Genomic DNA, 57102 nt, shown 5'->3' on the forward strand with positions numbered 1-57102 from the left:
CCGGGCTTCGAAGCTGACGCCTTTGGCATCGCTGGCGGTTTGCACGAAGGCGAGGGTGGCGCCCTCGTTGCGGGCCAGCGCCGAGGCGGGCAGGCGTTGCTGCGCGCCGTTGGCTGCGGCGATTTCGACTTCGATAACCTGTCCGGGGCGCAGTGTTTCGGCGCCCTTGCTGACTTCGGCACGAAGCAGCACGGTCTGGCTGGCGGCATCGACGGCGCGGCCGATGGCGATCAGCTTGCCCCTTACTTCGCTGCCGGAAATCATGACCGGGCTGCCCTCGCGCAAGGTGGCGGCAACATCAACCGGGGCCTGAATTTCCAGCCACAGTGGCGACAATTTGGCAATGCGATAAATCAGCGCCGAGGTTTCAACGCGCTGACCAAGCTGCACACCTTGTTCGAGAACCACGCCATCGATGGTCGCGCTCAGTGCCAGCGGGCCGCCCAGTTTGCCGGGGGCGACTCCGGCCATGGCCAGTCCCTGGCGCCGTTCACTGGCCTGGGCCGAAGCTTGCGCGGCAGCAGCGCGGGTGCCTTGCAGGCGGGATTCGGCAATCAGGCCTTCGGCAAACAGCTGTTCGTCGCGTTTCAGGCTTTGTTGCAGCAGCGCGGCCTGGCTGCCGGCCTGCAGCGCATCGCGTTGCAGTTCCAGCGCCTGCGGGCTGGCCAGGCGGGCGACAACCTGGCCGCGCTTGACGGTTGAACCGGGGGCGACTGCCAGCATTTCGACCATGCCGCCGACCGGGGCGGCAACGACCCGCATCTGCTCGTTGGGTACCAGCACCCGGGCGGGCAAAAGGCCGGAGCCGAGATGGTCTCCTTCGCCGACTGTGCCTATGGTGACGCCCAGCGCCTTGAGTTGGGCGGTCTGGAGCGAAAGGGTTTCGGCCGCTTCGGCCAGCGGGAAGGCGACGGCGAACGCCAATAGCGACAGGATCAGACGTGGGGGCATGGCAGGGTCCGGAGTTGGCTCCGGAGCAGTCTAGCGCCCGAAGGTTAACGCTGCCTTAAGCAGCCCTGCGCCATGGATTGGGCTGCATGCAGTTCAATCACGGTGCAGCCGAAACTCACTCGCCAAGCAAGCTTCGGACGGCCCTACGATTCGCCGCAAGGGCCGGGGTTAAGCGCCGGTGCGCCGCTGGCGAGTGGATTCTGACGGCCTTCTCGCTGCCCCGGGCGCTGCTTGTGTCGCCAGCGAATGAACCCGGTCACCATGGCCAATAACGGGAGCAGACCGCACAGCAAGACGATGATTCGGCCCGTGAGGCCGAAGGCTTCGCCGTTGTGCAAGGGGTGCAGCCAGTCCATGAACGTGTCGCCGGCACTGTTCTGGCGCGGGTTGCGGATGGCCAGAATGGCGCCGTTGCCGGCATCGATCCACACGTTGGTGCGCGGAAAGCGTCGGTTGGGCTCGCCGGCGGCGCGCATCTGGATGCGCCAGACGGCCTGCGTCGGTGTCGGGGTGTGAATCCAGCGAACATCAGCGTCAGGAAAGCGTTCGCGTGCGATCCGTAGCGCTTCGTCGGCAGAGATGCGGATGTCAGCCGGCGTGGTCAGCGCTTGAACCTGATAGAGCCGATGCAGTGGGGAGATGGCATCTATGCTTGGCGTAAACCAGCCGGGTACGACGAGCACCAGACCGCTCAAGGTCAGCGTGGCGGTCAGTAGCAGGCCATATGCGCCGGGTTTGGCGTGGAGGTCGTAGATACGCCGTTTCCAGACGGCATTCGATTTGATGCTGAGTGCGCCTTTCCAGCCTCCCTGGCTGGGCCACCAAAGATAGAGGCCGCTGAGCAGCAGGGCAAGGACGAGCAACGAGGCGATGCCAAGCAGGGTTTTGCCCGTTTCCCCGAGCAGCAGGCTGTAGTGGAGGTCGTAGATCCACGTGAAGAAATCATCTCCCCAGAAGCGTTTGCTGGTCACCGCCAGGGTCGTCGGGTCCAGCGTGACGATCAGCGGGGCGAAAGCGCGATGGGCGGTTTCAGGGGGGTTGTAGTAGCGGGCGGTGATCGGGGCGTTGTCGCTGCGCGGCAGTTCGATCCGCCAGGCACCGGGGCGCTCAGGTTCGGCCTGCCGCAACGCTTCGACGATTCGAGCGGGTGAAACGAGGCTGACCGGTGGCCGGGCTGACATTGACGGATGGGCAGCCAGGTCGAGTTCCGGATAAAAAACCAGCAGGCTGCCGGTGACGCCGAGCAGCGAGAAGAGCAGGCCGAGCGTCAGGCCCAGCCACTTGTGCAGGGTATGCGTCCAGGCCCGCAGTGTTCGCTTGTTCAAGTGGATGGAAAGGGGCATCGGCTGTCGGAGAGGGGCTGCTTTGCCCGGGAAGGTGCGTGAAAGAGAAAACGGGCAGAAAAAAAGAATGCGGAACCGCAAGGCGATTCCGCATTCCCCGGTATGCAAGCTTACATTTTCAGGTTGAGCGATGCATAGACCGAGCGGCCGGCACCGGGCGAGAACATCGGCTGATACGAACCTGACGCGTAGAAAAAGTTGTCGTACCAGACGTACTCATACTTGCGATCGAACATGTTTCTGACCTGCAGGTCAATACCGACATGCTTGGTCAGCGCGTAGTGCACGCCACCGTCGAACAGCACGTAGCCGCCGTACTTGCCCTTGCTGTTCTGGTCGTCGATGTAATAGTTGCCCTGGGCGCGGCCTTGCAGGTCTAAGCGCAGGTTGTCGGTGGCCTGGTAGTCCACGCCGACGTTGGTGATGGTGCGTGGCGTGGCGAAGACTTCCTTGCCGACCAGTGAGGTGCTGCCAGCTGCATAGCCGCCAACGACCTTGGCTTCCTGGTAGGCGTGCGAGAACCAGAGTTTGACCTTGTCGGCGATGTGGGTGGTGATCTGGAAATCGACCCCCTTGCGCCGTGTTTCACCGAGATTCTGCGTCGCATTGGCACTGGGCAGGTTGGCCACCTCGTCCGTTGCATCCTGTTGCCAGATGGCGATGCGCGCTTCAGTGCGTTCCAGCAGCCGGAACTTGGTGCCCAGTTCGATACCGGTATTGATCGACGGCTTGACCATGTTCGTGCCAGCCGTCAGATAGGCCGGGGAACGGGAGCCGGTAACGATCTGGAAGCTGCGCCCCCAGTTGCCGTAAAGGCTGAAGGCCGGCGACGGGCTATAGACGACGCTGAGCTTGGGCTGGTTGATCCAGCCGTAGTCTTGCAACGGATAGCTCAGGCCGGTGGCGTTGAGCGTGGTGTGGCCCTTGAAACTGTCGGTCCGGAAGGCCGGCACGATCTTCCACGATGCGCTCGGTTTGATGATGGCCTGAACATAGGCGCCGAAATTGTCGAGCGTGTAGCTCTCGTCGTTCGCGGTCGAGGCTGGCGTCGAGAAGTCGGTGGGCACGGCGTAAGCGTAGCGATAGCGCCGGTAGCGGTTGTCCTGGTGCTCGTAATTGAAGCCCCCTTCGACAGCCAGCAGCTTGCTCGCCTGCCAGGTCAGCGTGTTGGTCCAGCCGGTATGCTCCTCGTTCCACAGGCGGCGCTGGCGGGGCAGGGTGCTGCCCGAGTAGCCGGTGTAGGTGACGTGTCGGTCATCCTCAATGCTGTTGTAGTAGAGCTTGCTGTTGTAGGCGAGGTTGGGCGCGATCTGGTAATCCAGGTGGCCGCTGAACTGCTGCATGTCGCGGTTGTCGTGGTCGTTGCCGTTGCGGGCCGGCGACTGGAAGCGGTTGGCGCCCAGTTCGGCTGCGGTCAGGTAGCCCGCCGATTCCGCCTCCTGGTTGTGGATGCGGGCGATCAGGCCGGCTTTCAGATCGCCGGAATCCGAGGTGTAGAACCACTTGCCGCCCAGGCTGTATTTTTCCGACTTGGAATGATCGCGATAGCCGTCGGAATCCTGTTTGGCGACGAAGTAGTTTTGCGCAAAGCCGCCCGATTCTCGGCCGAGAGCGGCCTGGACTTCCTGGGTGTTGAAGCTGCCGTAAGTCAGGCGACCATCGGCGTAATTGCCGCCTTGCCGGGTGGCGACGTTGATGTTGCCGCCGATGTTGTGCAGGCCATAGCGCGGATCGTTGGTACCGCGCACGACTTCGACGTAATCGATGTCGAGCGGGAAGATCATGTCCAGATGGCGCATGTTGCCGCTATTGACGTTGCTCGGCACGCCGTCGATCAACAGCTTGATGCCGTTGATGTAGCCCTCGCCGTTGAAGGCACGGAACGATGGCTTGCCGGATTCGGCACCGAGGCGGAATTCGGTCAGCTGGACGCCAGGCATCTGGCCGATCAGCTCCCAGCTGTTCATCACATTCTTGTCCTGCACCCGCTCGGCGCCCATGACGTCGACCGAGGTCAGGATGCTGCGCGTCGGCAGCGAGCCGGTGTTGCCGGAACTGACGGTCACTTCGCCGAGAACCACCGTTGATTCCTGGGCCTGGACGCCGGAAATTGCCAGCGCGACAAGCCAGGCAATCCGGCTTGGCTTGAAGTGGTTTCTTGTCGTTTGAAAAGCTGTTCGCTCCGTGAAATTCATTGCGCATACCCCCGAAGTTGTCCTTGAAACGGGCGAATGCTACAGAAACGAGCGACTCGGCTTGTGCGACATATTGTCGCGCGACGATATGTCACAAGTTGCTGCCAAAATCACCTGATGCGGATCAATGGCTTCACTCTTCTTCATCGGGTGCGGTAGGGAAGGTGGTGCGGTCAGGGGGCCGGCCTGGGGCCGCCACGGCCAAGCCGGTATGGCTGTGCGAAAAAGCTGCAAGACACCCACTGTCGCAGCTAACATGGTCGCCGTGTTTGATTCGGCCCCGTCATATATGCCGTTGCTCGCCAGAAACCAGATGAAAGATTCCGAATGCGTGTCCTGATCGTTGATGACAATGCCTCCATGCGAACCTTGCTGAGCGTCTTGTTGACCAGCCAGGGTTACGAGGTTGTTGGTGCTTTGCCGGACGGCAATGGCGTGACGGAGGCGGTTGCTACAACGGCGCCGGAGATTGTCTGTCTCGATTATCGCTTGCCGGGCCGGGATGGTCTCAGCATCCTGCAGGAGATCAATTCGACGTACCCGGAGGTCGACGTACTGTTCATGACCGCTTCGGAAGGCAGCGACATCGAGGCGCGTGCCGCCGATGCGGGCGCTGCCGGGTTTCTGCGCAAACCGTTCAGTCAGAAGCAGGTTATTGACGAACTGCGCCTGGTTTGCGCAACCCGCCGTCAAGTCACGCGCGGGAGCAATTCGGCAGGCGCGCCAAAATCGCCGGCTACCGGGCGGGGCGCTGTCAAGCCTGCCAGTATTGGCGGCACCCAGCGGCCGACCGTGGTCATTGCCGATGACAACAGTTCGATCCGCTTGCTGCTCAAGGGGGTGCTGAGCGATTTGGGGCTAAATATCGTCGGCCAGGCCGCCAATGGCGAGGAAGCCATTCGCGCCGTCATGACGCACAAGCCCGCCTTGCTCTTTCTCGACGTCAACATGCCCATTCTCTCCGGCCTTGAGGCGCTGCCGAGGATAGTCGAAGCCAGCCCTGAGACTGCCGTGGTCATGGTCACCGGCGATACCTCGCGCACTATCGTCCAGCAGGCCGCCGGGCTCGGTGCGCGCGGCTATATCGTCAAGCCGGTTCGTCCGTCCTACGTCGAGAAATTCCTGAAAGAACTGTTCAAAAGCTGATTTGCTGCGTGGATCTTGGCCGCGTCTTTGCCCCGGCCAGCGACCGGGGTGTCGCGGGCAATCCGTATCACGGCATCAGCATGGCGGCCTGTTTCTGGTTGAGCTTCGCAGCCAGCTCCCGGTCGCTCTTCAGGATGTGTTGGTACAGCCATTCGTTGAGGTAATCGATCAGCGCTTCCATGGTCCGCGGGCCATCGTCCTGGGCTTGGGCGCGTATCGCGGACAGCTTTTCAATGAAGTCGGCGTGTTGCTGCCGGTGCTGTTTGGCATGGGTTTCGTTGTGCGGCAGGCTGGCCATCAGCGATTCTTCAGTGCCAAAGTGGAAGATGACGTAGGTGCCGAGTCGCTGCAGCACATCGTCGAGGACGGATTGTGCGCAGCCGCCTGAGTGCGCGGCGTCCAGTTCGTTGAGCATGCCGATCAACTCTTCGTGTTGAAGATCGATCGCCCGGATGCCGGTTTCCAGATCGCTGCTCCAACGAATGCGCATGTCACGCTCCAAAATGATCGAGATTAAATCTCAATTTTATCAGATCTGATAGAGTGTCGAGATTACCATGCTTGTTGAATTTATTTATTTTCCGAATGACATCAGACGACAGGCCGCAATCCGCCGCGCCACGGATCACCCAGGATAGCCTGGCACCGATCCGGCGTAATGCCACGTGGTTGCTGGTCGTGTTTCTGTTGGCCCTGTCGTTCTTTGCCATCCACAGCCTGGTCGAGCGCTACGATCAATTACGCAATGCCAGCCTGGATCGCAAATGGATGGGGGCAAGTGGTTCGATCAGCCGCTTGATCCACGAACTGCAACGCGAGCGCGGCTTGTCCAGCGGCGTCATTGCCTCGCGCGGTGAGCGTTTTGGCGACATGCTGGCCGCCCAGCAAAATCACACCGACGCGTCGCTGGGCGAATTGCAGGCCATCGTTCGCGAACATGTGACGGATCAGGCGATACGCGACGGCCTTAATGCCGTGGCAGCCCAGTTGCAGGCACTGCGGCTGCGGGTCAAAAATCGCGAAATCTCCCGTGATTACACGGTGGATCGCTATACCGAGCTGGTCGATGCCCTCTTCGACATGCAATTGAGTACCTTCGGCAATGCAGTCAAATCCTCGCTGTTCCGCAAGCAAATGGCTTTCGTGGCATTTTCCCAGGCCAAGGAAACGGCGGGCAAGGAGCGCGCCTTGCTGTCGGCCATCCTGTCCGACCGCAACTTCAGCGCCGGCCGGATGCTGATCCTGAATAACCTCCGGGCGACCGAGCAGGCCCGCCTGGTCAATTTCATCCGTCTCGCCGAGCCCGAAGCCGAGCGCCAGTATCGCGAGATTTTGCGGCAGCCCGACATCAAGGAAGCCGAACGCATCCGGCAGAAGGTCAAGGCCGCTGCGCTGTGGGAAGAGTCGCACGGCAGGGGGGCGGCATCCGATTTCCTGTCCGTGGCGCTGCCCTCTCCGGAGGCCTGGTTCCAGGTCGCCAGCATCAAGATCGACGCCATGAAGGCGCTGGAGGACAGCCTGAACGAGGCGGTCGGAGCCAGCGCCGAGCAGGAGGAAAATCGCGCCTGGCAGGAACTGTTGCTCAGTGCCCTGCTGGTGCTCCTCGCCTTCGTGCTGGCCGGCATCCTGGTTCGCCAGATCCAGGCTGGCCGTCGCGTTGCCGAGCGGCAACTGAACCTGGCCGAGGCGGTCTTCGCCAACAGCGTCGAATCCATCCTGGTCACCGATGCCGAGCAGCGCATCATTGAGGTCAATCCTGCCTTGCTGCGTATCTCCGGCTACAGCCGCGAGGAAATCCTCGGCCAGCATCCGCGCATCCTCAAGTCCGGGCGGCAAGATGCCGCTTTTTACCAGCAGATGTGGCAGGAACTGGCGCTCTCCGGCTCCTGGGAAGGGGAGGTCTGGAACCGGCGCAAGAGTGGTGAAATCTACCCGGCCCTGCTGTCGATTGCTGTGGTGAAGGGCCCGGACGGTCAGGTGACGAACTACACCGGCATGATTTTCGACCTCAGCCAGCAAAAGACGGTCGAAGCCCTGCTCGATCAACTGCGCACCTTCGATGGATTGACCGCGCTGCCCAATCGCGAATCCTGGCTCTCGGCGCTTGAGCAGCAACTGGTCAACGCCAAGCGCAACAACAGCCGCTTCTCGATCCTGCAACTGGACCTCGACCGCTTCAAGCTGATCAACGACTCGCTGGGCTACTCGGTCGGCGATCAGGTGCTGATCGAGGCGGCCGAGCGCATCAAGATCACCCTGCGCAAATACGATGTCGTCGCCCGCCTCGGTGGTAACCGTTTCTCGGTGCTGCTCAACGAAATTGCTGATCCCCAGGCCATCGGCAGCATTTGTGAAAAACTGCTCACCGCTTTCGGACGGCCGTTCGGACTGGGCGGCATCAACGCCCATGTCAGCATCAGCATCGGCGCGGCCATCTATCCGAACGACGGCCTGGACAGCAAGACTCTGATGATCGCGGCAGAATCCGCCCTGTACAGCGCCAAGGCCGATGGCCGCAACCTGTACAAGTACTATTCCCGCGAAATGAACGAGATGGGCAGCCAGTTGTTCAAGCTCGAACGCATGTTGCGCGTGGCGCTGGAGCGCAACGAGTTCTCGGTCGTCTACCAGCCGCAGGTCAATGCCGGCGATGGCCGCTTGGTCGGCGTGGAGGCGCTGCTGCGCTGGCACAACCCGGAACTGGGTCAGGTGTCGCCCGTCCAGTTCATTCCGGTGGCCGAAGAAACCGGGCTCATCGTGCCGATTGGCGAATGGGTCATGCGCGTGGCCTGTGCTCAGGCCAGAAAATGGCAGACCGAACTCGGGCTCGATATCCCGGTCGCCGTCAACCTGTCCGCCCGCCAGTTCCGCCGCAACGACCTGCTGGCCTCGGTGCAGCTCGTGCTCGACGAAACCGGCCTGCCCAGCCGGCTGCTCGAACTGGAAATCACCGAAGGCCTGCTGATGGTCGATCCGATCGGCGCCATCGACATCATGCGCGGCCTCAACTTCCTCGGCGTCAAGACTGCGCTCGACGACTTCGGCACCGGCTATTCATCGCTGGCCTACCTCAAGGCCTTCCCGCTCAACCGCCTCAAGATCGACCGCGCCTTTGTCCGTGACTTGCCGCACAACGAAAGCGATTGCGCCATTTCCAACACGGTCATCACCCTCGGCCTCAACCTCAACATGGAAGTGCTGGCCGAAGGCGTCGAAACAGAAGCCCAGCGCGACTTCCTGGCCCAATCCGGCTGCCAGATTTTCCAGGGCTATTTGTTCGGCAAGCCGATGCCCGGCGACGATCTGACGCAACGCCTGCAGAGCGGTGAATTGGTTGCAGTGCAGCGTTCGGAAAACTGATTTCCATCACCTGCGCGGCTGGAAACAAAAATGCCGGTCACGATGACCGGCATTTTCTTGGGCAGTGCTGCAGCGCAGCCTGAAGCTGATCCTCGATTACTCCTTGATCGCTTCGATCGCCACGTCGATGCGCACTTCGTCACCAACGTACGGGGCGTACTTGCCGGCGTTGAATTCGGAGCGCTTGACCACGGTGTAGGCGTTGGCGCCGATGGCGTCCTTCTTCATCATCGGGTGCGGCATGGCCTGGAAGGAGGTAACGGTCAGGGTGACCGGCTTGGTGACGCCCTTCAGGGTCAGGTTGCCTTCGACCTTGGCCGGCTTGTCGCCTTCGAAGATCACCTTGGTGGACTTGAAGGTAGCGGTCGGGAACTTGGCGGTGTCGAGGAAATCCTCGCCCTGGATGTGCTCGTTGAAGGTGTCGTTACCGGTGTCGACCGACTTGGTGTCGATCACGATGTCGACCGAGCCGGTCTTGGCGACCTTATCGAAAACGACCTTGCCGCTGTTCTTGTTGAAGCGGGAAAGCTGGGTCGAGTAGCCGAAGTGGCTGTACGAGAAACGCGAGAAGGTGTGGCTGCTGTCGGCAACGAAGGTTTCCGGGGCGGCCAGGGCCGGGGCGGCGGCAGCGATGGCGAGGACGAGGGTGGCGAGTTGCTTTTTCATGGTGATTCTCCTGTTGTGGGTTGGGGTTTATTTCGATGAAGCGGTGATGCGGAATTTGATCTGCACGTCGTTGGCGACGATGTCGAACTTGGCCCAGGCGCCTTCGCCGATGGTGAAATCGGCCCGGCGGATGGTGAAGGCACCGTCGAAGACGCCGGTGTTGCCCTGAGCCGTGAAGGTGGCGGGAACGATGACCTCCTGCGTCTTGCCCTTGATGGTCAACTGGCCGGCCACTTCGTACTTGTTGCCGCCGAGCGCCTTGACGCTACCAGAGACGAAGCGGGCGGTCGGGAAGGCCTTGGTGTTGAACCACGGCTTGCCAGCCACTTCCTGGTCACCTTCCGGGGCGCCGGTATCGACGCTGGCCAGTTCGACATCGAAAGTCGCCTTGGCGGTAGCCGGCTTGGCCGGGTCGAAATTGAGCTGGCTGGAAAACTTCTTGAACTTGCCGTCGACCGCAACGCCCATTTGCTTGTAGACGAAGGTCACGGCGCTTTTCTCAGGCTGGACCTGGGTGTATTCGACGGCGTGGGCGGCGGGGATCAGGCTGGCGAAGGCCAGGGCGAGAGCGATTTTTTTCATGGTGGTTCTCCGTTGGGGGTATCTCTGGGTTGTCATTCCCGCGAAAGCGGGAATCCATGGGGTCAAGTTTCTGGATTCCCGCTTTCGCACCCCAGGGGTACTTCCTGCGGGGCGCGGGAATGACCGTTATTTCTTGGGCAGCATCCGGGTCAGGATGTCGTCCTTGTCGATGAAGTGGTGTTTCAGCGCAGCGCCGATGTGGCCGGCCAGCACAGCAACGAAAAGCAGGTTCAGGCTCTGGTGCACCAGGGCCAGCAGGTCGCCCAGCTCCTTGTTCTTGTCGAGCAAATCGGGGATGGGCAGAAGGCCGAAATAGACGGTCTGGAAACCCTTGGCCGAGCTCATCAGCCAGCCGGACAGCGGAATGGCGATCATCAGCCCGTAGAGCATCAGGTGGCCGGCGTGGGCGGCAAACTGCATGGTCTTCGGCATGCTGTCCGGCAGGGCTGGCGGGCGATGCGTCAGACGCCAGAGCAGACGGAAGGCGAGCAGCAGAAAGGCGGTGACACCGGCCCACTTGTGCCAGGAATAGAGCTTCAGCTTGTCCGGCGACAGCGGCAGGTCGTGCATGTAGAAGCCCAGCGCCAGCAGCCCGAAGAGCAGGATGGCCATCAGCCAATGCAGTGCCTTGGCGGTTTTGGTATAGGTCATGGTCGGGTTCCTTTATTGGGGCTGAAAGGCGTAGGCATCCATGGCGATCACGTAATCGTCGATGCCGGCATGAAAGCGGTCGGCCCTGGCGTTTTCGCCGCCAGCACCGAGTGCGACATAAAAAGGCAGCAGGTGTTCCTCGCTCGGGTGGGCTTGCAAGCCGCCGGGCGATTGCCGGCGGTAGTCGAGCAGGGCGGGGATGTTGCGCTCGGCCACTCGGCCGGCCAGCCAGTCCGAGAATTCGCGCACGTAGGCAGGGGTCTGGCCGCCGCTGCGCGCTGCCATCTGGTAGTCGCGCAGGTTGTGGGTGACGTTGCCGGACGTGATGACGAGAAATCCCTTGGCCGCCAGCGGGGCCAGTGCCTGGCCGAGCCGGTAGGCCTGTTCCGGGCCGCCGCGGCTCTGGATGGAAACCGGAATGACCGGTACTTCGGCATCCGGGAACATCAGGCGCAGCGGCACCCAGGCGCCGTGGTCGAGGCCGCGGCTGCTATCGGTGGCGACCGGCAGGCCGGCGGTTTTCAGTGCGGCGACCACTTCCTCGGAAGCTTCGCGGCAACCGGTGGCCGGGTAGCGCAGGGCGTACAGGGCTTCCGGGAATCCCCAGAAGTCGTGGATGGTTTCCGGACGCTCGGCGAAACCGACGGTCGGCTCGGCCGTATCCCAATGGGCGCTGACGATGACAATGGCGCGTGGCAGCGGCAGGCTGGCGGCCAAAGTGCTCAGTGCGGCGCCCGCCGCACCCGGGTTGAGTGCGAAGGTCGGCGCACCGTGCGGGACGAATAAGGCGGATGGGGTCTGTGTCATTGCTGCAACTCCTGTGTCGATGGGCGCACTTTATGCCTGTTATTTGGATCGAAATAGCCGACAATGTGCAAATCACTATTGCGGATATGGCAACAATGGATCGACTGGACGCGATGCACCTCTTCGTTCGGGTGGCCGAACTCGGCAGCTTTTCAGCGGCAGCGCAGCAGATGGGCGTCGCCCGTTCCGTCGTCACCCGGCAGATCGCCGCGCTGGAGGCGCATCTCGGCGTCAAGCTGATGGCGCGCAGTACGCGCCGCCTGACGCTGACCTCGGGCGGTACCGCCTACCTGGAGAAATGCCGGGTCATCCTCAATCTGGTCGAAGCGGCGGAAACCGGGGTGGCCGAAGAGCGCCTGACGCCGCGCGGCAATATCCGCATCAGCCTGCCCTTGAGCTACGGCCTGAAGCGCCTGGCCCCGGTGCTGCTCGACTTTTCGCAGCGCTACCCGGAGGTGGTGCTCGACATGGATTACAGCGACCGCCGGATCAATCTGATCGAGGAGGGCATCGACCTGTCGATCCGCATCACCCGCCGGCTGGAGTCCGGCGATGTGGCGCGCAAGATCGGCAAGAGCCGCATGCTGGTGGTCGCCTCGCCGGACTACCTGGCTCGCCACGGGCGACCGCTGCACCCTTCAGAACTGGTGCATCACGTCTGCCTCGGCTACACCTATGCCGGCAGCAGCCAGGTCTGGCAATTCATGGTCGATGGCGTGCTGGAAAGCTTCCATGTGCGCAGCCGTCTCAATGCCAACAACGGTGACGTCCTGACCGAAGCTGCGGCGCAGGGGCTGGGCATCACCTGTCAGCCGGATTTCATTGTCGATACCTTTCTGGCCGCCGGCCGGGTCGAGGCAATCCTGGCCGATTACCCGATTCCCGAACTCGGCATCTACGCCATGCTGCCGAGCAATCGCCATGTTCCGCATCGGGTGCGGGTGTTGATGGATAGTCTTGCCGAGCGCCTCGCGACGGCTTGAAGTCAGGCCGAGCCGAGCTTCCGGACGACAAATCTTTACCCTTCGCGGCCAACCATTGGCATGCCATGGCGTTAATATCATCAGGCAGCCAACGGCTGCCGGCTGGTCAATGCGTTTCGTTGGCCAGGCTTCAGTCTCAGGGAATAAAGGAAATTCGTATGGGAATCGTGTGGACAATCTTGGTCGGCCTTGTGGTCGGCGTCATTGCCAAGTTGCTGCATCCGGGCAAGGAAAACATGGGCTTCATCGCCACCGTGCTGCTTGGCATCAGCGGCTCATTTCTGGCCGGCATGCTCGGGCAGGCCATGGGCTGGTATCAGGCTGGTGAGGGAGCCGGTTTCGTCGCCTCGGTTGTCGTGGCCATCGTATTGCTGGTCATCTACGGCCGTCTTCAGGACAAGGGGGGGCAATGAGCAAACTGCGGAATGCCTGGCTGGCCGTCTGTTTCGCCAGCGCAACGGCGCACGCCGGCACCTTGGTCGATCTCTCGGCTGAGGCCAGCCGGCCGGCAACGAACGACATGGTACGGGCCAGCGTGTTCAGCGAAGCCAGCGGCAATAACCCGGCCGAACTGGCGCGCCGCGTCAATGCCGATATTGCCGAGGCCCTGAAGCTCATTCGCGCCAGGTCGGGCGTCACCGTCAAGAGCGGCCAGCAATCGACCTACCCGGTCTACGGTCAGGCCCAGAAAATCGACGGTTGGCGCATGCGCAGCGAACTGGTTATCGAATCGAAAGACACCGGCGCGGTGTCGGAGCTGCTCGGCAAGTTGCAGCAAATGCGACTGGCGGTCGGCGCGGTCAGCCAGATGCCCTCGCCGGAGACGCGGCGTCAGGTCGAGGACGAAGCAACGCGGGAGGCGATTCGCGCCTTCCAGAGCCGCGCTGCTGTGGTCGCCGAACAACTGGGCAAGGGCTGGAAGATCAAGCAGCTCAACATCCAGCAGGGCGGCGGCATGCCAATGCCGATGATGCGTGCCAGCCGGGGGGCGATGCTGGCAGCCGAGGCTGCACCGGCGCCGCTGGAGGCCGGGGAAAGTCTGCTGACAACCAATATCAGCGGGCAGATCGAACTGGCGGATTGAGAGAAGGCCTGTTGCCGGCGTCTTCGCAACGCCGGCAAGGCTTGGCCGGCGGAAAACGCGTTTTAGAAGTGTAAGGTGGTCCTGAGCATGGCGGTACGGCCGTATTGAGGCATCTGCCAGCGGCGAGCCCCCAGCACTTCATCGGTCGCCACCGGGTCGTTGTAGCGATGATCGAACAGGTTGTAGATGCCGAGCGCAACCTCCCAGTGCTTGCCGCTGGGGGTGTAGCTGAAATTCAGATTGGCCAAGGTATATGAGGGAATTCGCTCGGTACCGATATTGGCCTGGCGGGCGCTGATCCACTGGGCTTCCAAGCCGGCCATCAGGTGAGTGATGCCGGTCGGCACGGCCAGATTGAGCTTGGCCATGTGGTGCGGCGAGTTGTCGAAGCTGTGACTTGTTTCAGCTGCGTGCTGCACCGAGTAGCCGGTCCGCAGTCGGCTGCCGTTGCTCCAGCGCTGCTCGAATTCGATTTCCAGGCCACTGGCATTGGTATGCGCACTGTTGGCGGCGACTCCCGCTTCGTCGACCGTCACCATCTTGTCGATATGGAAATGGTAGAGCGTCGCCGTCAAGCGGGAAAGCTGGCTGAAGCGCTTCTCCCATGAGAGTTCCAGCGAGCGCATCTGTTCCGGGGCGAGGTTGGGGTTGCCGTAGGCAAAGGTGGGGGTGGTGTAGGCGCGCTCATAGGCGGTCGGCGTACGGAATGCCGTTCCGTACAGCAGCTTGAACAGGCCGGCCTGGCCGGCGTCGTGCGTAAAGCCGAGGCGCGGGCTCCAGAAGGTGCCCAGCTTGCCAAGGTCGTTGTAGCTCAGGCCGAGCGTCAGCAGGCTGGCCGTGCCGAGCTGGATTTCGTCCTGGGCCATCAGGGTCAGTTGCCGGCTGCTTTGTTGGCTGTCCAGGCAGGCGTCTGGGCTGATGCTCAAGTCCGCGTTGATACAGCCATAGCCGCGGTCAAAATTCATCTGGTTCTGCCGCCAGTTGGCCTTGTATTCGATGCCCAGCGTCCAGCGCTGGCCCGACCAGCTGGTATTGACTAGGCGATTCTCGATGCCCCACCAACTGCCGCGCACCTTGTCGACGTTCATGATTTGCGGGTCACCTAGATCGGCCGAGTAGTCGTAGGGGAAAAATCCGTCGTAGGCGTAATCGCCAAAATAGAGGCGCTGCTGCAGCTTGTTGCTGGCGTTCAGCTTCCATTCCTTGCTCAGGTCGAGCAGGGTGTAGGTATCCGATTCGATGTGGCTACGGTCATCGACAATGGTGTCGTAGCTGGCGGTCGGAACGATGCGGTCGCGTTTGGCGTGGGCGAAGGACAGGTGCCAGTCGTCGCCCCTGACCTTGAAAAACAGTTGGCCGCCGTCTTCGCCGCCGACCCGGTGCAGGTCGCGGCTGCTGCCGTCGCCGTTGACGTCGTTGAAGGCCAGGGTTCGCCCATGGACGTTGAAGCCGGTGACTGAAATCAGCACATCCTTGCCGCCGACCTGGCCGCCCCAACTGGCCCGCAAGCGCCGATTGGCGCCGCTGCCCAGGCTCAGGCTGGCTTCGCTGCCGACGCTCTGGCCGCTGCGCGTCACGACATTGATCACGCCGAACATGGCATCGCCGCCATAGACCGAAGCACTCGGGCCGCGGATCACTTCGATGCGTTCGATCAGGCCGACATCGAGCGGGAAAGCCGAGTCGACAGGAACGTTGGCGTAGATATTTTCATTGACCGACATGCCGTCGATCAGGATCTGCAGTCGCGGGCGGTAGTCACCTGGCTGCGAGATGCCGCGCACGCCGGCAAAGGCGTAGGTGTGGTCGTCGGTGACGTTGAAGCCCTGCAGCGTGCGCAGGGCATCACCAAGGGTTCGCCAGCCGTAGAGTCGAATGTCCTCGCTGGTCAGGACCGAGACGACGGAGGGTATCTGGTCCGGATTCTCGGCAAATTTCGGGGTCGTGATGATATTGACCTTGAGCAACTCTTCGAGCGAGAGATGGATGGCATCAATGGCGGCCGAGCACGGGGCTGCCAGGGTAAGGAGCAGGGCTGCCAGCAGCGCGCTACCCGTTGGCTGCCCGGTGTGGCGCCGGGCCTGGTTCACCGAGCGCCCCCGGGATTCTCGCTGCCTTCGATACGCGGCAGCCGGAAGGCAATGAACTCCTCGGCCGGCATCGGCCGGGCAAACAGGAAGCCCTGAAAGATGTTGCAACCCATCTGGCGCAGCAAATCGGCCTGTTGCCGGGTTTCGACGCCTTCGGCAACGACCTTGAGACCGAGCGCCGAACCCAGGGTGATGATCGCCTGGACCAGGGCCCGTTGCTTGCCTTGAATTTCAAGGTCGGTTACGAAGGAGCGGTCGATCTTGATTTCATCGATGCTGAAGCGGTTGAGGTAGCCCAGCGACGAGAAGCCGGTGCCGAAATCGTCGAGCGAGATGCGGATGCCGCGTTCGCGCAGTTCACTGATGACCTGGTGCGCGGTGTCGGCGTTCTGCATCAGCACGCTTTCGGTCAGTTCGATGATCAGCTGATTGGCCGGAACGTCGGTGCGGGCGAGTACTTCATCGATGAACTGGATCAGCGAGCGCTGGAAGAAGCTTTCGGCCGACAGATTGATGCTGATCGTGCCAACCTCCTGGCGCATGGCCAGCCAGTCGGCAATCAGTTCGCAAACCTGGCCGATCAGCCACTCGCTGATCGGGTGGATCAGGCCGACTTCCTCGGCCAGCGGGATGAAACGGTCGGGCGTGATGAAGCCGAGTACGGGGTGTTCCCAGCGCAACAGGACTTCGGCGCCGATAATTTCGCCGGTGGTCGCCGAGATCTTCGGCTGGAAATAAGGCCGCAGCTGATCACCCTGTTCAAGTGCAACACGCAGGCCGCGCTCCAGGACAAGGCGCCGGGCCGCGTCGTGGTCGTGTTTCGGATCGAAGAAGCTGATCGCGCTGCCGTTGCTGCTGGCGGCTTGCAGCGCAACGAGCATGGCGCGCCGGATCAGTTCGTTGGTTTCCGCCGCATCTTCCGGGTAATAGGAAATCCCGATATACGGCGCGATCAGCACTTCGTCGCCAAGCAGCAGCATGGGGCGGCCAAGGGTTTCATGCACCGTCTCGGCATAGCAGCGGATGCTTTCCCGATCCAGCGTGCCGGGTAGGGCGAGTACGAAGGAGTGTTCGTCGTAACGGGCCAGCTTGGCGTCGTGCAGGGAGTCCTGGCCGAGCGCACCGCTACCGTTTGGCGGCGTTTCGAGCAGGCCCTTGAGGCGGCTGGCAAGGGCGCGAATGGCCGCGTCGGCAGTATCCTGGCCGAGCACGGTGGAGATGTCGCGCAGATTGCCGAGATGAATGAAGAGAATGGCCAGCCCGGCCTGCTCGGACTTGAGGCCCTCGGGCTGGAGGTCGCGCTCCAGTAGCTCGGTCAGTCGGTCGCGGTTGTTCAGGCCGGTGACCGGGTCGTGCCAGGCCAGCTGGCGGATTTGCTCTTCCTGGGCGACACGCTCGGAAATGTCCTGGGTAAAACCGGTTGCACCCAGGTAGCAGTTCTTGTTGTCGAACCGGGGAAAACCCCGCTCGTGAACATGGTGCCAGGCGTTTTCGTCGGCCAGGCTGCGCAGTCGATAGTCGAGCTGATAGGGCCGGCCGGTCTTCATTTCAGCCCGGCAGCGGATCAATGTGGCGCGATCCTCGCGGTGAACGCGGGTGAGCAGGCGGTTTCCGGGTACCGGCACCTGCGAGGTGGCGATGATGTCCAGATACTGCCGCGAGGCAGCGATGATGTTGCCCGACTGGTCCATGGTCCAGTTGCCGAGATGGGCAATCTGCTGGGTGTGGATCAGCGTCAGCTGGCTGTCGACCAGATCCCCGAAGGCAATGGAGGAGCGCAGCAGGTAGCGCACGCGGTGCGGCAGCAGCGGGATATTCAGCGGCTTGGTGATGAAGTCGGTGGCGCCGCAGCGGTATGCCTCGTCGATCGATAGCTGGTCGTCCAGGGCGGTCAGCATGATGATCGGCAAGTGTTCAAGGCGGGGGGTGCCACGCAGGATGCGGCAGGCCTCAAAGCCGTTCATGCCCGGCATCAGCACATCGAGCAGCAGGATATCCGGGATTTCGCCCTGGGTGACCAGCGCGATGGCCTTTTCGGCCGAGTCGACGGTCGTCACGTCGAATTCATGCTGGGCCAGCACCGATTCGGTGATCGTGCGCATGACGGGCTCGTCATCGACAATCAGGATTCGGGGCTTGGCGTTCGGGCTCATGCCTTGCTCTCGGCCAGTTCGGCAAGGATGTTTTCGGCAGCCCGGCGGACCGTTTCGAAGTCCTCGATGATGCGGGGGAGCAATAGCCTGGTCGGCTCTATCTGGTTGGCGCGCAACTGCGTTTCCGCTTCCTTGCACAACGCAGAAAATTGCCGGATGCCCAGCGCGGCGCTCGAACTCTTCAGGTTATGCACGATGCGGGTGATGTGCTCGACATCGAATTCGCGATCGGCTGCCTTGAGCACCACGATATGTTTTTCGCCTTCGCTCAGGTAGGAGGTGAGCACCGCCGGGATAATCCGGCTGGCTTGGCCGCCCAGGCTGGCTCTCAGCTCACTCAGGTCAATGATTGTCATAGGCGTCACATTGTCCGGATTGCCGGTTTCAGTGGCAAGCGCCGGTTCGGCCCGGGTCGAAGGAAGCCAGCGCTGGATTGCCTTGCTGATGCCGCCGATGGTCACGGGCTTGGACACGTAATCGTCCATGCCGGCCTGCAGGCACATCTCGCGGTCGCCGGACAGGGCATTGGCGGTCAGGGCGATGATCAACTGGCGAGGCAGGCCGCGTTCCCTTTCGTTGTCGCGGATGCGGCGCGTCGCGGTCAGGCCGTCCATGATCGGCATCTGCACATCCATCAGCACCAGGTCGAATGACTCGACTTCGAGGGCGGCCAGGGCGGCCATGCCATTGTTGGCGTGACGGACGGTGCAGCCCAGCGTGCCCAGGATTTGTTCGAGAATCAGGCGATTGGTGTCGTTGTCCTCAACCATCAGGACATGGGCGTTGAAATGCAGGTTGCCGGTGGCTTCCGGGGCCTTCGATTCTTCGGCGACCAGGCCCCATAGCTTGGCCAGTTCGGTCCACAGCGTGAGGTCACCAAAGGGCGAGTGAATTTGCCCCTTGAGCCAATCAGGCAGTTCAGCCGCCTGGTTGCCTGTCGTCTCCAGATTGAAGACAAAAAGGAAGGGGATGGCGGGCGCGCTGGTGATCTGCTCGAGCATGCTGCGGAAGCAGGGGCTGTCCTCGATAACGATTGCATCGGGCTGGCTGGAGGCCAGTATTCCCTGCGCTTCATCGCAGTTGGTCGCGGCGATCGTCTCGATGCCGGCCCAGCGCAACATGGCCAGCCAGTGATTGCGGCGTGCCTCGTTGCCGGAAACCACCAGTACCTGGCGGCCACGCAACTGCGGCATCCATTCCGGCAGGTTTCGGCCGAGACGATGGGTGCTTTCCAGCGGCAGGCTGATGCTGAAGTTCGAACCCTGGCCGGGGGTGCTTGTGGCGGTAATTTCGCCACCCATCAGACCGACCAGATCGTGCACGATGGCCAGTCCAAGGCCGCTGCCGCCAAACCGCCGGCTCATGCTGTTGTCGGCCTGGCGGAAGGGGGAAAAGATATCGGCCAGCGCCTCGCTGCTGATGCCGATGCCGGTGTCCTGGATGTCGATCCGCAGCTGCTCCTGACCTTGCTGGCCGCGTTGGGCACGGCAGGAAATGCGCACACTGCCGGATTCGGTGAATTTCAGGGCGTTGTTGACCAGATTGGTGATGACCTGGCCGAGGCGGTATTTGTCGCCCACCACATAGTCGGGCAAGGCAGGTTCGATGTCGAACCACAGGTCGAGGTGTTTTTTGCGGGCGGTCGGCGAGAACACCGAGACGACCTGCTCGATGGTTTCGCGGATGCTGAAGGGCAGTTTTTCCAGTTGCAGCCCGCCGGCTTCGATGCGCGAAAAATCGAGAATATCGTTCAGGAGATAGAGCAGGGTATCGGCCGAACTGCGCAATGTCGTCAGCTGGCTCTGCTGGTGAGCGTTCAGCGAGCCGGCGGCGAGCAGGTCGGCAACGCCGATGATGCCGTTCATCGGGGTGCGGATTTCGTGGCTCATGTTGGCCAGGAAGGCGCTCTTCGCACGGTTGGCCGCCTCGGCGCTTTCCTTGGCGAGGCGCAGTTCCTGCGTGCGCAACTCGACGACCTCTTCAAGATGGCCGCGGTGCTCGGTCAGTTCCTGGTCGCGGTCGGCGATTTCGACCAGCATGGTATTGAAGGCGTCGGCCAGTTGGCCGATTTCGTCATTGGAATATTTGCTCGCCCGCTCCGTGAAATCCTTTGACTCGGCAACGCGATTCGCCGTGCTGGTCAGCGCGCCGAGCGCCGTCAGCAGTGTTCGCTGCATGCGCTGGGCAATGACCAGGGCCAGCGCAAAGGCAATCAGCGAGGCTGCCGTGAAAGTCAGAAAGTCGTTCAGCGCGTCGTGCCAGACTTTTTCCAGACTGGCGGTCAAGGAGACTGAGCCGATCACATCGCTCTTGATTCGAATGGGGACGATGGTCGTGACATGGGACCAGTCGGCAATGGTGGTGGCTTCGTGGACCACCGCCGGGCCGGCGTGTTTGCTAGCGGGCAAGGGCGAGTTGGGGCGCTCGTAGCGGAAGGTGAAACCATTGTCCGTGCTCAGCATGCGGGCCGCGACCAGATCCGGGTGCTGCGCCAGTGAGCTGAAAAGACGTTCGGCCCCGCCGGCATCCTGAAACTCGACCACGGCGGTCGCGTTGAAGGCGATGACTTCGGCCATCGATCGCAATTCGGTCAATTTTGCATTGCGCCGATGGTCGATCTGCCTGACGGCAAAGAACAGCGAGGTCAGCAACAGGCTGATGCCGAGCGAGACGGCGAGAATCAGCGCCAGGCGACGGCGGATGGGCAGGTTGCCGATGTTCATCGCGTGCCCCCGATCACCTGACGGGCGAGGCGCAGCATCTGCGAACTGGCCTTCAGACTGGCCCGGTTGATGGCATCGGCGTTGATGTCGAACTGCAGTCGCCCCTCGGTGCGGATCAGGGCGATGGCGCCGCCGTCGCGGGCGAAGGTTTCCGAGTCGCTGACGGTCAGGATGGCCTGCTTGTCCACCCAGCGCAGGACGGCGCTGGCCCGCGCCTCTTCAGTATCGGGAATGAACAGCTCCTGGCAATCGGCGATCTGTTCCGGACTGTTGACCTTGCGGATACGCAACTCGCGGCCGCCCACCTGGCGGCCTTCGTAGCTGGCCAGGTAGGGACCGAGGCTGTCGCGGCCGAACAGGCAGATGGTGACGGTGCTGCGGTTACCCGGCCAATCGACATACTTCAGGAAATTGACCAGGTAGGCTGCCTTGAGTTGCCCTTCCGAGGCGACTTCGCTGAAAGTGCTCGGTGCGGACAACACCAGGCCAAGCGCCAGCGTGAGCTGGGCGGCAAGGCGGAGGAGTTTTCCGGCTGACATGGCTGAATCAGAACTTCCAGCGGGTGGTGAGCATGACCGAAGGCTTGATTTCGTTGGCGATGGTCGGAATGTAGTCGGACAGGTATTCGATACGGCGGGAGCCGATCAGGTTGCGGCCGATCAGGGCGACTTCGAGATCCTTGTTGACGCGATAAGCGTAGCGCAGATCGAGGGTTATGTAGCCGGGAATGCGCACATAACTCGGTTCGGTCGATGTACTCGGCGTCGCATCGGTGATATTGACCCGTTCGTAGCTGGACATGGCGCGCAGCCAGACATCGAGTTGCTGGCTGGTGGTCATGTTCCATTGTGAGCGCAGCGAGGCGGTCTCGCGGGGCTTGGCACGCTCGGTCATCTGGGCATCGGCGTTTGAAATCTGGTCTTTGCCCTCGTCCATGTTGAGCTTGCTCCAGCTGTAGGACAACTGCAGGCGCCAGTTCGGCGTCACCAGCCATTCCGCAGCCAGTTCGAGGCCGGTACTCCAGCCCGCCAGGCCGTTGACAGCATTCACTTCCTGGAGAAGAACGAATTGTCCGGAGAGCAGGCCGGGGCAGTGTGAAGGAGCGACCTGCATGCCGGGAATGGAGCCCGGCGGTAGGAAGCCGAAGAGGGGGCTGCAACCATAGAGCGCAGACTGGCTTCCGCTGCGCAGGTGGGTGTAGCGGTAACGATAGGCCGTCACGTCGGCGCTGACTGTGTTCGATATCTGTTTGCGATACCCGATTTCGACGCCTTCGGCCTTTTCCGCCTTCAGGCCATCGGCGCCCGGCGTCGCGTACTGGACGATCGGCAGGTTCATGCCTGGCATTTGCTGGACATGGACCCCGGCCAGCACCGAGACATCCTGTTCGGCCCGGGCGCTGGTGCGTGGGGCGCGGGCATATTTCAGCCAGGCGCTATCGGTGCGCGAAGGCGTCCAAAGTAGCGTCGCATGGGGGGAATAGCTGCTGCCGTTGCGGCTGGCGTAATCCCAGCGCAGGCCCATGCCCAGTTTCAGGTGTTCGGGGATCACGGTCCAGTCGTCCTGGATGAAGAGGCCGCTGGTGCGATGGGTAAATTTGGCGTTCGGAATCTGGATGTATAGGCCCGAGGTGCTGACTTCATCGCTTGAATTGCGGAAGCCGAAGCCCCATTGCAGGTCGTGCGTGCCGATGGCGTAGCGGCCGAGGTAGTCAAGATCGAAAGTGGTGCGCGACTCGTCAATGAAATCGCTGATTTCTATCCCCGACCTGCCGCCCGACAGTTGCAGCGAGGATTCGATACCCGTATCGCTCAGCCAGCGATAACGACCGACCAGGCTCTCGCTGTGCAGGCGCTGTGAAAAACTGAGTGGATTGAGCTGGATGTTTCCTGTGCTCATCAACACGTTCATGTCCGGATTGATCCGCCACAGGTCGCCCAGCGACGAGCGGGAGGCGTTGGCCCAGATGGTCAGGTCGCTGCCGGCACCGAGGTCGCGGTCAAAACGGAAATCGACGACGCCATTCTTGAGACGATCCTCAGCATCCTCGCGGCTGTCGAATTGCTTCGAAGGTTCGGTGTAACGGCCCTGAACGGAAAGCTTGAAGCTCGTTTTCTCGTCGAGCGACTGGCCGATTCGGGCATAGACATTGCCGTAACCCTGGGAGCCGACGGTCAGATTGGCGGCGCCACCGGCCTGGTTGCGGCTGTGTTTGGAGATGATATTGATCACGCCATTGACGGCATTGGCACCCCACATCACGGCGCCGGCACCGCGGATGATTTCTATGCGTTCGATGTCGTCGAGCGGGATGGGGTCGAGTTCCCACATGACCCCGGAAAACATCGGATGGTAGATGCTGCGGCCATCGACCAGCACTTGTAACTTGTTGGCAAAGCGGCCGTTGAAGCCACGAGCCGTCACGGCATAGCGACCGTTGTCGATCTGGGCAACTTCGATGCCTGGTGCCATGCGCAATACGTCGGGCAGGGCCTGGGCGCCGGAGCGGCGAATATCTTCTGAAGTGATGACGAAAGCGGCAGCGGCAACATCGCTCAGGCTCTGGCTTTTGCGGGAGACGGAAGTTACTTCGGTCTTGACCAGATCTTCCAGGCTCAGATCGTCGAAGAGGTCGCCAGCGGCATGGCTGCAGGGTGAAAAGGCGGCCAGGATGGCAATCCACAATGTCGCGCGCTTCATTTGCTTCCTTGTTGATTCATTGAGCTGTTGAATATGTTGAATTTGGTGCTTTTGTCCGCTTGCGATTTTCCATTGTAATTTTATGGGTGACAAGGGTAATTATCACGAAAGTGATAAATATATCGATTATGGATTGTTGAATGTTGCCGCGGCGCGCCGTTTCAGGCGAGCAGGGCAACGGCCTTGATCTGGGCATGCAGGGCCAGACCGGGGCGGATCTCCAGTTTTTCGGCGGAGCGCCGGGTGATGCGGGCGAGCAGCGGTTCGCCGGCGACATCGAGTTTGACCAGCACATGTCCCGGTGTATCGGTCGGTGCCAGGTCGACGACGATGGCGCTGACGCAGTTCAGGATGCTGCTCTGCATCTGCGGTACCAGCGTCAGGCTGACGTCGCGGGCGTGAATGCGGCAGCGCAGCGGGGTGCCGACTGGCTCATGGCGGTGCGAAACGTAGATTGTTCCGCCGGGAAACTCAAGTCGCGTCAGGTCGTCGGCTTCATGTTCGGCGACACACGCTTCGATGACGACGCCGGCATCGTCGGCAAAGGCCGCGGGGAGATCGATGCGGCTGAGCACCTGGTTCAGGGCGCCACTGGCAACCACCTGGCCTTCGTCGAGCAGGACCAGATGATCGGCCAGTCGGGCGACTTCGTCCGGGGCGTGGCTGACGTAGATGATCGGGATCGCCAGTTCGCGATGCAGGCGCTCCAGATAGGGCAGGATCTCCAGCTTGCGCTTGAGATCGAGCGCGGCCAGCGGCTCGTCCATCAGCAGAATCTTCGGCGCGGTGAGCAGGGCGCGGGCAATGGCAACGCGCTGGCGTTCGCCGCCGGAGAGTTGCCCGGGCGAACGGCTGAGCAGATGCGCGATGCCGAGCAATTCGGCGATTTCAGGCAGGGTGAAACGGGCCGCTGTGCTTGATGTTCTTTTCTGGCCAAACGCCATGTTGCCGCGCACCGACAGGTGGGGGAACAGGCTGGCTTCCTGAAAGACGACGCCGAGCGCGCGTTGGTGCGGCGGCGTGAAATGGCCGCGGGATTCGTCCTGCCAGACCTCGTCGCCAAGCGCGAAATAACCGGCCGGCGCCCGTTCCAGCCCGGCCATGGCGCGCAGGCAGGTGGTCTTGCCCGAGCCGGAATGGCCGAATAGCGCGGTGATGCCGCTGCCCGGCAGATTCAGGTCGACATCGAGCCTGAAGTCGCTCCGCTCGACCCGGAATCTGGCTTGAATTCCCTGGCTCATATCGTCTTCCGCCGTGCCGGATTGAAGGTGTACAGCGCCATCAGCACGGCGAAGCTGAACAGCACCATGCCGCCGGCCAGCCAGTGAGCCTGCGTGTATTCCAGCGCTTCGACGTGGTCATAGATCTGCACTGACACGACACGGGTCTTGTCCGGGATATTGCCGCCGATCATCAGCACAATGCCGAATTCGCCCACGGTATGGGCAAAGCCGAGAATGGCGCCGGACAAAAAGCCGGGCTTGGCCAGCGGCACAGCGATCGACCAGAAGGTATCCCACGGGCTGGCGCGCAGCGTGGCAGCCACTTCCAGCGGCCGCTCGCCGATCGCCTCGAAGGCGTTCTGGATCGGCTGCACGACGAAGGGCAGCGAGTAGAACACCGAGGCGATGACCAGACCAGGGAAAGTGAAAGGCAGCAGGCCGAGGCCGAGCGACTGAGTCAGTTGGCCGACCGGCCCATGCGGGCCCATGGTGATCAGCAGGTAGAAGCCGAGTACCGTCGGCGGCAGGACCAGCGGCAGCGCGACGATGGCGCCGACCATGCCCTTGAAGGCCGAGCGTGTCCGGGCCAGCCACCACGCAATCGGCGTACCGATGACGAGCAGGAGCAGGGTGACCACCGTGGCAAGCTTGAGGGTCAGCCAGATGGCAGCGAGGTCGGCGGAATACGTGGTGGTTTCCATGGTTATCGGCGAGCGAACAGAGCGTGCAGTTTACACAGGCTGGTCGCGATCTCGAAGTGCAGGCCAGGCAATGCCCGTGCTGGCAGCAGGCGGGGAATGGCGATAGTCATAGCCTTGCCTTAGCGCGGGGCTTGCGCTGAAAAACTGTAGAAGCCGCGGCCAAGCGCGTCTTCGTCACCGTTCTGCACGACCCGATAGATCAGCCAGCGGCCGTCGCGCAGCCGCCAGCCGCGCACCATCTCGCTGTAAGTGACGATTTCGTAGAACTCTTCGTCGTCGTCCGAACGGTTTTCGGTCAGCGTGTAACGATGAGCGTAGAAGCATGGTTCGCCATCTTCATCGTGGCCGAGTGTGCGGCAGGCCGGCATTTCGTATTCACGAAAGGCCGTGAAATCGAGCCCTTCGACCACGTAGTCCCGCCAGCGCTCGGGCAGATACCGCTGCCATTCAAGCGGCTTTGGCGGGCGAGTGGTGCGTCTGCCGGTGGAGGGCGAGACGGCGGCAGGCATCTCAGTGCAGTTCATAGCCGAACGATTTGATGATGCTGCGTGCCTTTTCGCCTTTCAGGTAAACGAGCAGGGCGCTGGCGGCCGGCTTGTCCTTGCCTTTGGCGAGCAGCACGGCGTCCTGGCGTATCGGCTCGTAAAGGCTGGCGGGTACGATCCAGGCCGACCCCGAGGTGATCTTGCCATCCTTGAATACCTGGGAGAGTGCGACGAATCCCAGTTCGGCGTTGCCGGAAAGGATGAACTGGTAGGTCTGCGCAATGTTCTCGCCCTGGACGAAACGCCCCTGCAGGCTGGGCAACAGGCCGAGCCTGGTCATGGTCTCGACGGCAGCGGTGCCATAGGGGGCGGTTTTCGGATTGGCCAGGGCAAGGTGCTTGAAGTTGGCGGTTTTCAGCACCTCACCCTTTGCATCGACCAGATCCGGGTTGGTCGACCACAGCACCAATTTGCCGATGCCGTAAGTGAAACGAGTGCCGGCGACGCCCTGGCCTTCCTTCTCAAGCCTGGCCGGGGTTTCGTCATCGGCGGCGACCAATATTTCAAATGGGGCGCCATTGACAATCTGGGCGTAGAACTTGCCGGTTCCCCCAAAAGACAAGGCCGCTTTGTGGCCGGTGTCTTTCTCGAACTGCGCGGCAATCTGCTGCATGGGCGCGGTGAAATTGGCGGCGACAGCAACCTGAACCTCGTCGGCCTGGGCGGTGGCAATGAATGCAGCGGTCAAGGCGAAAAGCAGGCGAATTTTCATGGTGAAGCTCCTTTCAGGCGTAGAGGCAAAGAATGACGGCGGAAGCCTTGAACACGGCGCAGGCCTGTTCGCCGACGGCGAGGCCCAGTTTTTCCATGCTGTCGTGGGTGACGACAGCGCAGACGCTGCGGCCGCCGGGCAGGGCGAGGGTGACTTCGGCATTGACCGGGCCGTCGTGGATGCGGGTGATTTCGCCCCACAGGTGATTGCGCGCCGAGGTGCGGACGTTGCGGTCAGTCAGCAACAGGACCGATGAAGACTTGACCAGCGCGCTGATCTCCATGCCGATGGCCAGGCCCAGCGTTTCGGCCGATTCGCGGGTGATCACGGCGACCAGTTCGTTTTCAGCATCGAGCTTGAGTCTGACTTCGAAATCGACATGGCCTTCGCGCAGGCCAACGATTTGCCCGGCAAACTGGTTGCGGGCGCTGGTTTTCATAGACATGCGCCGGAGCAACTGGCGGAACTGCTGGAAGTCGCTGGCCAGGCCATCGTTCAGGCTGGCCGACAGGCGGTCGAGCGCAGCCTGATATTCGGCTTCCAGCGCCCGGTAGAGGGCGACGGTCTTCCTGCCGTGCTCAGTAAGCAGCGTGCCGCCCCCGTTCTTGCCGCCAGTCGAACGAACAACCAGCGGCTGGTCGGCCAGGTTGTTCATGGCGTCGATGGCATCCCACGCCGCCTTGTAGGAGAGTGGTACGGCCTTGGCGGCCTGCGAGATCGAGCCATGCTTTTCGATGGCTTCGAGCAGGCGAATGCGCGTGTCGCCGAGAAAACTGCCGAACTCGGTATCGACTTCCAGCTTGCTGCGCAGACGATGTGCGATTTGTTCCATTTTGTCGCCTTTGCTACGTTATGTTGTCGTGTATATAACGATAGCGTAGTTCCCGGTGTTTTCATCGAAAATTTGCGGTTCCCAGCGCTGCGCTATGGTTGAATAGGCATAACGATGTTCGCTAGATTGTCGACGTGCCTGAAATTTACGCTATACCGATTCGTATATAGCGAAAACCGGGCCAGTTCAACAACGCTTCAAGGAGAACGAAATGAAAATCAGCGCCCGCAACGTTTTCGCCGGCACCATCAGCGCCTTGGTCGATGGCAAGGTCAATGCCGAAGTCGAAATCACCACCCCGACGGGTGATCGCATCGTCGCCATCGTGACCGAGGGCAGCGTCGCTGCGCTGGGTCTCGCCGTCGGCAAGCCAGCCGTTGCCTACATCAAGGCGCCGTGGGTAATGCTGCTGGCCGGTGAGGGGGGCGTGAAGTTCAGCGCCCGTAATCAACTCGCCGGTACGGTCGACAGCGTGCAGAAAGGTGCGGTTAACAGTGATGTCAGCATCAAGCTGGCCGGTGGCACCCTGGTCCATGCCGTGGTCACCAACGATGCCGTGCTTGAGCTTGGCCTCAAGCCGGGCGTTCCGGCCTGCGCCCTGATCAAGGCCAGCCATGTGATTCTGGGTGTTCCGGCCTGAACAGCACGCTTCGCCTGTCAGAGAAAGTTATGCCGGGGAAGTGATCGGCTTATTCATGCTGCGTACTGTGAATTTGATCACGCAGACTTTTTGCTGAACCGGGCAAAATGAAATCACTGAATCACGAGAGCAAAAAAAATGTCTGTGTCGACCTCCAAGCCTTCCCATTCCCAGTCTGGCGGATCGGCCCTTGGCAAGGGTGACGGTCAGGCCAGCGAGCGTGATTTCGGCGTCTTCAATCTGCGTGATACCTTGAGTGGAATTTCGGTTCGCGAAGCGAACTTCAGTGAATTCCTGGCTGTGCTTAAGCAGAGCGGGCTCCGGACAGTCAAGTAATCCGAAGCGGTGCCGCATCGCGGCAAAAAAGGGGTGGTGCCCATGGGCAGGATCGAACTGCCGACCTCTCCCTTACCAAGGGAGTGCTCTACCACTGAGCCACATGGGCAACCTGGTGCGTCCTGACGGGCTCGAACCGCCGACATTCTGCGTGTAAGGCAGACGCTCTACCAACTGAGCTAAGAACGCTTAAGGGCGCGAATTATATCCAAAATCGGCGTTTAGGCACGCTTTTCTTGGCGAGCAGCGATATTTTTCCAAATTGCCTTGTTGTTCTGCCTGTAGTGATGGCGTTCAGCGAGGTGCCGGTGCCCTGTTTTTTCCTTGGTGCAGCGCTGGATTTACCGGAAAAGCAGGGCATACCCCAAGTCGTTATCGGGCGCTGGGGTTATACTTAAGTAATAACAAATAAAGCATGCTCTCAATTTAAGATGGACGCTTCGTCGTCACCGCTGCATTTCCGTCGGCAGATCATCAGGCCGACCTTTGCCGTCACCATTGCGCTGGCTATCCTGTTGCTCGTCAGTTTTGGCGCCTATCTCGATTGGCGCGAAAAGGAGCGAACCTCGGCCGTGACGCAGCAGGTTGGTCGAATCTGGCAGAACATGCTTGACGAAAAAAGCCGTCATTTGCGCTGGATGGCGGATCGGGTGGTCACCGAGCCCGGATTTGTCGAGGCGATGCGGCGAGGGGATCGGGATGTCTTGCTGGCATTGGCCAATCCCGGTTTCAGCGAATTGAAGACTCAGTTCGACCTCAGCCACTGGTATTTCATTGCGCCTGATCGCCGCGTGATCCTGCGTGTCCATGATCCGGAGCGGGCGGGTGATGAAATACGCCGCAAAGGGCTGCTCGATGCCGAGGCCAGCGGCCAGGTGTCGACGGGGCTGGAAGTTGGCACGACCTCTGTTTTTACCCTGCGCCTGGTCATGCCCTGGCATGTGGATGGGGTCTTGATCGGCTATGTCGAAATGGGGATGGAGATCGAGTCGTTCGCCCGTGAAATCCAGCGCATGACGGGGCTCGAAGTGCTGACGGCTGTCCATAAAGCCCACTCGTCGCCGGAGTACTTCGCGAATGGCAAGAAGGCCTTTGGCTTGTCGGGAAACTGGAACGACCATGCCGAGATTGCCTTGCTCGGGCACTCGCTGCCCGGGGTTCCCGCATCGCTGATCGCGCCCTGGCAGGCATTTGCACTAGGGAAAGATCAGGGTGTCTTTAGTTTTGCCGATGGCGATCGTGTCTGGTCGGCGAGCCTGATTGCCTTGTCGGACAACGCCCAGCGCCCGGTGGCTTCAATGGCTATCCTGCGCGACATCACGGCGGATCGGGCGGCGCGCCAGCGCTTGCTTTATTTCATCGGGCTAGTCAGCGTGTTGTTGATCGCCTTGTTGATGTTTGCCTTGTCGCGTCGGGTCGGACGCATCGAGCAACATGTGATCGAGGCGAATGAGGCGATTAGCGAATCCAATCAGCGTTTTCGTGACTTTTCCGAGAGTTCTGCTGACTGGCTCTGGGAAATGGACAAGGATCTCCGTTTCTCCTATTTTTCAGGAAATCTCGAACGCATCTGCGGGATTGATCCGGCCACGGCTCTGGGCAAGAGCCGCAGCGAGTTGTGGCTGAACGATGCCGTCAATGCTCCGGAGGTTCTGGCCGAACATCTCGCCACCCTTGAGCGTCGCGAGGCGTTTCGCGATTTTCAATACTGCCTGGGCAATGATCGCGGCGAACTGCTGTGGCTGCTTTCCAGTGGTATTCCTTTTTACGACAAGGCAGGGCGCTTTGCCGGGTATCGCGGCATCGGGCAAAACATCACGGCGCGCAAGATGGCTGAAATGCAGTTGCGCATGCTCTCGATGGCGGTCGAGCAGAGTGCCGAGGGCATTGTCATCACCGATGTTCATGCCAATATCGAATATGTGAACGAGGCTTTTGTGCGGACCACGGGCTTCAGTCGCGAAGAGGCCATTGGGCAGACACCAGGCATCCTGAGTTCTGGCCAGACGCCACGGGAAACTTACCGCGAGCTGTGGGCGACCCTGTTGGCCGGCCAGATTTGGCAGGGGGAGATGATCAACCGGCGCAAGAATGGCGAAATCTATCCGGAAAGACTGACCATCGTTCCGATCCGCCAGGATGGCTCAGTGACGCATTACCTGGCCGTCAAGGAGGATGTGACCGAAAAGCGCCGTACTGCCGACGAGTTGGAACGCCATCGGCATCACCTGGAGGAACTGGTCGAAGAGCGGACCGCGGAACTTGCCCTGGCCAGTGAAGCGGCTGCAGCGGCCTCCAGATCGAAGAGCGCATTCCTGGCCAACATGAGTCATGAAATCCGCACGCCGATGAATGCCATCGTCGGCCTGACCTACGTGCTGCGCCGCACTGTCACCGACCCGGCCCAGGCCGACAAACTCGGCAAGATCGCGGCCAGCGCCGATCACTTGCTTGGTGTGATCAACGACATCCTCGATATTTCCAAGATCGAAGCGAACAAGCTGGTTTTGGAGAAGACGGAATTCAATCTTGAGGAATTGCTGTCGCGCGTTTCGACCATGGTCATTGACCGGATTCGCGAGAAACGTCTGGAACTGGTCATCGATGCCGATGCCGGCATCGGGGTTTTGATGGGCGATGCCACCCGTCTGGGGCAGGCCTTGCTCAACTATCTTGGCAATGCGGTCAAATTTACCGACTACGGCACCATCGTCCTGCGCGTCCGCTTGATCGAGGAAACCAGCGACGACGTGCTGATCCGCATCGAAGTCGAGGACTCGGGGGTTGGTATCTCGCCCGAGCACCTGCCGCGCCTGTTCCAGGTGTTTGAACAGGGCGACACGACAACGACCCGGCGCTATGGCGGAACCGGTCTTGGCCTGGCGATCACGCGCCGGCTGGCCCGCTTGATGGATGGCGATGCTGGTGTCGAGAGTACGCTCGGGGTCGGCAGCACCTTCTGGCTGACGGCCCGCCTTGGCCGGGTCAGGTCGGCAACCGGGCGTTATCGCATTCCCAGCCTGCGCGGGAAACGCGCCCTGGTGGTGGATGACGTGCCGGTGACGCGTCTGGTGCAATCCCAGTTGCTGCGGATGATCGGCCTGGAGGGTGATGGGGCCGCTTCAGGGATCGCCGGCCTGCAGGAGATCGAGGCGGCGGATCGGCATGGAAGGCCCTACGAACTGGTCCTGATCGATCTGCTGATGCCCGGCATTGACGGCTTTGAAACGCTGACACGGCTGCGCGCCCTGCCTTTGCAGATCCAGCCGCTGGCTATCCTGGTGACCGCGTCGAGCGACCCGGAGATCATCGCGGATGCCCAAAAGATCGGCTTTGCCGAGGTCCTGCTCAAGCCCTTGTCGCCCAGTGTTCTGAACGACTGTCTGAACAGGCACTTGGCCGAGATTGCAGAGCCACCCGGGCGCAGCCTGCAACAGGACGAAATCCTTGCCGGTTCGGATGCCGAAAAAATCCTCCAGCGCGATTTCGGCGGTGCGCGAATCCTGCTGGTCGAGGATGAACCGATCAATCAGGACGTTGCGCTGAGTATCCTGGAAGACATCGGCTGGACAATCGATGTGGCGGCCAATGGACAGGAGGCGCTTGACCTGATTGGCGAACATGATTACCAGCTTGTCCTGATGGACATGCAGATGCCTGTCATGGACGGTCTGGAGGCAACCCGCCTGATCCGTCGGCTGCCCGGCCACGCAAGCCTGCCGATCATTGCCATGACAGCCAATGCATTCAGTGAGGACAGGGACAGGTGCTTCGAAGCCGGGATGAGCGATTTCCTGGCCAAGCCCGTCGAACCCGAGGCGCTTTATGCGATGTTGCTGAAGTGGCTCCGGCGTTCGTGAAACCCTGACGATCGCCGGATCATCTGGCGCCCTGGCTCGGGCCGGCTGAAGTAATCCGGAAACGGGAGAACTTTGGCGTTTGTTGGTAATCTATGTCGCGATGCCTGCCAATTCTCCCACTCAGTTCACCTCGCCAGCGCTGGCTGGTCTGAAACTCTCCGAACTCATCTCGGCGCTCAGTCACGCCCTGGATATCACCGAAGGTCAGCCGGAAGGCCATTGCGTGCGTTGCTGCTGGATCGGCATGCACGTCGGCCGTCGCCTCGGATTGAACGACGACGAGTTATGGAATCTCTATTACACGCTGCTGCTCAAAGACCTGGGCTGCAGCAGCAACGCGGCGCGCATCTGCGAGCTGTACCTGACCGACGACCTCAGTTTCAAGCGCGATTTCAAGACGGTCGGCGACAGCCTGCCCAAGGTGCTGCAGTTCGTGCTCAGCCACACCGGCCTGAAGGCCGGGCTGGCCGAGCGTTTCCGCAGCGTGCTGACGATCATGCGCGATGGCGAGCAGATCGCCACTGAGCTGATTGCCACCCGCTGCCAGCGCGGTGCCGAAATTGCCCGTCTGCTGCGCTTCCCGGAAAGCGTCTCGGCCGGCATCTACAGCCTGGACGAACATTTCAACGGCGAGGGCAAGCCCGCGCGCTTGGCAGGCGAGGCGATTCCGCTTTACTCGCGGATCGCACTGCTGGCCCAGGTGATCGACGTTTTTCACACGGCCGGTGGGCCGCAGGCGGCACTCGACGAAATCCACCTCCGGGCCGGGCGCTGGTTCGACCCGGTGCTGGTCGAGGTGGTCGAGGCGGTGGCCGACGACGCCTTCTGGGCGACGCTGGCAGCCCCCGATGTCATGGCGGCGGTATTGGCGCTCGAACCGGCCTCGCATGTCGTGGCACTGGACGATGACTATCTCGACGACATCGCCGCTGCCTTCGGTCAGGTGGTCGACTCGAAAAGTCCCTACACCAGCGGCCACAGTGCGCGCGTTGCCCTCTACACCGACCTGATCGCCGAGGCGCTCGGCCTGTCGCCGGAACGTCGCCGCTGGCTGAAGCGCGGCGCACTGCTGCACGATGTCGGCAAGCTCGGCGTCAGCAACAGCGTGCTCGACAAGCCTGGCAAGCTCGATGCCGAAGAGTGGGTGGCCGTGCAAGCCCATGCGGCCTACACTGAGGCCATCCTGTCGCGCATCGACGCCTTTGCCGAACTGGCCCGGGTGTCGGCGGCGCATCACGAGCGGCTGGATGGCAAGGGCTACCCGCGCGGTGTGAGCGCCGACGACATCTGCCTCGAAACGCGGATCATCACGACGGCCGATATCTTTGACGCAATCACTGCCGAACGGCCCTACCGCGGCGCCGTGCCGATTCCGAAAACGCTGGAGATCATGGCCGAAAACGTCGGCACAGCGATCGACCCGCAATGTTTTGAGGCGCTGAAACAGGCACTTGCCCGCCTGCCCAGCTAAGTGCCTGTAAAATACGCCCTTTGTTCGCCGGCCAGCCCGGATAAGGTTCCATTCGCATGACTATTCAGCAAAAAATACCGACCGTCGGCTTCGTTTCCCTTGGTTGCCCGAAGGCCAGCAGTGACGCCGAGCGCATCCTGACCAAGCTGCGCGCCGAAGGCTATGAGATTTCGCCGAGCTACGACAATTCCGACCTGGTTATCGTCAATACCTGCGGCTTCATCGATGCTGCGGTCGAGGAATCGCTCGATGCCATCGGCGAGGCACTCAACGAAAACGGCAAGGTCATCGTTACCGGTTGTCTTGGGGCCAAGGGCGACATCGTCCAGACGACCCACCCGGCCGTGCTCGCCGTCACCGGTCCGCATGCCGCCGACGAGGTGATGGGGATCGTCCATCAGCATCTGCCCAAGCCGCACGACCCGTATTCCGATCTAGTGCCGCCACAGGGCATCCGCCTGACGCCGGATCACTTTGCCTACCTGAAGATTTCCGAAGGCTGCAACCATAGCTGCACCTTCTGCATCATCCCGTCGCTGCGTGGCCCGCTGGTTTCGCGGCCGGTCGGCGATGTGCTGGCCGAAGCCGAAAATCTGGCCCGCGCCGGCGTCAAGGAAATCCTGGTCATTTCGCAGGACACCAGCGCCTATGGCGTCGATTTGAAATACCGCACTGCCTTCTGGGGCGGCAAGCCGGTCAAGTCGCGGCTCAAGGAATTGTGTGATGCGCTGGCCAGCTTCGGCATCTGGGTCCGCCTGCACTACGTTTACCCGTACCCGTCGGTCGATGACGTCATTCCGCTGATGGCCGAAGGCAAGATCCTGCCTTACCTCGATGTGCCTTTCCAGCACGCCAGCCCGAAGATTTTGAAGGCGATGAAGCGCCCGGCCTCGGCCGAGAATACGCTGGAGCGCATTGCCAAATGGCGCGAGATCTGCCCGGAAATCGTCATCCGCTCGACCTTCATCACCGGCTTCCCCGGCGAGACGGAAGAGGATTTCGATCAGTTGATCCAGTTCCTCGAAGACGCCAAGCTCGACCGCGTCGGTGCTTTCGCCTACTCGCCGGTTGAAGGCGCCAAGGCCAACGAACTCGGTGAACTGCTGCCGGAAGACGTCCGCGAAGACCGCCGTCGCTGGCTGATGCAGGTCCAGGAAGATATTTCTGCCGACAAGCTGGCGGCCAAGATCGACACCGTCATTCAGGTGCTGGTCGATGAAGTGGACGAGGAAGGCACCATCGCCCGTTCCAAGGCCGACGCGCCGGAAATCGATGGTCTGGTTTATCTGGATGGTCATTTCGATGCCCAGCCGGGTGACTTCCTGCAGGTCAAGGTCATCGACGCCGACCACCATGATCTCTACGCCCAGGTCGTCTGATCTGATCGAATTATTGGCCGGGATCGTCGGCACCGCCCAGGTGCTGACCGACCCGGCCGATTTGGCGCCCTTTCTGACCGACTGGCGTGGCCGTTACCGCGGTGCGGCGCAATGCGTCGTCCGCCCGGGCAATACCGCCGAGGTGGCCGCGGTAGTCAAAGCGTGCGCCGACGCCGGCGTGCCCATCGTGCCGCAGGGCGGCAACACCAGCCTGTGTGGCGCGGCGACGCCGAACGAAGTGGGCAAGGCGGTGGTGGTCAGTTTGAGCCGCCTGAACCGGATTGCGGCGGTCGACCCAAAAAACAACACGATTTCCGTCGAGGCCGGCTGCACGCTGGCCGCCGTGCAGGAGGCGGCGCGCGCGGCCGACCGGCTGTTTCCGCTGGCGCTGGCTTCCGAGGGAAGCTGCCAGATCGGCGGCAATCTTTCGACGAATGCGGGCGGCGTGCAGGTGCTGCGCTACGGCAACACCCGCGAACTGACGCTCGGCCTCGAAGTCGTCCTGCCCAACGGCGAGATATGGAACGGCCTGCGCGGTCTGCGCAAGGACAACACCGGCTACGATCTGAAGCAGCTGTTCATCGGCGCCGAAGGCACGCTGGGCATCATCACCGGCGCCGTGCTGAAGCTCTTCCCGTTGCCGAAAACACAAGTTACCTGCTGGCTGAATGTGGCTTCACCAGCTGCTGCGGTCGATCTGCTGAATTCGGCAAAATCCGTTTTTGACTCGCAACTGACGGCCTTCGAGCTGGTTTCGGAAACCTCGCTTGGGCTGGTGTTGAAAAATATTCCGGACACCCAGCGGCCGACCGCAGTTAGCCCCTGGTATGTGCTGGCCGAGTTCTCCGCGGCCGAACCGGCGGCCATCGAAATCTGGCTGGCTGAGAAGCTGGAGGCCGGTGAGGTCAACGACGGTGTCGTGGCGCAGTCTGAAATTCAGGCAAAAAAGCTGTGGGCCTTGCGCGAGAATATTTCCGAGGCGCAGAAGATCGAAGGCATCAGCATCAAGCACGACATCTCGGTACCGGTTTCCAGCATTCCGGAATTTCTGGCGACCGCCGATGCGGCCCTGGCCAAAGCCTTTCCCGGTATCCGCGTCGTTGCCTTCGGCCATGTTGGTGACGGCAACCTGCATTACAACCTGTCCAAAGCCGATGCCCACGATAACGCGGCATTTATCGCCAGCCAGCCTGAGGTCAACCGACTCGTCCATGACACGGTCCACGCGCTGAACGGGTCGATTTCAGCCGAGCATGGTATCGGCCAGCTGAAGCGCGACGAAATCCGGCGTTACAAGAGTCCGGTCGAAATGGCGCTGATGCGTTCGATCAAGCAGGCGCTTGATCCGCGCGGGCTGATGAATCCCGGCAAGGTGATTTAAGCCGGAGACTGACTGGCGTCAGTGGCTGCTTGTAGCCGGCGCCGCTTCAAGCGCGAAGGGCAGCGTAAAGCAGAAATTGCTGCCGACACCGACTTCGCTGTCTATGCTCATCTCGCCACCCATCAGTTCGACCAGCTTGCGGGAAATTGGCAGGCCGATGCCAATGCCGCCATGGCGGCGAATCAAGGAGCTGTCGCCTGGGGCGAAGAGGCCTTTGATTACCTGCAGTTTTTCTTCCGGTATACCGGGGCCGGTATCTCGGATGCAAAATGCGACACGCGCCTGCTGATTCTGCTTTTCAAGCAGCTTGGCCGTGATGCTGATGGTGCCGTGTTCGGTAAATTTGATGGCATTGCCGACCAGATGGTCAAAAATCTGGCGGAGCCGCTCGAGGTCGCCGATCAGGACCAATGGCAGATCCGGGTCAGCCTGTTTTTCCAGCCGGAGGCCTTTTTCAGTGGCCGGGCGTAGTTGCGAGGAAAGCATGCCTTCCAGCAAATCAGTCACGGCAAACGGCGCCGGTTTGATGACGACATGGCCTGCTTCAAGCGCCGACAGTTCGATCAGATGCTCAATCTGGCGCATCAAGCCATCGGCGGTTTCCCGCAGCAGGGAGAGCAATTCGGCCTGGTCTGGCGTCAGCGGGTCACCACTGAGCAACTCCGATAAGCCGAGAATGCCGTTCATTGGTGTGCGCAACTCGTGGCTGACGTTGGCCAGGAACTGGGTTTTGGCCAGGTCAGATTTCTCGGCAGTCTGGCGGGCCTGATCGACGGTGACCAGCAAGCGGGTCTTTTCACGCTCAAGCTCGAAGGTCTCATTGAGCATTCGGTGGAAGGCGTCGGCACTGCGCGTGAAGATGATCAGGGCGAGGGTAGAGAGCGCGCTGAAAGCCGCATGCATGTGATCGGTGTCGAAGACGCTGACGATCACGGTCACGATGATCGGCCAGGCAAACAGCCGATAGGCCCAGCGATCGGCGCCGAGGACCGGCAAGGCGCCGGCGGAGATACCGGCCATCGCGAAAGCGGTAAAAAGCTGCATCGGAAGGTCGTCGCCGCTCATCATGAGCATTGCGCCCACCGACCAGATCAGGCCGCTGCCCAGCGCACCCAGCCGGATTTTCCGGTGCCAGGCCAGGACTTTTTCGGCTCGCTCTTCAACCGGTGACTGAGTGTATTGCCAGGCCAGCGTAAGGCGCAGCAGGGCCATGCCTATGGCCGCCAGCCCCCAGAGTGTGACAAGTCCGGGGGCAATCCCTTCCTGATAAGCGATCCAGCACAGGCAGGAGGCGATCGCAATCGTGACGATCTGCCCGAGCTTCTGGTTTCGGTTGATCAGCTCGACCTGGCGGCCGAGGATGAAGAGTTTGTCCGGCGTGTTCAATGCAGGGCTTTACCTTCGCTGACGGCAAAAATGGCGGCGACATCCTCGGCGGTGAAACGATATTCGCGGTTGCAGATATCGTCCTTGATCATGATTTCGCCATGCTCGGCCAGGATGGTTTCCGCATCGGCACGGCCGATGCCGCGGATTATGTCGCGTACCTTGTCCCAGTCCTCCGGGCAGTGATAGGCAACGGGCAGCGGGTCGTAGACGCGGATGCCATGCTCGGCCATGTCTTCGTGGAAGAGGCGGGTGAGCAGTGTTTCGGCATCGAGTTCGAGCAGTTCGGCTGGCTTGACCGTGCTGGCTAATTGCGTGATGCGGTTCCAGCCGTCCGGGTCGTGCTCGTCGGCTTTATGTCCCGCCGGGACGGTATCCCCAGGGGCCGGCATTTTCTGCAGGAAGAGGCAGGCCGCTGCCTTCGGGCCGGCCATGGCGAACAGGCGTGAAGGCTGCTGTTCGGATTGTTCCAGGTAATGCTCGAAGATGGCGGCGATGCTGTCGCCGACCATCGGCACATAGCTTTGATAGGGCAGTCGGGCATCCGGCATGTCCAGGCTCATCATCAACTGGCCACCAAGATGGGCGCCGAGCAGTTCCTGCACCGGCGCCGGCAGGACCACCGGGTTGCTGCGCGCCATGCCGCGCATCTGCAACTTCTCGTTGCAATCCATGACCAGCAACTGGATCGGGCCACTACCGCGCAACTGCAGGGTCAGGCGGCCGGGCTGCTTGAGCTGGGCGGCGATCAGCGCAGTGACGGCGGCCGTTTCACCGAGCAGTTGGGCGACGGTCGGCTGGTAGTTTCGGTCATGCTGCATGTGCTGCCAGGCATCACCCAGATGAACGATGGCACCGCGAATATTGAGGCCTTCGAACAGGAAGCGGCGAACGAAGCTATCGCTCATTTCAGTTCTGCCGCATAGGTTTCCGGGCTGAAGCCAACCAGCAGCTTGCTGCCAGTATCCAGCACCGGGCGCTTGATCAGCGCCGGATATTGCGCCATCAGCTTGAGCGCCTTTGCTTGGTCGACGGCGGAACGCTCTTCGTCAGTCAGCTTCTTCCACATCAGGCCGCGCGTATTGAGCAGCTTTTCCCAACTGGCGCGGGCACTCCAGTCCGGCAAATTGGCTTCAGCCACGCCGGCCTTCTTGTAGTCGATGAATTCGTAGGCGATCCCATTCTCGGTCAGCCAGTTCATGGCCTTCTTCATGGTGTCGCAGTTCTTGATGCCATAGCACGATACTAAATATTGCTTGTTTTCTGGTTTTTTAGTAGCCATTTTGCATTTCTCTGGTGGTGCGACGTGGTTCTCTGTTAGTCGTCTTGATGGTTTTTGATGGAGTCGTAAATGAACGTTTTATTTTGATAGATTGATGTGTACTCAACCAATAGCTTTACTCGTTTGCCTAATTGCTCAAGCAATTCTGGTGCTGGTGATGTTCTCTGGTCAAACTGAAGTACAACAAGGTCAATGGTCTGGTTCACGGCAAGCACTCCACCCTTTGAAAGATGGGAGCTGTATAGAATGTGGGGCGTGTTTTGCGGAAACAGAATTCTTACGGCTTTGGAAATTGGTTCAGTTCCAATCCCATCTAGCTCTTTGTCATCGACGTAAATGCTGAATCTTTTGATGAGTGCTGGTCCGATGCCAATGTTTGATAGTTGGACTTTGTAGCTATTTTGAGAATGGTCTGTCCAGGTATTGAGTAAAGGTCTTACGGAAAGGCGATTGTGTTTGTGTGTGGCGCATGCCTGCCACGTCGCAGTAAAGAAAGCGCATGTAGCAATGATTGCGCTAGCGATTGCACCGACGCCTTCGCAGGAATAGCCAAATAGTTCGCAAGCCATTAATTATCAGTTCTGTTGGTTGGACTGATTGTCGCATCGTGATGCACACGTATCCATATTTAATATCGTTACTCAGTTCTTGATGCCAAATACCTTGATCATTGCAGCCTGTGTTTCGCTTGAAAGAATGCGAATAATAACAGCCCGCTTGCTGATTGGTATTTTCGGAAGTATGCCTTCGGCTTACCTGAACTCGAAGGCTTCGCGATGAAACGCGGTCTTCGGCAAGCCTTGGCTGGTCAGCTTGTCGGCCAATGATTTGCCCCACTGGGCCGGGCCGCAGAACCAGACGCTGCTGCCCGGTTTCAGGCAGGCCTGGATTTCGGCCGGGTCGAGCATCCCGTCGCGATCGGTCAGCCGGCGATGCAGGCGGACACCGGCCTGGCGACAGCGTGCTTCAAGTTGATCGGGGTAATCGGCATCTTGCGGCGTGCAATAGAAAAAGTCGGTATTGGCCTGGGCGGGAGGCTTGGCTGCCAGCTGATCCAGCCTGGCCAGGAAGGGGGTGACGCCGATGCCGCCGGCGATCCAGACCTGCTGCGCTGCGTGAGCAGCGCCGTTATCGGAAAAGTCGAATTTCCCGTAAGGCCCTTCCAGCGTCAGCGCCTGACCAGCTTGCAGCAATTCCGGTAGTTTTGCCGTGAAGTCGCCGAGTGCCTTGATGGCCAGGGTCAGCGTGCCATCCTGCGGCTGCCAGGCCGAGGCGATGGTGAAGGGATGGGCGCCTTCAGCAGCCTGGCCAAAGTTGGCAAACAGGAATTGCCCGGCACGATGGCCCGGCCAGCCGGATTGCGGCCGGCAGACGATTTCCAGAACATTGCCATCGTGATGGCGGATGGTTTCGATCCGTGCCGGATATTGGCGCTGGCGGCCGATCCGGTTGCTGAGCGAGAGCAGGGCGGCAATGACGCCAGCTGCAGCGACGGCGGCGGTCAGTCCGCCGAGCGGCTGACCCCAGAAAGACTTGGGCATCAGCATCAGGCCGTGGAAGGCGCCACCGATGAAGATCAGCCCGAAAGCCTTGTGCACCAGCCTGAACCAGCGGTAGGGAATACGCTTGACCAAGGCGATGACGACCAGCGCCAGCAGAATGTAGCCGGCCCATTCGCCGACATCCTTGGCCAGGTCGATCCACATATCCGGTTCGCCACGCGGGCCGCGGGGACGGTTGCCGCGTTCGATCCAGCCGAGCTTGACCAGGTTCTTCGGCAGCCACTCCATCATCCAGTGCGTGAAAACCAGCAGGCCGGCACCGATCCCGATGTCTTTGTGCAAGCGATACAGCTTGTCCAGTCCGCCAAAGCGTCTTTCCAGCCAGGCCGGGCGGGTCGCCAGCACCATGCCGGCGCTCATCCACCACAGGGCAAGGATGCCGGACAGGATGATCAATGCCCGGCGCCAGTCCCAGAAACCTTTGTCGTCAGTGAGCAGATCGGGAAAAACAAACATCGCCCAGACACCGAAGGGGAGCAGGGCAAGCAGTAGCAGAGGGCGTTTCATGGCGTTGGATGCTTCAGACAGTTGATGCCTGAAGTCTACGCTCGGCGAAGGTCAAAGGATGTTCGCCAGTTGTCGCGAGATGTAAGCAAATGCAACCCGTCCGCCGCTGGCGAACGGGTTTGGGGGCTCAGCGCTTCAGCTTGGCGAAGGCGCTGGCCATCGCGTTGCCGGCCGGGGCCGGGCCGCTGCTGCGCTGTGGTTGTCGGCTCTGATTGCCGCCACGATTGGCCGGGGCCTGGTCATGGCGCTTGCCCTGCGTCGGCTCGTCGCCCATGCGCATGGTCAGCGCGATGCGCTGGCGCTGCAGATCGACTTCCAGCACCTTGACCTTGACCACCTGGCCAGCCTTGACCACATCGTGCGGGTCCTTGACGAAGGTGTTGGACAGCGCCGAGACGTGCACCAGGCCGTCCTGATGGACGCCGATATCGATGAAGGCACCGAAGGCAGCCACATTGGTGACGACCCCCTCCAAAATCATCCCTGGGCGCAGGTCGCTGACCTTCTCGACGCCATCGGTGAAGGTCGCCGTCTTGAACTCGGGGCGCGGGTCGCGGCCGGGCTTTTCCAGTTCCTTGAAGATGTCCTGGACGGTCGGCAGGCCGAAACGCTCATCGGTGTATTTCGACGGGTTGAGGCCTTTCAGGGAGCGGCTATCGCCGAGGATTTCCTTGATCGGCTTGTTGAGGTCGACAATGATTTTTTCGACCACCGGGTAGGCTTCCGGGTGCACCGAGGAGCTGTCGAGTGGATTGTCGCCATTCGGCACACGCAGGAAGCCGGCGGCCTGTTCGAAAGTCTTGTCGCCAAGGCGGGGCACTTTTTTCAGGGCATCGCGCGAGCGGAAGGCGCCGTTGGCGTCGCGGTAACTGACGATGTTGGCCGCCAGGCCGGCGTTGAGGCCGGAGATGCGGGTCAGCAGCGGCACCGAGGCGGTATTCACGTCTACGCCGACGGCATTCACACAGTCTTCGACCACGGCATCGAGGTTGCGCGCCAGTTTGGTCTGCGAGACGTCGTGCTGGTACTGGCCGACGCCGATGGATTTGGGGTCGATCTTGACCAGTTCGGCCAGCGGGTCCTGCAGACGGCGGGCGATCGACACGGCGCCGCGAATCGAGACGTCGAGATCGGGGAATTCCTTGGCCGCCAGTTCGGAGGCCGAATAAACCGAGGCACCGGCTTCGGAGACAACGATTTTCTGCAGATGTGCCTCCGGGTAGCGCTTCATTACGTCCTGCACCAGCTTGTCAGTTTCGCGGCTGGCCGTGCCGTTGCCGATGGCAACCAGGCTGACCTGATGCTTCGAGGCGAGACGGGCGATGGTAGCCATCGAACCATCCCAGTCACAGCGTGGTTCGTGCGGGTAGATGGTGGCGTGGTCGAGCATTTTTCCGGTGGCGTCAACGATGGCCAGCTTGCAGCCGGTGCGGATTCCCGGGTCGATGCCCATGGTCACGTGCTGGCCAGCCGGGGCAGCAAGCAGCAAATCCTTCAGGTTCTTGCCGAAGATGCGGATGGCTTCTTCTTCGGCTCGTTCGCGCAACTCGTTCATCAGTTCGAGTTCGAGATGGGTATAAACCTTGACCTTCCAAGTCCAGCGCACGGTATCGCTCAGCCACTTGTCGGCCGGGCGGTTCTGCGGCTTGATGCCGAAACGGACGGCAATGCGCTGTTCGCAGGGATTGGGGCCGGGCTTGAGGTTTTCTTCATCCAGTTCGGAGTCGAGGACCAGCGCCACCTGCAGCATGCCTTCATTGCGGCCACGGAGCAGGGCGAGGGCACGGTGCGAGGGCATCGTCGCCACCGGCTCGGCGAAGTCGAACCAGTCGCGGAACTTGGCGCCTTCGGTTTCCTTGCCTTCGACGACGGTGGACCGGACGTGGCCGTGCTCGTTGAGGTATTCGCGCAATTGGCCGAGCAGCTCGGCATCTTCGGAGAACTTTTCCATCAGGATCTGGCGGGCGCCGTCGAGCACGGCCTTGCTGTCGGCGAAACCAGCTTCGGCGTTGAGGTATTTCTCGGCTTCTTCGTCCGGCGTCAGGTCGGGATTTTCCAGCAGGCTGAGGGCCAGCGGCTCGATGCCGGCTTCGCGGGCGATCTGGGCCTTGGTGCGACGCTTCTGCTTGTATGGCAGGTAAAGGTCTTCGAGGCGCTGCTTGGTTTCGGCATCGCTGATCTCGGCCTTCAGTTCGGGCGTCAATTTGCCCTGTTCATCGATGCTGGCCAGGATCGCCGTGCGGCGCTCTTCGAGGTCGCGCAGGTAGGTCAGGCGTTCCTCCAGATTGCGCAGCTGGGTGTCGTCCAGGCCATCGGTGGCTTCCTTGCGATAGCGCGAGATGAAGGGCACGGTGGCGCCTTCGTCGAGCAGGGCGATGGCGGCGTTGACCTGGGCCGGGCGGACGCCCAGCTCGATGGCGATACGGTGTTCAATGGGTGGCAGCATGGGCGCAGCAGTGCAGCAAAAATGGGGGGTGCACTATGCGCAATCCGGCCGGAAAATACAACCGCACCGAGTTGGTGTAGCATGGGCTTCGATGCAATTCCAATCGCATGGAGGAGAAAAGGTATGAAAGTAGAAACCTATTTGTTTGGCGCCGTCGAAGTCAGCCCGGAAAAAATTATTACCTTCCCGAACGGCTTGGTCGGTTTTGAGCAGAGCAAGCGCTTCATCCTGGCCCATCAGGAAGGTTCGGATCAGCCAAGCAGCTACACGCTGCAGTCTCTGGACGAACCGACACTGGCCTTCCAGATCATCGATCCGGCCAATCTTGGCTACAACTATGAGCTGGCCCTGAGCGATGCGGAAACCGCCCTGTTGCAGTCGCCGGAGCCCGAGGACGTGGCGGTGATGCAGGTGCTGTTCAAGAAAGAAGAAGGCGACAAGGCGTCGATCACGCCAAACCTGCGGGCGCCGCTGGTCATCAATACCAAGCTTCGCGTCGGTCTGCAGAAGGTCATGGAAAGCTTGCGGCCGAACATCACGCTGTCCAATCTGGCGAGCGCGGTCTGATACCCCGATACGCTGCATAGCCCGTGAAAGCCACCGTGAATGCCACGGTGGCTTTTTTATTGTTTCGCGCTACAGGTGTTTCGACGCTTCGCGGAATGACAGCCCCGAGAGTTTTTCTCGATGCATGTCGAGGAAACTGCGCACGGCTGCCGGGTTGGTCCTGGCGTACTGGCGCAAGGCCCAGCCGATGGCCTTGCGAATGAAGAATTCCTTTTCCTCGGCACATTGTCGGCAGTAGTCGAGCAGCCGCGCTTCATCGGTGCTTTCTTTCCATTCCAGCTGATGCAACAGCGCGACACGGCGCAGCCAAAGGTTGGGAGAGCCAATCAGGCTATCCATTCGGTGGGCCAGTTCAGGCTGGCGCAAGACGATGCCGCCGATGGTGACGGCCAGTCCGTCGACGCTGTCCCACCAGGACTTGTGCTGGACCAGCGCTTCGAGTGCCGGCAGGTGGGCGCCGCTCAGCTGTTTGCTTTGGCGCCGCAGCAGGTCGACGGCGACGTACTGATATTCCCTTTCCGGCAATGCCCACAGCGCTTCGGCCGCCTCGATCGGGTTTCCGGTAAAGGCCCGGATCAATGGCAAGCTGGCCTGCCGCCGCACTGGCGTCTGGATGCCGAGAAAGGCGAATTTCCCCTTCATGTAGCTGGCCATCCATTTGGCTTTGTCGGAATCACCGAGCGCCTGTAGATGTTGTTGAACCTGAAGGGCAAAATCGTTCATGGCTGTTTGTCCGGAAGTTGCTTCAGCGCAGGCGTTTCCTGATTTCACCGTCGCATGAATTGGCGACCCGTTCGTATTCTTCCGGCGTGTCGATCAGCGCCTGTGCCGCCTCGACCTTCTGGATTTCCCGCTGGACGTAAGGCAGCCAGCGTTCGTCCAGTTCTTTCTGGATTTGTACCGCAGTTTGGCCGACCGGGCCGCGCCAGACCTTGCCGGTGGCGAAACGGCTGCTCAAGGTATCGTTCAGCGCTTTCTCGATACTGGCCATATGGTCCTGATAGGTCTTGAAATGCCGCATCTCGTGCTCGTGGATTTCCTTGTAGGCACAGCTGCCCTGTGGAAACTCCTTGGCCACGTAGACGGTCACCGGCGTGAAGCCGAAGGTCATGGTGATCTGGGGGCTGGCGCATTCCCAGCGGCCGCTCGGGTCGATGATGGAGGGCGTCTTGGTGGTAAAGCTGACGGTGGCGTTGCCGCGGGTCAGCCCGAGCACCTGTTTGCCGGGGCGGGCCAGGCTTGCGCCCAGATTGGTCAGCGAACGGTAGCCGTAAGTGGGGTTGTAGGAGATGCGTTCTTCCAGGCGCTTGACCGTGACCGATGGTTTGAGCAATTCGTCGCACGGGTCCGCTGCCCAGCCGTGACCGGACAGGGCAAGCAGGGGCAGCAGGTAAAGCGCGCGCATCGAACGGAGCGCTTAGAGCGGCGACAAGGTGTCGCGGTAGCGGCGGGCGTTGTCGACGTAATGCTCGGCCGACTTTTTCAGCTTGGCGACGTCCTCATCGCTCAGTTCGCGCACCACCTTGCCGGGCGAGCCGACGATCAGCGAGCGGTCTGGGAAGACCTTGCCTTCGGGAATCAGGGTATTGGCCCCGACGATGCAGCCCTTGCCGATCACCGCCCGATTGAGGATAACCGAGCCGATACCGATCAGGCTGCCGTCACCGACCGTGCAGCCATGCAGCATGACCAGGTGGCCGACGGTGACGTCGTTGCCGATGTGCATCGGCACGCCTTCGTCGGTGTGCAGCACCGAGCCATCCTGGATGTTGGTGTTGTCGCCGATGTGGATAGGGTCGTTGTCGCCGCGCAGGGTGGCATTCCACCAGATCGAGGCATTCTTGCCGAGGCGAACGTCGCCGATCACGGTTGCGTTGGGCGCCACCCAGGCGTCGTCACCGAGTTGCGGGGTCTTGTCGCCGAGCTTGAACAGGGGCATCGCGTCTCCTTGGTATTTGAAAATTGGCTAATCGCAGCCAAGGCACTAATGTTACGCTGAGAGCCGGCTGGGGGCAGCAAGCGCGGTAAATTGGCAGCATGGAGAGCATCGGTATGAACTTTCGACAAATCAAATTCTGGCAATGGGCCTTGATCGTCATTGCCCTGTTGGCTGCGCTCGATTGGGTCATTCAGCGACCCGATCCAAAGACGCGGGAACTGAACGACGCCCTGAGCAAGCAGGCCAGCCAGAAGCTGAATGACTACCCCTACAAATTCCACGTTATCCGCGTCGAGGGCAAGACGGCGGTCATGTCCACGCCGCGCAATTTCGATTCGCCAGCCTTCCGGATGCTCGGTGTGCTCTACCCGAACATCAACGTCAAGGATGCCAACAACCCCGCCTTCATCGCCGTCGAGCGCCTGCTCGGGCAGGTGCAGGACGAGGCCAAGGATATCGTCCTCGCCCAACCCGGCATCAGCGATCTGCGCTGGGAGCTGGACAAGAACTGGCTGCGTCGCCAGGGCATCGAGGTGCCCGACAAATAAGCCTCAGGCCAGTGTCGACTGGCCGGCCACTTTCTGGACGATCAGGCTGCCAACCATGTCGCCCTCGACATTGACGGCCGTGCGCACAGTGTCGAGGATGCGGTCGATCGGCAGCAGGATGGCGATGGCTTCGGTCGGCAGGCCGACCGACTCAAGCACCAATACCATCGACAGCATGCCGACGCTGGGGATGCCCGGCGCACCGATGGCGCCGAGCATGGCGACGAAGAAGATGATCATCTGGCTGGCAATATCGAGCTCGATGCCGGCCAGCCGGGCGACGAACAGTGCCGCAGCGGCCTCGTAAAGCGCCGTGCCGTCCATGTTCACCGTGGCGCCGAGCGGCACGACGAAGCTGGCAATGTCCTTTTTGACGTGCAGGTGCTGCTCGGCGCAGCGCAGCGTGATCGGCAGCGTTGCGGCGCTTGAACTGGTGACGAAGGCGGTGATCAGCGCCTCGCGCGATCCCTTGAAAAAAGCGATGGGCGAAATGCGGGTGAATAGCCAGAGGATCAGCGGCAGCACGATCAGGCCGTGGAACAGTGTCGAGCCGATGACGACGGCGATGAAATGACCAAGGCTGGCGAGCAGGGCGCTGTTCTGCGTCGCGACCAGTTGCAGGAGCAGGGCGGCGAGGCCAAGCGGGGCGAGGCGCATGACCCAGCCGACGATCATCAGGCAGAGTTCCTGCAACTCGCCGATCAATAGCCGAATGTTGCGGTAGCGCTCGCCGCCGACGACCAGCGCGATACCGAGGAAGAGGGCGATCATCACGATGGCAAGAATTTCGCCCTGGGCCAGTGCCTTGAAGGGGTTCTGGAACAGGCCGCGCAGGAACTGGGCGATGTAGTCGGGCAGCGGCATCTGGCGCGCCTGATAGTTGCGCGTTGCCTCGGCAAACATCTCCAGCTGCAAGCCTTCGCCGGGGCGGAAGAGGTGGGCGGCGCCGAAACCGATGACGACGGCCAGGCCCATGGTGCCGAAGAAAAAGGCCAGCGTGGTCGTCCACACCCGGTGCATCTGGTCGTGGGCGCGCAGGTTGGCGACCCCGACCACGATGGACGAGAAGACCAGCGGCACCAGCACCATGCGCAGCAGGTCGAGGAAGAGGTTGCCGACCAGCTTGGCACCGTACAGCACCTCGGGGGCAGCCGCCGTGCCGCTGCCGGCCAGCCAGCTACCGCCCGCCACGCCGAGCAGGCAGCCGATCAGGATCTGGGAATTCAGTGACGGAAGTTTCATCGTGGGCAATGGGCCGTGAATGCGGCTATTTTAGTGGTCTGTGGCATCATCCGGCCATCATCACCGGCAGATTTGAAAATGAGCGATTTCGAGAAATTGACCGCAGCATTACTGGAGTTCCGAGACGCTCGCGACTGGCGGCAGTTCCATTCCCTGCGCAATCTGATTACATCGCTCAATCTCGAAGCGGCCGAGCTGCTCGAACTGACGCAGTGGAAAAGCGATGCCGAAATCGACGCGCTGCCGACTGATCCGAAGTCTGCCGAGGCCCTGCGCGACGAATGCGCAGACATCCTGCTTTACCTGCTGCTGATTGCCGACACGGCGGGCATCGACCTTGTTGAAGCCGCCCACGCCAAACTGGCCAAGAATGCGCTGAAATACCCGGTGGAAAAGGCTTTCGGCTCGCGGGCCAAATACACCGAACTTTTTTAGCTGTTAGTTGCTAGGGGCTGTTAACAATTGGGTTTTTGGCGATCATGCCAGCCAGATATAGGCGGAAGCGAGGTTGAGCATGGACATGAAGTTCTGCGCTAGCTTCTCGTAGCGTGTGGCGATGCGCCTGAACTGCTTGAGTCGGCAGAAAAAGCGTTCGACGAGGTTGCGGTCTTTGTAAAGGTGACGATCATAGGCACGCTGAGTCAGGCGATTACCGCGTGGCGGAATCACCGCCTGTGCGCCCTGCGCTTCAATGGTGTCGACGAATGCGTTGGCATCGTAGCCCTTGTCGGCGATGACGCTCTGCGCCTCAATCCCCTCGATGAGAGCGGCTGCTTCGGTAATGTCGGCGATTTGCCCAGCGGTCAGGCGCAAACGCAAGGGATTACCCAGGGCCTCAACCGCCGCATGAATTTTGGTACTCAGTCCGCCCCGGCTACGCCCGATGGCTTGATCGCCCGCTTTTTTTGGGCGCCAGTCGCGTGTTGGTGGGCTCGCACGATGGTCGCGTCGACAAACAACTGCTCCAGATCGGCGTCGCTCTTGAGTGCTTCGGCCATCCGCGCCCAAACCCCTTTCTTGCTCCAGCGGGAAAAGCGCATGTACGTCGTGTGCCAAGCTCCGAAGTGCGTGGGCAGGTCGCGCCACGGCGAGCCCGTGCGGGCGATCCATAGCACCGCTTCGACAAAGAGTCGGTTGTCGCGCCCAGTTACCCCGCGCTCGTTGGCTCTGCCTGAGCACAGGGCTTCGATTCGCCGCCATTGGTCGTCTCGCAACATCTTCCGGTCCATCCTCGCAGACTCCAAAAAGCGAGAATGTACATAATTTCGTCATTTGTGAACAGCCCCTAGTTACTAGATGTTAGCGAAGTTACAGAGGGCGCCACGGCGCCCTCTGTATTTGCTAAAGACTAACAACTAGCAACTAACAACTAGCAACTAGCAACTAGCGACTAGCGACTAGCGACTAGCGACTAGCGACTAGCGACTAGCAACTAGCAACTAGCGACTAGCAACTAGCGACTAGCAACTAGCGACTAGCGACTAGCAACTAGCAACTAGCAACTAGCAACTAGCGACTAACTGGCAATTAGGTCGTTTCGCTTTCCAGCGTGTACTTCGCCCCATCACCCTGGGCAAGCAGTTCAGTCAGCTTGGGCAGCGTTTCGTGCAGTTTCTTTTCCAGCGTCCACGGCGGATTGATGATGAACATGCCGCTGCCGTTCATACCGAAACCGTCGCGCGCCGGTGCCTTGACTTCCAGCGTCGCGTGCAGCCAGTTGCTGGCCCCGAGGCGCTTCAGCTTGTCCGGCAACTGGCGGGATTCCAGCTTGGAGAGCATCGGGTACCACAGCGCGTAGGTGCCGGTCGGGAAGCGCTTCAGTGATTCCTGCAGCGCCTTGACGACGGCCGTGTAGTCGCTTTTGGTTTCATACGAAGGGTCGATCAGGACCAGTGCCCGGCGCGGTGGCGGTGGCAGGATGGCTTTCAGACCGATGAAGCCATCGCCATCGGTGATCGCCACTTCGCGGCCAGTGCCCTTGAAGCATTCGAGCAACAGCCTGGCATCGGTGGTGTGCATTTCGTAGAGCCGCAGCCGGTCGCTGTCGCGCAACATCTGGCGGGCCAGCCAGGGCGAGCCGGGGTAATGCTTCAGCTTGCCATCCGGGTTGAGCTGGCGAACCATCTCCACGTAGTCCTTGGCGGCTGGCGGCAGTCCCTTGGCCTCCCACAGGCGGCCAATGCCGTCCTTGTACTCGGCCAGCTTGCTGGCGTGAGCCGATTCCAGCGCGTAACGCCCGGCACCCGCATGGGTGTCGATGATCCAGAATGGCGCGGGCTTTTCGCCCATGTATTCGGCGATCTGGAGCAGGATGAGGTGTTTCAGCACGTCGGCGTGGTTGCCGGCGTGAAAGGCGTGGCGGTAGCTGAGCATTAAGTGGGATTAGTCCGGAAGCAGGTCTAGGGCGAAGAATTCTAGCCCTTCGTTGGCTTCCATGCATGTCCCGATTTTTCGATGCAGCGAGCGACCCGGCAGTTTCAGCAGGATTGTCTGGTCCGTCTGGTAGGTTCCCGGCGGAACGATCAGGCCGGAAAACTTGCCGTAGGCCGGCAGGCTGTGCAGAAAGATGGCCCGTTGTTCGGTTTCGTTTTCGCTCGAAACATCAACCACGCTGACCTGTGGCGACATCAGTTGCAATCCCAGTTCGAGGCGAACCTGGGAGGTCGAGATACGGCGGACCAGGCAGACGTGGATCTTGCTCGATTCACGCGGTTGCAGGGCGGCGATATCGCCGGAACCCAGATTGCTTTTTTCGCCCTTGATGAAGCGCAGGCGGAAGCCATCCGGACTTTCGTCGATCAGTGACCATTCGCTGGACGAAAAATCCCGGCCGTCGTAGCGACTGGAGGCATCGACGGAGCGGCGGGAGAAGGTATTGCCATCCAGAAAGCTGACGACTGCTTGAAAGCCGGTGACCAGATCGCCACGGGGGCGGAAGCGGGTGCGGCTGAAGCGTCGGGCACTCTTGCCGCCGATGGCGACGCGCAGGAGTTGGAGGAGCGCCGGAGGGGCGTCCAGGTCGGGCTCGACGGTCTTGCCGGGGCGTCGGGTAATGTTGCGATCCAGCGCAGCGAGCACCTGTGTGCAGTCGATCAGCAGACTGCCGAAAGTGGAGGTTCCGGCCGGCAGACGCATCAATGGATAACCAGGGCTGCCTTCTTCGGGATGGGCCACGAAGCAGGAGTCCGTCGTCTTGCCGGCACTGGTGTCCAGGGCCAGCTCACCTATCGTGGCGTAGGCCGCCAGTTGCCGCGAGCAGATATTGACGGCTTCGAGATCGCCGCGGGGAAACTTGCTGGGTTCCAGGTAGGCGAAGAGCAATGCGCCCAGATACTCGTGTTCAATCGGGGCCGTTTCGCCGTTGAGCGGCTCGGACTGCGGGCCGCGAACCATCTGGTAAAGCTCGTGTAGTGTCAGCCAGGAGGTGGCCGACGGTGTGGCATAGGCGCGGTAAGCCAGCAACTGCCGGCGGGCGATCATGGCCATGGCCCGCTGGACGCTGCGATGATAAAGGTGACTCAGGGCGCCATTGAGTTGGCTCTTGTTGATGCTCCGGGCTATTCCGGCGTAAGCAATGGCCAGCCCTTTCAGCAGGTTGTCGGCATGCAATGCTGCCGTGGTCGCTTCCAGCGGTAGCGGCAGAACAGCCTGGGCGATGCCGGTTTCCATGGTTGGCAGTGCCTGCTCGGCTTCATGGCGGATGTCTTCTAGCAACTTGAAGCGCATGTGCATGTTGCGCTGCTGGTTAACGCTGGGCAGGACGCTGCTCGCCAGTTTGGCCACGGTTTCCTGCGGAGACAGGCCTGCAACCGTATCCAGCAACCCACGAACTGCGGCGGCACTTTTCTGGTCAGCACTCAACTGGCCGAACGGTAGCAGTTCGCGAAAAAGTTGCAGGGGGGAGTCCATGGTCTTTGGATAAAGTTTGACATGCGGATTATCCGGTAAATTTGCGTAATTTTCTGTGGCGTATTTCCTCTTTACGTATACTTGCCCGATGAATCTGTACGAATTACTGTTTCTTTGCCTGACGGCGCTGGTCGTCTGGTTCTGGTTTGATAGCCTGAAAGCCCGGGAGCTGGGCGTGCGCGCCGCCCGCCATGCCTGCCAGGATGAAGGCCTCCAGTTTCTCGATGAAACCGTTGTCGGGAGCGGCTTACGGCTGGCTCGTGACGATGACGGGCTGCTCAAGCTGCGTCGTGTCTACACCTTCGAATACAGCGATACGGGTAATAACCGCTGCTTTGGCAGCGTGACCCTGCTCGGGCATGAGGTCGAAATGCTGCATGTCCGCCCCCACCTTTACGTGATACCAAATTCCCATGAAACCCTCCATTGAAGATATCGAATTCCACGGCATCGCAGCCCTGCGCCTGAACGGGCCGCGCGGTGTCAGCGCCATCGTCAGCAAACAGGGAGCGCAACTACTGTCCTGGGTGACCGCCGATGGTCGCGAACGCCTTTTCCTTTCGGACAAGGCGGTATTCGATGGCAGTGTCGCCATCCGTGGCGGTGTGCCGGTCTGCTTTCCGCAATTTTCCAGCCTGGGCGACTTGCCCAAACATGGCTTTGTGCGCACCCGTCCGTGGACCGTCAGTGCCCAACGCACCGGTGACGATTACGCCCTGGTGACGCTGGAATGCACCGATGATGAAACGACGCGCAGTCTCTGGCCGCATTCATTTGTGGCCGAATTGACCGTCATGCTCGAAACGGACCGCATCGATCTGGAACTGGCCGTCACCAACACGGGCGGCGCGCCGTTTGAATTTACCGGGGCGTTGCATTCCTACCTGCGTGTCGTCCAGGTTGAAGACGTTACCCTTGAAGGCTTGCATGGGCATGACTATCAGGATGCCGTGGAAGAGGGCCGGATCGTTCGCGAAACCGGTACCGAGTTGATCATCGAAAAAGAAATGGATCGCGCCTATCACGATGTTCGGCGGCCGCAGTACCTGAAGGCGGGCAATCTGAGCCTTGGTATCCAGGCGCAGGGTTTCCCGGATGTCGTGGTCTGGAACCCCTGGGTCGATCGTTGCGCCGAGTTGAAGGACATGCCGGCCGATGGCTGGCGCCACATGCTCTGCGTCGAAGCAGCGGCGACCCGTCCGGTGTCACTGCCGGCCGGCGAGGAGTGGTACGGGCGGCAGACCCTGGTGGTGGTCTGATTGCCTGATGCCGGCTAGCAATGAGCAGTCGGACATCGGTATTTCGATCATGACGGAGTGCGAGCGGCGGCTCGATTCTTTGATCTGAGTCGGGGCGGGAGGCAGGCAATAACCGTTAGGCTGAAAGCATTAATTTTGCCGGCTTTTTCCCATGAATATTCAAGCGCTCAGCCTGACCTCCATCTCCCGCGCCCTGGCTGAGGGTTGGCGCATTGCCGGCGCAACGCGGGGTGTCAGTTTCATCTACTCGCTGATCTTTGCGCTGGGGGGGCTGGCGATCATGGGGGGCTTGCTCGTTCAGGGCTGGACCCCCTTTGTCATTGCGGCGGCGGGTGCGTTCATGCTGATCGGCCCGGTTCTCCTGGCCGGTTTTTTCGGGATTGCCGGGGATCATGAGTCTGGCAAGGTCATCGGGCTGGCCAGTGTGGGGCGAGGCTTTGCCCAGGCTTCGCGGGCATTGTGGGCGTTGTCGCTGGTCTGCGCCTTGCTGTTCATGATTTTTGTGACCGATGCGGCGATTCTCTACGCCTACATGGTTGGCGGAACGCCGGTCTGGTTGGGCAACTTGTTGCCGGCCAACGCCAACGTGCTTTCCTTTGTGCAGTGGGCCGGCATTTCCGGCATGGTCGTCGCCTTGCTGCTGTTCTGCGTCGCAGCGTTTTCCGTACCTTTGCTCTGCGAGCGGCGCGCCGGGCTGGTTGAGGCGGTGGTGATCAGCGTGCGCATTTTTTTCGGCAATTTCGGAACAGCCACCCTGTGGGCTGTCTTGCTGTCGATGATCGTGATCGGCAGCGTCTTGCTGTTGCCCCTCCTGCCGGTTGTCCTGCCGTGGATGGCCTATGCCAGCCGGGCGCTCTACCGCGAAGCGCTGCCGCTCGCCTGAACGCCGGTGCATGCAAGGCGGCAAAGGTATAATTGCCGCCTTTCCGCATTTCCAAGCCCTGCCGTGACTCCCCTCGACAACGAAATCTCCCGCCGTCGCACTTTTGCGATCATTTCCCACCCCGATGCCGGTAAAACGACGCTGACTGAAAAGCTGCTGTGGTTCGGCGGCGCCATTCAGGTGGCTGGCGAAGTGCGTGCCCGCAAGGCTTCGCGTCACGCGACCTCGGACTGGATGGAGCTGGAGAAGCAGCGCGGCATTTCGGTGACCTCGTCGGTCATGCAGTTCCCGTACCGCGAGTGCATGATCAACCTGCTCGACACGCCGGGCCACGAGGACTTCTCGGAAGATACCTACCGCACGCTGACCGCCGTCGACTCGGCGGTCATGGTCATCGACTCGGTCAACGGCGTAGAGGCGCAGACCATCAAGCTCTTGAACGTCTGCCGCATGCGCGACACGCCGATCCTGACCTTCATCAACAAGCTCGACCGCGAGGGCAAGGAGCCGATCGACCTGCTCGACGAAATCGAGTCGGTGCTCGGCATCCAGTGCGCGCCGATGACCTGGCCAATCGGCATGGGCAAGCGTTTCCGCGGCGTCTATCACCTCTACGACGACGCCATCGCTTTCTTCGACCCGCAGGCCGAGAAGGGCACGGCCGAGATCATCCAGGGTCTCGACAACCCGCGCCTCGATGAACTGATCGGCACGCAGGCCGACGAGCTGCGCATGGATATCGAGCTGGTGCGCGGCGCTTCGCACGCTTTCGATGCCGAGGCCTATCTGTCGGGCAAGCAGTCGCCGGTGTTCTTCGGTTCGGCGGTCAACAACTTTGGCGTGCAGAGCCTGCTCGATGCCGTGGTCGACCTGTCGCCGCCGCCGATTGCCCGGTCTTCGGTCAGCCGCGAGGTGTTGCCGAACGAGTCGAAGTTCTCCGGATTCGTGTTCAAGATCCAGGCCAACATGGACCCCAAGCACCGCGACCGAATCGCCTTCCTGCGCGTCTGTTCCGGCCGCTTCGACCGGGGCATGAAGGTCAAGCAGGTGGCTTCCGGCAAGATGCTGTCGATCAATAACGCCATCACCTTCATGGCCCGTGACCGTTCGACGACCGACGAGGCCTGGCCCGGCGACATCATCGGCATCCCGAACCACGGCACGATCCGCCTGGGCGAGACCTTTACCGAAGGCGAAGATCTGCGCTTCACCGGCATCCCGTCCTTCGCGCCCGAACACTTCCGTCTGGCGCGCATTGCCAACCCGCTGAAGATCAAGCAACTGCAAAAGGGCTTGCAGCAATTGGCGGAAGAGGGCGCAACCCAGTTGTTCCGCCCGTTGTCCGGCACCGACCTGATTCTCGGTGCGGTCGGTACGCTGCAGTTCGACGTGGTGGCCAGCCGTCTGGAAAACGAATACGGCGTGCAGGTCATCTTCGAGCATTACAACTGTGCCACGGCGCGCTGGATTCAAGGCGATGCCGTCGAACTACGCCAGTTGTCCGACCGCTACAGCGCCAACGTCGCGCTCGATGGGGCGGATGACCCGGTTTATCTGGCGCCGAACAATGTTTATCTGAACATGGTCAAAGAGAAGTATCCCAACCTGCGCTTCCTTGAAGCGCGCGAAGTGGCTTGAGGTAGTTATTGGCTGTTAGGGAGGCGCTGATTAATTCGTCATCCCCGCGCATGCGGGGATCCAGTCCGTTGATTCTTCTGGATTCCCGCCTTCGCGGGAATGACATTTCTGAATAAATCAGCGTTTCCTTAGTTGTTAGCAGTAGAGCAAGCGTGTGGAGGTTGCGATGACAATTCGGGTGCAGGAAGCGGATTTCGATGTCGGTGCCGAACTGGCCGTGCTGCGGGCCGGCGATGCCCGGGTAGGTGCACTGGCCAGCTTTCTCGGCCTCGTCCGCGATTTGAACGACGGAGCCAGCGTTTCGGAAATGACGCTGGAGCACTACCCGGGCATGACCGAAAAGGCGTTGGAGGAAATCGTCGCCGAAGCCCGCGGTCGCTGGGACATCTACGATGCGCTGGTGATTCATCGCGTCGGGCCGCTCAAGCCTTGCGACCAGATCGTGCTCGTGGCCGTGACCAGCGCCCATCGGGGCGAGGCCTTCGCCGCCTGCGAGTTCATCATGGATTACCTGAAGACCCGTGCGCCGTTCTGGAAGCGCGAGGCGACACCGGACGGTGGCCGTTGGGTCGATGCCCGCGAGACTGACGACAGCGCGGCGATGCGCTGGCAGAAATAAAAAAGGGGAGCGGCGCTCCCCTTGTCGTATCTGCTTCCCGGGTATCAGGTGCGGAAGCGGGCTACCGTCTGATGCAGTGAGGCCGACAGCGTTTGCAACTGGCGGGCGGCATCGGTGGTGTGGCGGACAGCCAGTGCACTTTCTTCCGACATCTGGGCGATGGTTTCCAGTTGTTGGGCGATCTCGGTGCTGGCGATGCTTTGTTCCGAAATCGAGTCCGAAATGCCGTTAACCACTTCAGTCACGCGCGATGCGCCGTCACGAATCCGATTGATCGAGTTGCCGGCCTGATTGGCCAGTTCGACGCCATGGCCGACTTGTTCGACACCTGCCTGCATGCTGCTGACTGCACTGCGCGTGCCGTTCTGGATCTTCGAGACCATCCCGGCAATTTCGGTCGTGGACAGGCTGGTCCGTTCGGCTAGCTTGCGCACCTCGTCGGCCACCACCGCGAAGCCGCGCCCCTGTTCGCCGGCACGAGCAGCCTCGATTGCTGCGTTAAGGGCCAGCAGATTGGTCTGGTCGGCAATTTCCTTGATGGTGTTGACGATGGAGGTGATGTGATCGGATTGCTGACCCAGTTCCTCGATAATTTTCGACGACGACTGCACGGCTTCGGAAATCTTGTGCATCTCGTCGGCCGCCCGGTGGATCACTGCGGCCCCTTCCTCGGAGATCGAACCCGCCTCCTGCGAAATGCCGTGTGCCTCGGCGGCATTTTCCTTGACCTGATCGATACTGACCGCCATTTCCTCGACCGAGGCAGCCATTGAAGAGGCGGCATCGCTTTGCTGGGTAGCG

51 protein-coding genes and 2 tRNA genes (2 of these 53 only partly in view) are annotated in these 57102 nt (G+C 61.1%); 19 read left to right on the plus strand and 34 right to left on the minus strand.

The window, feature by feature from the left end; translation table 11 throughout:
* The 3 genes from KI617_RS07210 to KI617_RS07220 form a co-directional block, all read right to left on the minus strand.
* Positions 1-951, minus strand: partial view of an efflux RND transporter periplasmic adaptor subunit gene (locus KI617_RS07210; protein ID WP_226451332.1) — the 5' portion only. 126 nt of this gene lie to the left of the window's left edge; 951 of the gene's 1077 nt are visible here — the first part of the coding sequence; it begins with the start codon at positions 949-951; its stop codon lies off the left edge, out of view.
* 143 nt (positions 952-1094) lie between these two features.
* Positions 1095-2294 (minus strand): PepSY-associated TM helix domain-containing protein, encoded by a 1200-nt coding sequence (locus KI617_RS07215; RefSeq protein ID WP_226451333.1) that lies wholly within the window; start codon positions 2292-2294, stop codon positions 1095-1097.
* Between the two features lie 110 nt (positions 2295-2404).
* Entirely contained in the window at positions 2405-4489 is a 2085-nt protein-coding gene (locus KI617_RS07220) for a TonB-dependent receptor (RefSeq protein WP_226451334.1), read from the minus strand.
* Between the two features lie 327 nt (positions 4490-4816).
* On the opposite strand from KI617_RS07220, the gene KI617_RS07225 reads away from it, so the two are divergent.
* Positions 4817-5635 (plus strand): response regulator, encoded by an 819-nt coding sequence (locus tag KI617_RS07225; RefSeq protein ID WP_226451335.1) that lies wholly within the window; start codon positions 4817-4819, stop codon positions 5633-5635.
* Between the two features lie 67 nt (positions 5636-5702).
* Here KI617_RS07225 and KI617_RS07230 read toward each other — a convergent pair whose 3' ends face one another.
* On the minus strand, positions 5703-6125 hold the full coding sequence (locus KI617_RS07230) for a bacteriohemerythrin (protein ID WP_226451336.1): 423 nt from the start codon (positions 6123-6125) through the stop codon (positions 5703-5705).
* A gap of 95 nt (positions 6126-6220) precedes the next feature.
* Between KI617_RS07230 and KI617_RS07235 the strand changes: the two genes are divergently transcribed.
* Positions 6221-8995 carry an EAL domain-containing protein gene (locus tag KI617_RS07235; RefSeq protein ID WP_226451337.1) on the plus strand — a complete coding sequence of 925 codons (2775 nt, stop codon included), beginning with the start codon at positions 6221-6223 and terminating at the stop codon, positions 8993-8995.
* A gap of 96 nt (positions 8996-9091) precedes the next feature.
* On the opposite strand, the gene KI617_RS07240 is transcribed toward KI617_RS07235, so the two are convergent.
* From KI617_RS07240 to KI617_RS07255, 4 genes are all read right to left on the minus strand, one after another.
* Positions 9092-9661, minus strand: a complete 570-nt coding sequence (locus tag KI617_RS07240; protein ID WP_226451338.1) for a YceI family protein — start codon at positions 9659-9661, stop codon at positions 9092-9094.
* Between the two features lie 27 nt (positions 9662-9688).
* Positions 9689-10243, minus strand: a complete 555-nt coding sequence (locus KI617_RS07245) for a YceI family protein (protein ID WP_226451339.1) — start codon at positions 10241-10243, stop codon at positions 9689-9691.
* Between the two features lie 126 nt (positions 10244-10369).
* Entirely contained in the window at positions 10370-10894 is a 525-nt protein-coding gene (locus tag KI617_RS07250) for a cytochrome b (RefSeq protein ID WP_226451340.1), read from the minus strand.
* A 12-nt stretch (positions 10895-10906) separates the two neighbouring features.
* Positions 10907-11701: a DODA-type extradiol aromatic ring-opening family dioxygenase gene (locus KI617_RS07255; RefSeq protein WP_226451341.1), complete on the minus strand. Its 795-nt coding sequence runs from the start codon at positions 11699-11701 to the stop codon at positions 10907-10909.
* Between the two features lie 95 nt (positions 11702-11796).
* On the opposite strand from KI617_RS07255, the gene KI617_RS07260 reads away from it, so the two are divergent.
* The 3 genes from KI617_RS07260 (at position 11797) to KI617_RS07270 (ending at position 13768) form a co-directional block, all read left to right on the plus strand.
* Positions 11797-12684 (plus strand): LysR family transcriptional regulator, encoded by an 888-nt coding sequence (locus tag KI617_RS07260; RefSeq protein ID WP_226451342.1) that lies wholly within the window; start codon positions 11797-11799, stop codon positions 12682-12684.
* 158 nt (positions 12685-12842) lie between these two features.
* Complete coding sequence (locus KI617_RS07265) at positions 12843-13097, plus strand: GlsB/YeaQ/YmgE family stress response membrane protein (RefSeq protein ID WP_226451343.1); 255 nt, start codon at positions 12843-12845, stop codon at positions 13095-13097.
* Complete coding sequence (locus KI617_RS07270; protein WP_226451344.1) at positions 13094-13768, plus strand: SIMPL domain-containing protein; 675 nt, start codon at positions 13094-13096, stop codon at positions 13766-13768. The genes KI617_RS07265 and KI617_RS07270 overlap by 4 nt, the downstream gene beginning before the upstream one ends.
* Before the next feature lie 62 nt (positions 13769-13830).
* Here the strand turns inward: KI617_RS07270 and KI617_RS07275 are convergent, their stop codons facing one another.
* The 10 genes from KI617_RS07275 to KI617_RS07320 all read right to left on the minus strand — a co-directional run bounded on the left by KI617_RS07275 (position 13831) and on the right by KI617_RS07320 (position 27447).
* Positions 13831-15858: a TonB-dependent receptor plug domain-containing protein gene (locus KI617_RS07275; protein ID WP_226451345.1), complete on the minus strand. Its 2028-nt coding sequence runs from the start codon at positions 15856-15858 to the stop codon at positions 13831-13833.
* Positions 15855-18011, minus strand: a complete 2157-nt coding sequence (locus KI617_RS07280) for a two-component system response regulator (RefSeq protein WP_226451346.1) — start codon at positions 18009-18011, stop codon at positions 15855-15857. The genes KI617_RS07275 and KI617_RS07280 overlap by 4 nt, the downstream gene beginning before the upstream one ends.
* On the minus strand, positions 18008-20734 hold the full coding sequence (locus KI617_RS07285; RefSeq protein WP_226451347.1) for an ATP-binding protein: 2727 nt from the start codon (positions 20732-20734) through the stop codon (positions 18008-18010). Before KI617_RS07285 ends, KI617_RS07280 begins: the two co-directional genes overlap by 4 nt.
* On the minus strand, positions 20731-21273 hold the full coding sequence (locus tag KI617_RS07290; protein WP_226451348.1) for a YfiR family protein: 543 nt from the start codon (positions 21271-21273) through the stop codon (positions 20731-20733). Before KI617_RS07290 ends, KI617_RS07285 begins: the two co-directional genes overlap by 4 nt.
* Before the next feature lie 7 nt (positions 21274-21280).
* The gene (locus KI617_RS07295; protein ID WP_226451349.1) at positions 21281-23434 is read right to left on the minus strand and encodes a TonB-dependent receptor plug domain-containing protein; all 2154 of its coding nucleotides are present in this window, start codon (positions 23432-23434) and stop codon (positions 21281-21283) included.
* A gap of 161 nt (positions 23435-23595) precedes the next feature.
* A complete protein-coding gene (modC, locus tag KI617_RS07300) occupies positions 23596-24675 on the minus strand; it encodes a molybdenum ABC transporter ATP-binding protein (RefSeq protein ID WP_226451350.1) in 1080 nt (359 codons plus the stop codon).
* Positions 24672-25358: a molybdate ABC transporter permease subunit gene (modB, locus tag KI617_RS07305; protein WP_226451351.1), complete on the minus strand. Its 687-nt coding sequence runs from the start codon at positions 25356-25358 to the stop codon at positions 24672-24674. The genes modC and modB overlap by 4 nt, the downstream gene beginning before the upstream one ends.
* A gap of 119 nt (positions 25359-25477) precedes the next feature.
* A complete protein-coding gene (locus KI617_RS07310) occupies positions 25478-25867 on the minus strand; it encodes a hypothetical protein (protein ID WP_226451352.1) in 390 nt (129 codons plus the stop codon).
* A 1-nt stretch (position 25868) separates the two neighbouring features.
* Positions 25869-26615 carry a molybdate ABC transporter substrate-binding protein gene (gene modA / locus KI617_RS07315; RefSeq protein WP_226451353.1) on the minus strand — a complete coding sequence of 249 codons (747 nt, stop codon included), beginning with the start codon at positions 26613-26615 and terminating at the stop codon, positions 25869-25871.
* A gap of 13 nt (positions 26616-26628) precedes the next feature.
* A complete protein-coding gene (locus tag KI617_RS07320) occupies positions 26629-27447 on the minus strand; it encodes a TOBE domain-containing protein (RefSeq protein WP_226451354.1) in 819 nt (272 codons plus the stop codon).
* A gap of 211 nt (positions 27448-27658) precedes the next feature.
* Here KI617_RS07320 and KI617_RS07325 point away from each other — a divergent pair, with 211 nt between their 5' ends.
* Complete coding sequence (locus KI617_RS07325; protein WP_226451355.1) at positions 27659-28087, plus strand: TOBE domain-containing protein; 429 nt, start codon at positions 27659-27661, stop codon at positions 28085-28087.
* Positions 28088-28225: 138 nt separating this feature from the next.
* Positions 28226-28423 (plus strand): hypothetical protein, encoded by a 198-nt coding sequence (locus KI617_RS07330; RefSeq protein WP_226451356.1) that lies wholly within the window; start codon positions 28226-28228, stop codon positions 28421-28423.
* A 34-nt stretch (positions 28424-28457) separates the two neighbouring features.
* On the opposite strand, the gene KI617_RS07335 is transcribed toward KI617_RS07330, so the two are convergent.
* Both KI617_RS07335 and KI617_RS07340 read right to left on the minus strand, forming a co-directional pair.
* Positions 28458-28532 (minus strand) — tRNA-Thr (locus tag KI617_RS07335).
* 4 nt (positions 28533-28536) lie between these two features.
* Positions 28537-28612 (minus strand) — tRNA-Val (locus tag KI617_RS07340).
* A 242-nt stretch (positions 28613-28854) separates the two neighbouring features.
* On the opposite strand from KI617_RS07340, the gene KI617_RS07345 reads away from it, so the two are divergent.
* The 4 genes from KI617_RS07345 (at position 28855) to KI617_RS07360 (ending at position 36514) form a co-directional block, all read left to right on the plus strand.
* Positions 28855-32283, plus strand: coding sequence for a response regulator (locus KI617_RS07345; RefSeq protein ID WP_226451357.1), 3429 nt, complete (start codon positions 28855-28857; stop codon positions 32281-32283).
* 100 nt (positions 32284-32383) lie between these two features.
* Entirely contained in the window at positions 32384-33754 is a 1371-nt protein-coding gene (locus KI617_RS07350; RefSeq protein WP_226451358.1) for an HD-GYP domain-containing protein, read from the plus strand.
* A 56-nt stretch (positions 33755-33810) separates the two neighbouring features.
* On the plus strand, positions 33811-35133 hold the full coding sequence (rimO, locus tag KI617_RS07355; protein ID WP_226451359.1) for a 30S ribosomal protein S12 methylthiotransferase RimO: 1323 nt from the start codon (positions 33811-33813) through the stop codon (positions 35131-35133).
* The gene (locus KI617_RS07360) at positions 35108-36514 is read left to right on the plus strand and encodes an FAD-binding oxidoreductase (RefSeq protein ID WP_226451360.1); all 1407 of its coding nucleotides are present in this window, start codon (positions 35108-35110) and stop codon (positions 36512-36514) included. Before rimO ends, KI617_RS07360 begins: the two co-directional genes overlap by 26 nt.
* A gap of 18 nt (positions 36515-36532) precedes the next feature.
* Here KI617_RS07360 and KI617_RS07365 read toward each other — a convergent pair whose 3' ends face one another.
* The 6 genes from KI617_RS07365 to KI617_RS07390 form a co-directional block, all read right to left on the minus strand.
* On the minus strand, positions 36533-37900 hold the full coding sequence (locus KI617_RS07365) for a sensor histidine kinase (protein ID WP_226451361.1): 1368 nt from the start codon (positions 37898-37900) through the stop codon (positions 36533-36535).
* Positions 37897-38808 (minus strand): Hsp33 family molecular chaperone HslO, encoded by a 912-nt coding sequence (hslO, locus tag KI617_RS07370; protein ID WP_226451362.1) that lies wholly within the window; start codon positions 38806-38808, stop codon positions 37897-37899. Before hslO ends, KI617_RS07365 begins: the two co-directional genes overlap by 4 nt.
* Positions 38805-39182 (minus strand): arsenate reductase, encoded by a 378-nt coding sequence (locus tag KI617_RS07375; RefSeq protein ID WP_226451363.1) that lies wholly within the window; start codon positions 39180-39182, stop codon positions 38805-38807. The genes hslO and KI617_RS07375 overlap by 4 nt, the downstream gene beginning before the upstream one ends.
* A gap of 35 nt (positions 39183-39217) precedes the next feature.
* Positions 39218-39751, minus strand: coding sequence for a hypothetical protein (locus KI617_RS07380; protein ID WP_226451364.1), 534 nt, complete (start codon positions 39749-39751; stop codon positions 39218-39220).
* Positions 39752-39934: 183 nt separating this feature from the next.
* On the minus strand, positions 39935-41251 hold the full coding sequence (locus KI617_RS07385; RefSeq protein WP_226451365.1) for a ferredoxin reductase family protein: 1317 nt from the start codon (positions 41249-41251) through the stop codon (positions 39935-39937).
* Between the two features lie 127 nt (positions 41252-41378).
* Complete coding sequence (locus KI617_RS07390) at positions 41379-43697, minus strand: Tex family protein (RefSeq protein ID WP_226451366.1); 2319 nt, start codon at positions 43695-43697, stop codon at positions 41379-41381.
* A gap of 123 nt (positions 43698-43820) precedes the next feature.
* Between KI617_RS07390 and fliW the strand changes: the two genes are divergently transcribed.
* The gene (fliW, locus tag KI617_RS07395; RefSeq protein ID WP_226451367.1) at positions 43821-44264 is read left to right on the plus strand and encodes a flagellar assembly protein FliW; all 444 of its coding nucleotides are present in this window, start codon (positions 43821-43823) and stop codon (positions 44262-44264) included.
* Between the two features lie 69 nt (positions 44265-44333).
* On the opposite strand, the gene KI617_RS07400 is transcribed toward fliW, so the two are convergent.
* Genes KI617_RS07400 through KI617_RS07410 form a run of 3 tightly spaced genes read right to left on the minus strand, consistent with a single transcriptional unit; the run spans position 44334 to position 46203 of the window.
* Positions 44334-44987, minus strand: coding sequence for a DNA alkylation repair protein (locus KI617_RS07400; protein ID WP_226451368.1), 654 nt, complete (start codon positions 44985-44987; stop codon positions 44334-44336).
* Between the two features lie 22 nt (positions 44988-45009).
* The gene (locus KI617_RS07405; RefSeq protein WP_226451369.1) at positions 45010-45669 is read right to left on the minus strand and encodes a hypothetical protein; all 660 of its coding nucleotides are present in this window, start codon (positions 45667-45669) and stop codon (positions 45010-45012) included.
* A gap of 12 nt (positions 45670-45681) precedes the next feature.
* Complete coding sequence (locus KI617_RS07410; RefSeq protein WP_226451370.1) at positions 45682-46203, minus strand: gamma carbonic anhydrase family protein; 522 nt, start codon at positions 46201-46203, stop codon at positions 45682-45684.
* 113 nt (positions 46204-46316) lie between these two features.
* Between KI617_RS07410 and KI617_RS07415 the strand changes: the two genes are divergently transcribed.
* Positions 46317-46751 (plus strand): hypothetical protein, encoded by a 435-nt coding sequence (locus tag KI617_RS07415; RefSeq protein ID WP_226451371.1) that lies wholly within the window; start codon positions 46317-46319, stop codon positions 46749-46751.
* Between the two features lie 3 nt (positions 46752-46754).
* On the opposite strand, the gene KI617_RS07420 is transcribed toward KI617_RS07415, so the two are convergent.
* The gene (locus tag KI617_RS07420; RefSeq protein ID WP_226451372.1) at positions 46755-47993 is read right to left on the minus strand and encodes a dicarboxylate/amino acid:cation symporter; all 1239 of its coding nucleotides are present in this window, start codon (positions 47991-47993) and stop codon (positions 46755-46757) included.
* Positions 47994-48071: 78 nt separating this feature from the next.
* Here KI617_RS07420 and KI617_RS07425 point away from each other — a divergent pair, with 78 nt between their 5' ends.
* Positions 48072-48428, plus strand: coding sequence for a nucleotide pyrophosphohydrolase (locus tag KI617_RS07425; RefSeq protein ID WP_226451373.1), 357 nt, complete (start codon positions 48072-48074; stop codon positions 48426-48428).
* Between the two features lie 42 nt (positions 48429-48470).
* Here KI617_RS07425 and KI617_RS07430 read toward each other — a convergent pair.
* From KI617_RS07430 to KI617_RS07440, 3 genes are all read right to left on the minus strand, one after another.
* Positions 48471-49222, minus strand: a protein-coding gene (locus tag KI617_RS07430; protein WP_226445962.1) for an IS5 family transposase whose coding sequence is annotated in 2 segments (ribosomal slippage) — positions 48471-48895 and positions 48895-49222 — 753 coding nt in all. Because the reading frame shifts where the segments join, the coding sequence is not laid out codon by codon here.
* A 298-nt stretch (positions 49223-49520) separates the two neighbouring features.
* Positions 49521-50366: a 23S rRNA (adenine(2030)-N(6))-methyltransferase RlmJ gene (locus tag KI617_RS07435; RefSeq protein ID WP_226451374.1), complete on the minus strand. Its 846-nt coding sequence runs from the start codon at positions 50364-50366 to the stop codon at positions 49521-49523.
* 9 nt (positions 50367-50375) lie between these two features.
* On the minus strand, positions 50376-51902 hold the full coding sequence (locus KI617_RS07440) for a hypothetical protein (RefSeq protein WP_226451375.1): 1527 nt from the start codon (positions 51900-51902) through the stop codon (positions 50376-50378).
* Positions 51903-51990: 88 nt separating this feature from the next.
* Between KI617_RS07440 and KI617_RS07445 the strand changes: the two genes are divergently transcribed.
* The 5 genes from KI617_RS07445 (at position 51991) to moaE (ending at position 56301) form a co-directional block, all read left to right on the plus strand.
* Positions 51991-52332: a DUF3301 domain-containing protein gene (locus KI617_RS07445; protein WP_226451376.1), complete on the plus strand. Its 342-nt coding sequence runs from the start codon at positions 51991-51993 to the stop codon at positions 52330-52332.
* Positions 52316-53161 (plus strand): D-hexose-6-phosphate mutarotase, encoded by an 846-nt coding sequence (locus tag KI617_RS07450; protein ID WP_226451377.1) that lies wholly within the window; start codon positions 52316-52318, stop codon positions 53159-53161. Before KI617_RS07445 ends, KI617_RS07450 begins: the two co-directional genes overlap by 17 nt.
* A gap of 151 nt (positions 53162-53312) precedes the next feature.
* Entirely contained in the window at positions 53313-54044 is a 732-nt protein-coding gene (locus tag KI617_RS07455) for a DUF2189 domain-containing protein (RefSeq protein ID WP_226451378.1), read from the plus strand.
* Between the two features lie 63 nt (positions 54045-54107).
* Positions 54108-55682 carry a peptide chain release factor 3 gene (locus KI617_RS07460; protein WP_226451379.1) on the plus strand — a complete coding sequence of 525 codons (1575 nt, stop codon included), beginning with the start codon at positions 54108-54110 and terminating at the stop codon, positions 55680-55682.
* 166 nt (positions 55683-55848) lie between these two features.
* Positions 55849-56301 (plus strand): molybdopterin synthase catalytic subunit MoaE, encoded by a 453-nt coding sequence (gene moaE / locus KI617_RS07465; protein ID WP_226451380.1) that lies wholly within the window; start codon positions 55849-55851, stop codon positions 56299-56301.
* A gap of 44 nt (positions 56302-56345) precedes the next feature.
* Here the strand turns inward: moaE and KI617_RS07470 are convergent, their stop codons facing one another.
* Positions 56346-57102, minus strand: the 3' end of a protein-coding gene (locus tag KI617_RS07470) for a methyl-accepting chemotaxis protein (protein ID WP_226451381.1). Its footprint extends 878 nt past the window's final position; only the last 757 of its 1635 coding nucleotides appear in the window; its start codon lies beyond the right edge, outside the window; the stop codon is at positions 56346-56348.

It is taken from the genome of Ferribacterium limneticum (assembly GCF_020510625.1).
Classification (GTDB): Bacteria; Pseudomonadota; Gammaproteobacteria; order Burkholderiales; family Rhodocyclaceae; genus Azonexus; species Azonexus limneticus_A.

Coding starts and splice junctions, on each gene's coding strand:
- KI617_RS07350 (WP_226451358.1), top strand. CDS start 32,384: ATGCCTGCCAATTCTCCCACTCAGTTCACCTCGCCAGCGCTGGCTGGT.
- KI617_RS07435 (WP_226451374.1), bottom strand. CDS start 50,366: ATGCTCAGCTACCGCCACGCCTTTCACGCCGGCAACCACGCCGACGTG.
- KI617_RS07250 (WP_226451340.1), bottom strand. CDS start 10,894: ATGACCTATACCAAAACCGCCAAGGCACTGCATTGGCTGATGGCCATC.
- KI617_RS07285 (WP_226451347.1), bottom strand. CDS start 20,734: ATGAACATCGGCAACCTGCCCATCCGCCGTCGCCTGGCGCTGATTCTC.
- KI617_RS07295 (WP_226451349.1), bottom strand. CDS start 23,434: ATGAAGCGCGCGACATTGTGGATTGCCATCCTGGCCGCCTTTTCACCC.
- KI617_RS07385 (WP_226451365.1), bottom strand. CDS start 41,251: ATGAAACGCCCTCTGCTACTGCTTGCCCTGCTCCCCTTCGGTGTCTGG.
- KI617_RS07240 (WP_226451338.1), bottom strand. CDS start 9,661: ATGAAAAAGCAACTCGCCACCCTCGTCCTCGCCATCGCTGCCGCCGCC.
- KI617_RS07235 (WP_226451337.1), top strand. CDS start 6,221: ATGACATCAGACGACAGGCCGCAATCCGCCGCGCCACGGATCACCCAG.
- KI617_RS07265 (WP_226451343.1), top strand. CDS start 12,843: ATGGGAATCGTGTGGACAATCTTGGTCGGCCTTGTGGTCGGCGTCATT.
- KI617_RS07220 (WP_226451334.1), bottom strand. CDS start 4,489: ATGAATTTCACGGAGCGAACAGCTTTTCAAACGACAAGAAACCACTTC.
- KI617_RS07260 (WP_226451342.1), top strand. CDS start 11,797: ATGGATCGACTGGACGCGATGCACCTCTTCGTTCGGGTGGCCGAACTC.
- KI617_RS07320 (WP_226451354.1), bottom strand. CDS start 27,447: ATGGAACAAATCGCACATCGTCTGCGCAGCAAGCTGGAAGTCGATACC.
- KI617_RS07245 (WP_226451339.1), bottom strand. CDS start 10,243: ATGAAAAAAATCGCTCTCGCCCTGGCCTTCGCCAGCCTGATCCCCGCC.
- fliW (WP_226451367.1), top strand. CDS start 43,821: ATGAAAGTAGAAACCTATTTGTTTGGCGCCGTCGAAGTCAGCCCGGAA.
- KI617_RS07255 (WP_226451341.1), bottom strand. CDS start 11,701: ATGACACAGACCCCATCCGCCTTATTCGTCCCGCACGGTGCGCCGACC.
- KI617_RS07450 (WP_226451377.1), top strand. CDS start 52,316: ATGAAACCCTCCATTGAAGATATCGAATTCCACGGCATCGCAGCCCTG.
- KI617_RS07400 (WP_226451368.1), bottom strand. CDS start 44,987: ATGAACGATTTTGCCCTTCAGGTTCAACAACATCTACAGGCGCTCGGT.
- KI617_RS07230 (WP_226451336.1), bottom strand. CDS start 6,125: ATGCGCATTCGTTGGAGCAGCGATCTGGAAACCGGCATCCGGGCGATC.
- KI617_RS07455 (WP_226451378.1), top strand. CDS start 53,313: ATGAATATTCAAGCGCTCAGCCTGACCTCCATCTCCCGCGCCCTGGCT.
- KI617_RS07310 (WP_226451352.1), bottom strand. CDS start 25,867: ATGCCTGCCGCCGTCTCGCCCTCCACCGGCAGACGCACCACTCGCCCG.
- KI617_RS07410 (WP_226451370.1), bottom strand. CDS start 46,203: ATGCCCCTGTTCAAGCTCGGCGACAAGACCCCGCAACTCGGTGACGAC.
- KI617_RS07270 (WP_226451344.1), top strand. CDS start 13,094: ATGAGCAAACTGCGGAATGCCTGGCTGGCCGTCTGTTTCGCCAGCGCA.
- KI617_RS07290 (WP_226451348.1), bottom strand. CDS start 21,273: ATGTCAGCCGGAAAACTCCTCCGCCTTGCCGCCCAGCTCACGCTGGCG.
- KI617_RS07440 (WP_226451375.1), bottom strand. CDS start 51,902: ATGGACTCCCCCCTGCAACTTTTTCGCGAACTGCTACCGTTCGGCCAG.
- KI617_RS07415 (WP_226451371.1), top strand. CDS start 46,317: ATGAACTTTCGACAAATCAAATTCTGGCAATGGGCCTTGATCGTCATT.
- KI617_RS07325 (WP_226451355.1), top strand. CDS start 27,659: ATGAAAATCAGCGCCCGCAACGTTTTCGCCGGCACCATCAGCGCCTTG.
- KI617_RS07345 (WP_226451357.1), top strand. CDS start 28,855: ATGGACGCTTCGTCGTCACCGCTGCATTTCCGTCGGCAGATCATCAGG.
- KI617_RS07360 (WP_226451360.1), top strand. CDS start 35,108: ATGATCTCTACGCCCAGGTCGTCTGATCTGATCGAATTATTGGCCGGG.
- KI617_RS07390 (WP_226451366.1), bottom strand. CDS start 43,697: ATGCTGCCACCCATTGAACACCGTATCGCCATCGAGCTGGGCGTCCGC.
- KI617_RS07380 (WP_226451364.1), bottom strand. CDS start 39,751: ATGGCTTGCGAACTATTTGGCTATTCCTGCGAAGGCGTCGGTGCAATC.
- KI617_RS07330 (WP_226451356.1), top strand. CDS start 28,226: ATGTCTGTGTCGACCTCCAAGCCTTCCCATTCCCAGTCTGGCGGATCG.
- hslO (WP_226451362.1), bottom strand. CDS start 38,808: ATGAGCGATAGCTTCGTTCGCCGCTTCCTGTTCGAAGGCCTCAATATT.
- KI617_RS07215 (WP_226451333.1), bottom strand. CDS start 2,294: ATGCCCCTTTCCATCCACTTGAACAAGCGAACACTGCGGGCCTGGACG.
- KI617_RS07375 (WP_226451363.1), bottom strand. CDS start 39,182: ATGGCTACTAAAAAACCAGAAAACAAGCAATATTTAGTATCGTGCTAT.
- KI617_RS07280 (WP_226451346.1), bottom strand. CDS start 18,011: ATGAGCCCGAACGCCAAGCCCCGAATCCTGATTGTCGATGACGAGCCC.
- KI617_RS07420 (WP_226451372.1), bottom strand. CDS start 47,993: ATGAAACTTCCGTCACTGAATTCCCAGATCCTGATCGGCTGCCTGCTC.
- modB (WP_226451351.1), bottom strand. CDS start 25,358: ATGGAAACCACCACGTATTCCGCCGACCTCGCTGCCATCTGGCTGACC.
- moaE (WP_226451380.1), top strand. CDS start 55,849: ATGACAATTCGGGTGCAGGAAGCGGATTTCGATGTCGGTGCCGAACTG.
- modA (WP_226451353.1), bottom strand. CDS start 26,615: ATGAAAATTCGCCTGCTTTTCGCCTTGACCGCTGCATTCATTGCCACC.
- KI617_RS07405 (WP_226451369.1), bottom strand. CDS start 45,669: ATGCGCGCGCTTTACCTGCTGCCCCTGCTTGCCCTGTCCGGTCACGGC.
- KI617_RS07425 (WP_226451373.1), top strand. CDS start 48,072: ATGAGCGATTTCGAGAAATTGACCGCAGCATTACTGGAGTTCCGAGAC.
- KI617_RS07225 (WP_226451335.1), top strand. CDS start 4,817: ATGCGTGTCCTGATCGTTGATGACAATGCCTCCATGCGAACCTTGCTG.
- rimO (WP_226451359.1), top strand. CDS start 33,811: ATGACTATTCAGCAAAAAATACCGACCGTCGGCTTCGTTTCCCTTGGT.
- KI617_RS07445 (WP_226451376.1), top strand. CDS start 51,991: ATGAATCTGTACGAATTACTGTTTCTTTGCCTGACGGCGCTGGTCGTC.
- modC (WP_226451350.1), bottom strand. CDS start 24,675: ATGAGCCAGGGAATTCAAGCCAGATTCCGGGTCGAGCGGAGCGACTTC.